The sequence below is a fragment of the Sphingobacterium anhuiense genome (genome assembly GCF_042686355.1).
Lineage (GTDB): Bacteria > Bacteroidota > Bacteroidia > Sphingobacteriales > Sphingobacteriaceae > Sphingobacterium > Sphingobacterium anhuiense.
Map to the genome: position 1 here is coordinate 1 of NZ_JBHUPE010000013.1, position 57,671 is coordinate 57,671.

Annotated in this window: 45 protein-coding genes (1 of these 45 running past the window's edge); 21 read left to right on the plus strand and 24 right to left on the minus strand. The window is 36.4% G+C overall.

Annotation, left to right across the window (positions count from 1 at the left end; genetic code table 11):
* Positions 1-124: 124 nt before the first annotated feature.
* The 6 genes from ACFS6I_RS22085 to ACFS6I_RS22110 form a co-directional block, all read right to left on the minus strand.
* Complete coding sequence (locus tag ACFS6I_RS22085) at positions 125-1,309, minus strand: metallophosphoesterase family protein (RefSeq protein WP_380923822.1); 1,185 nt, start codon at positions 1,307-1,309, stop codon at positions 125-127.
* A 6-nt stretch (positions 1,310-1,315) separates the two neighbouring features.
* Positions 1,316-2,089 (minus strand): endonuclease/exonuclease/phosphatase family protein, encoded by a 774-nt coding sequence (locus ACFS6I_RS22090; RefSeq protein ID WP_380923824.1) that lies wholly within the window; start codon positions 2,087-2,089, stop codon positions 1,316-1,318.
* Between the two features lie 76 nt (positions 2,090-2,165).
* Complete coding sequence (gene recA / locus ACFS6I_RS22095) at positions 2,166-3,185, minus strand: recombinase RecA (protein WP_021191922.1); 1,020 nt, start codon at positions 3,183-3,185, stop codon at positions 2,166-2,168.
* A gap of 82 nt (positions 3,186-3,267) precedes the next feature.
* Complete coding sequence (gene nth, locus ACFS6I_RS22100) at positions 3,268-3,936, minus strand: endonuclease III (protein ID WP_168127872.1); 669 nt, start codon at positions 3,934-3,936, stop codon at positions 3,268-3,270.
* 53 nt (positions 3,937-3,989) lie between these two features.
* Positions 3,990-4,172, minus strand: coding sequence for a hypothetical protein (locus ACFS6I_RS22105; protein ID WP_132771512.1), 183 nt, complete (start codon positions 4,170-4,172; stop codon positions 3,990-3,992).
* Positions 4,173-4,244: 72 nt separating this feature from the next.
* The gene (locus ACFS6I_RS22110) at positions 4,245-5,876 is read right to left on the minus strand and encodes a S8 family serine peptidase (protein ID WP_380923827.1); all 1,632 of its coding nucleotides are present in this window, start codon (positions 5,874-5,876) and stop codon (positions 4,245-4,247) included.
* Positions 5,877-6,040: 164 nt separating this feature from the next.
* Between ACFS6I_RS22110 and ACFS6I_RS22115 the strand changes: the two genes are divergently transcribed.
* Positions 6,041-8,173 carry a S9 family peptidase gene (locus ACFS6I_RS22115; protein ID WP_380923828.1) on the plus strand — a complete coding sequence of 711 codons (2,133 nt, stop codon included), beginning with the start codon at positions 6,041-6,043 and terminating at the stop codon, positions 8,171-8,173.
* Positions 8,174-8,209: 36 nt separating this feature from the next.
* On the opposite strand, the gene ACFS6I_RS22120 is transcribed toward ACFS6I_RS22115, so the two are convergent.
* Positions 8,210-8,401, minus strand: coding sequence for a hypothetical protein (locus ACFS6I_RS22120; RefSeq protein ID WP_243655453.1), 192 nt, complete (start codon positions 8,399-8,401; stop codon positions 8,210-8,212).
* Positions 8,402-9,064: 663 nt separating this feature from the next.
* On the opposite strand from ACFS6I_RS22120, the gene ACFS6I_RS22125 reads away from it, so the two are divergent.
* The 3 genes from ACFS6I_RS22125 (at position 9,065) to argC (ending at position 12,233) form a co-directional block, all read left to right on the plus strand.
* Complete coding sequence (locus ACFS6I_RS22125) at positions 9,065-9,781, plus strand: GNAT family N-acetyltransferase (RefSeq protein ID WP_021191927.1); 717 nt, start codon at positions 9,065-9,067, stop codon at positions 9,779-9,781.
* Positions 9,782-9,841: 60 nt separating this feature from the next.
* Positions 9,842-11,026 carry an argininosuccinate synthase gene (gene argG / locus ACFS6I_RS22130; protein WP_132771508.1) on the plus strand — a complete coding sequence of 395 codons (1,185 nt, stop codon included), beginning with the start codon at positions 9,842-9,844 and terminating at the stop codon, positions 11,024-11,026.
* Positions 11,027-11,216: 190 nt separating this feature from the next.
* Positions 11,217-12,233 carry an N-acetyl-gamma-glutamyl-phosphate reductase gene (argC, locus tag ACFS6I_RS22135; protein ID WP_380923831.1) on the plus strand — a complete coding sequence of 339 codons (1,017 nt, stop codon included), beginning with the start codon at positions 11,217-11,219 and terminating at the stop codon, positions 12,231-12,233.
* A 69-nt stretch (positions 12,234-12,302) separates the two neighbouring features.
* Here argC and ACFS6I_RS22140 read toward each other — a convergent pair whose 3' ends face one another.
* The 5 genes from ACFS6I_RS22140 to hemA form a co-directional block, all read right to left on the minus strand.
* Positions 12,303-13,118, minus strand: coding sequence for a hypothetical protein (locus ACFS6I_RS22140; RefSeq protein WP_380923833.1), 816 nt, complete (start codon positions 13,116-13,118; stop codon positions 12,303-12,305).
* A gap of 60 nt (positions 13,119-13,178) precedes the next feature.
* Positions 13,179-14,510: a glutamate-1-semialdehyde 2,1-aminomutase gene (gene hemL / locus ACFS6I_RS22145; protein WP_380923835.1), complete on the minus strand. Its 1,332-nt coding sequence runs from the start codon at positions 14,508-14,510 to the stop codon at positions 13,179-13,181.
* A gap of 175 nt (positions 14,511-14,685) precedes the next feature.
* On the minus strand, positions 14,686-15,657 hold the full coding sequence (hemB, locus tag ACFS6I_RS22150) for a porphobilinogen synthase (RefSeq protein ID WP_346596910.1): 972 nt from the start codon (positions 15,655-15,657) through the stop codon (positions 14,686-14,688).
* A 50-nt stretch (positions 15,658-15,707) separates the two neighbouring features.
* Positions 15,708-17,300 (minus strand): hydroxymethylbilane synthase, encoded by a 1,593-nt coding sequence (gene hemC, locus ACFS6I_RS22155; protein ID WP_132771503.1) that lies wholly within the window; start codon positions 17,298-17,300, stop codon positions 15,708-15,710.
* Between the two features lie 130 nt (positions 17,301-17,430).
* Complete coding sequence (gene hemA, locus ACFS6I_RS22160) at positions 17,431-18,672, minus strand: glutamyl-tRNA reductase (RefSeq protein ID WP_132771502.1); 1,242 nt, start codon at positions 18,670-18,672, stop codon at positions 17,431-17,433.
* A 1,117-nt stretch (positions 18,673-19,789) separates the two neighbouring features.
* On the opposite strand from hemA, the gene ACFS6I_RS22165 reads away from it, so the two are divergent.
* The 12 genes from ACFS6I_RS22165 to ACFS6I_RS22220 all read left to right on the plus strand — a co-directional run bounded on the left by ACFS6I_RS22165 (position 19,790) and on the right by ACFS6I_RS22220 (position 39,286).
* Positions 19,790-22,756 (plus strand): SusC/RagA family TonB-linked outer membrane protein, encoded by a 2,967-nt coding sequence (locus tag ACFS6I_RS22165; protein WP_380923838.1) that lies wholly within the window; start codon positions 19,790-19,792, stop codon positions 22,754-22,756.
* Positions 22,757-22,774: 18 nt separating this feature from the next.
* Positions 22,775-24,373 carry a RagB/SusD family nutrient uptake outer membrane protein gene (locus tag ACFS6I_RS22170; protein WP_380923840.1) on the plus strand — a complete coding sequence of 533 codons (1,599 nt, stop codon included), beginning with the start codon at positions 22,775-22,777 and terminating at the stop codon, positions 24,371-24,373.
* 20 nt (positions 24,374-24,393) lie between these two features.
* Positions 24,394-25,083: a hypothetical protein gene (locus tag ACFS6I_RS22175; protein WP_380923842.1), complete on the plus strand. Its 690-nt coding sequence runs from the start codon at positions 24,394-24,396 to the stop codon at positions 25,081-25,083.
* Complete coding sequence (locus ACFS6I_RS22180) at positions 25,080-26,105, plus strand: DUF5007 domain-containing protein (protein WP_380923844.1); 1,026 nt, start codon at positions 25,080-25,082, stop codon at positions 26,103-26,105. The genes ACFS6I_RS22175 and ACFS6I_RS22180 overlap by 4 nt, the downstream gene beginning before the upstream one ends.
* Before the next feature lie 35 nt (positions 26,106-26,140).
* On the plus strand, positions 26,141-29,314 hold the full coding sequence (locus ACFS6I_RS22185) for a SusC/RagA family TonB-linked outer membrane protein (protein ID WP_380923846.1): 3,174 nt from the start codon (positions 26,141-26,143) through the stop codon (positions 29,312-29,314).
* 11 nt (positions 29,315-29,325) lie between these two features.
* Positions 29,326-30,834 carry a RagB/SusD family nutrient uptake outer membrane protein gene (locus ACFS6I_RS22190; RefSeq protein ID WP_380923848.1) on the plus strand — a complete coding sequence of 503 codons (1,509 nt, stop codon included), beginning with the start codon at positions 29,326-29,328 and terminating at the stop codon, positions 30,832-30,834.
* A gap of 32 nt (positions 30,835-30,866) precedes the next feature.
* Positions 30,867-31,553, plus strand: a complete 687-nt coding sequence (locus tag ACFS6I_RS22195; protein WP_380923850.1) for a fasciclin domain-containing protein — start codon at positions 30,867-30,869, stop codon at positions 31,551-31,553.
* Between the two features lie 33 nt (positions 31,554-31,586).
* The gene (locus ACFS6I_RS22200; protein ID WP_380923852.1) at positions 31,587-33,257 is read left to right on the plus strand and encodes a DUF5008 domain-containing protein; all 1,671 of its coding nucleotides are present in this window, start codon (positions 31,587-31,589) and stop codon (positions 33,255-33,257) included.
* Positions 33,258-33,275: 18 nt separating this feature from the next.
* Positions 33,276-35,003 (plus strand): hypothetical protein, encoded by a 1,728-nt coding sequence (locus ACFS6I_RS22205; RefSeq protein ID WP_380923854.1) that lies wholly within the window; start codon positions 33,276-33,278, stop codon positions 35,001-35,003.
* A 3-nt stretch (positions 35,004-35,006) separates the two neighbouring features.
* Positions 35,007-36,986: a M60 family metallopeptidase gene (locus ACFS6I_RS22210; RefSeq protein ID WP_380923856.1), complete on the plus strand. Its 1,980-nt coding sequence runs from the start codon at positions 35,007-35,009 to the stop codon at positions 36,984-36,986.
* A complete protein-coding gene (locus ACFS6I_RS22215; RefSeq protein ID WP_380923858.1) occupies positions 36,976-38,667 on the plus strand; it encodes an alkaline phosphatase family protein in 1,692 nt (563 codons plus the stop codon). Before ACFS6I_RS22210 ends, ACFS6I_RS22215 begins: the two co-directional genes overlap by 11 nt.
* 220 nt (positions 38,668-38,887) lie before the next feature.
* Entirely contained in the window at positions 38,888-39,286 is a 399-nt protein-coding gene (locus ACFS6I_RS22220) for a hypothetical protein (protein ID WP_168127855.1), read from the plus strand.
* A 26-nt stretch (positions 39,287-39,312) separates the two neighbouring features.
* On the opposite strand, the gene ACFS6I_RS22225 is transcribed toward ACFS6I_RS22220, so the two are convergent.
* The 4 genes from ACFS6I_RS22225 to rbfA are packed head-to-tail and all read right to left on the minus strand — an operon-like array spanning position 39,313 to position 42,089.
* Entirely contained in the window at positions 39,313-39,960 is a 648-nt protein-coding gene (locus tag ACFS6I_RS22225) for a hypothetical protein (RefSeq protein WP_132771501.1), read from the minus strand.
* Between the two features lies 1 nt (position 39,961).
* Entirely contained in the window at positions 39,962-41,053 is a 1,092-nt protein-coding gene (locus ACFS6I_RS22230; RefSeq protein WP_380923860.1) for an aminotransferase class V-fold PLP-dependent enzyme, read from the minus strand.
* A complete protein-coding gene (aat, locus tag ACFS6I_RS22235; RefSeq protein ID WP_380923862.1) occupies positions 41,037-41,687 on the minus strand; it encodes a leucyl/phenylalanyl-tRNA--protein transferase in 651 nt (216 codons plus the stop codon). The genes ACFS6I_RS22230 and aat overlap by 17 nt, the downstream gene beginning before the upstream one ends.
* A 30-nt stretch (positions 41,688-41,717) precedes the next feature.
* A complete protein-coding gene (rbfA, locus tag ACFS6I_RS22240) occupies positions 41,718-42,089 on the minus strand; it encodes a 30S ribosome-binding factor RbfA (protein WP_132771498.1) in 372 nt (123 codons plus the stop codon).
* Between the two features lie 510 nt (positions 42,090-42,599).
* On the opposite strand from rbfA, the gene argH reads away from it, so the two are divergent.
* Positions 42,600-43,934 carry an argininosuccinate lyase gene (argH, locus tag ACFS6I_RS22245; protein ID WP_380923864.1) on the plus strand — a complete coding sequence of 445 codons (1,335 nt, stop codon included), beginning with the start codon at positions 42,600-42,602 and terminating at the stop codon, positions 43,932-43,934.
* A gap of 75 nt (positions 43,935-44,009) precedes the next feature.
* Here argH and ACFS6I_RS22250 read toward each other — a convergent pair whose 3' ends face one another.
* Complete coding sequence (locus tag ACFS6I_RS22250; protein ID WP_380923866.1) at positions 44,010-45,068, minus strand: aldose epimerase family protein; 1,059 nt, start codon at positions 45,066-45,068, stop codon at positions 44,010-44,012.
* 133 nt (positions 45,069-45,201) lie between these two features.
* Between ACFS6I_RS22250 and ACFS6I_RS22255 the strand changes: the two genes are divergently transcribed.
* Entirely contained in the window at positions 45,202-46,566 is a 1,365-nt protein-coding gene (locus ACFS6I_RS22255) for a deoxyguanosinetriphosphate triphosphohydrolase (protein WP_132771495.1), read from the plus strand.
* A gap of 83 nt (positions 46,567-46,649) precedes the next feature.
* Positions 46,650-48,761, plus strand: a complete 2,112-nt coding sequence (locus tag ACFS6I_RS22260; RefSeq protein WP_380923868.1) for a type IA DNA topoisomerase — start codon at positions 46,650-46,652, stop codon at positions 48,759-48,761.
* A gap of 81 nt (positions 48,762-48,842) precedes the next feature.
* On the opposite strand, the gene ACFS6I_RS22265 is transcribed toward ACFS6I_RS22260, so the two are convergent.
* Positions 48,843-49,364, minus strand: a complete 522-nt coding sequence (locus ACFS6I_RS22265) for a hypothetical protein (RefSeq protein ID WP_380923870.1) — start codon at positions 49,362-49,364, stop codon at positions 48,843-48,845.
* Positions 49,365-49,543: 179 nt separating this feature from the next.
* Here ACFS6I_RS22265 and ACFS6I_RS22270 point away from each other — a divergent pair, with 179 nt between their 5' ends.
* Positions 49,544-50,533 (plus strand): hypothetical protein, encoded by a 990-nt coding sequence (locus ACFS6I_RS22270; protein WP_380923872.1) that lies wholly within the window; start codon positions 49,544-49,546, stop codon positions 50,531-50,533.
* A gap of 20 nt (positions 50,534-50,553) precedes the next feature.
* Here ACFS6I_RS22270 and ACFS6I_RS22275 read toward each other — a convergent pair whose 3' ends face one another.
* From ACFS6I_RS22275 to amaB, 3 genes are all read right to left on the minus strand, one after another.
* A complete protein-coding gene (locus tag ACFS6I_RS22275; RefSeq protein ID WP_380923874.1) occupies positions 50,554-50,814 on the minus strand; it encodes a hypothetical protein in 261 nt (86 codons plus the stop codon).
* A 70-nt stretch (positions 50,815-50,884) separates the two neighbouring features.
* Positions 50,885-52,171: an L-lysine 6-transaminase gene (gene lat, locus ACFS6I_RS22280; RefSeq protein WP_380923876.1), complete on the minus strand. Its 1,287-nt coding sequence runs from the start codon at positions 52,169-52,171 to the stop codon at positions 50,885-50,887.
* A gap of 11 nt (positions 52,172-52,182) precedes the next feature.
* Positions 52,183-53,712: an L-piperidine-6-carboxylate dehydrogenase gene (amaB, locus tag ACFS6I_RS22285; RefSeq protein ID WP_380923878.1), complete on the minus strand. Its 1,530-nt coding sequence runs from the start codon at positions 53,710-53,712 to the stop codon at positions 52,183-52,185.
* Positions 53,713-53,790: 78 nt separating this feature from the next.
* Here amaB and ACFS6I_RS22290 point away from each other — a divergent pair, with 78 nt between their 5' ends.
* Entirely contained in the window at positions 53,791-54,963 is a 1,173-nt protein-coding gene (locus tag ACFS6I_RS22290) for an acyl-CoA dehydrogenase family protein (protein ID WP_380923880.1), read from the plus strand.
* 121 nt (positions 54,964-55,084) lie between these two features.
* Here ACFS6I_RS22290 and ACFS6I_RS22295 read toward each other — a convergent pair whose 3' ends face one another.
* The 3 genes in view from ACFS6I_RS22295 to ACFS6I_RS22305 are tightly spaced (at most 1 nt apart) and all read right to left on the minus strand, a layout consistent with a single transcriptional unit that may run on beyond the window.
* Positions 55,085-56,251, minus strand: a complete 1,167-nt coding sequence (locus ACFS6I_RS22295; RefSeq protein WP_380923882.1) for a glycosyltransferase family 4 protein — start codon at positions 56,249-56,251, stop codon at positions 55,085-55,087.
* A gap of 1 nt (position 56,252) precedes the next feature.
* The gene (locus tag ACFS6I_RS22300) at positions 56,253-57,233 is read right to left on the minus strand and encodes a lysylphosphatidylglycerol synthase domain-containing protein (protein WP_380923884.1); all 981 of its coding nucleotides are present in this window, start codon (positions 57,231-57,233) and stop codon (positions 56,253-56,255) included.
* Positions 57,233-57,671, minus strand: the end of a protein-coding gene (locus ACFS6I_RS22305) for a glycosyltransferase family 4 protein (protein ID WP_380923886.1). The gene runs 743 nt beyond the window's last position; 439 of the gene's 1,182 nt are visible here — the last part of the coding sequence; the start codon falls outside the window, past its right edge; the stop codon is at positions 57,233-57,235. The genes ACFS6I_RS22300 and ACFS6I_RS22305 overlap by 1 nt, the downstream gene beginning before the upstream one ends.

Consider the following 57,671-nt stretch of genomic DNA (forward strand, 5'->3'; position numbering starts at 1 on the left):
GTTCTTTAGTTCTTTTTTCATAATAAGCTGAGTTAGATGTCAACTTATTTCAGGACGGGACAAATTTTATAAAAAAGGCGTTTACTATGTAAGCGCCTTTTTTACGTGCAATAATTAGTAATAATTATGCCTTTTTAAGATGACCTAATACATCTCCATTATCTTTGATCATTTTTATATCTAACGATTTCTTATCACCGTTCACATCTATTATTGTACGTTCTCCAACCTTTGGACCGCCACCGATGAAGATCGTATAATTATGATCTTTATCAGGCGGATAATACCCATATTTGTGTGTATGTCCTGTAATCATCGCATCAATTTTATACTTCTGAAATAATGGATGAAAGCTTGAGCGGTTATGTAATGTTCCGTGCCAGTCATCAGAGTGAAAAATAGGAATGTGGCTGACAACAACGGTATGCTGAGAGGCCTTTCTTTCTTTCGATTGCAAAACTTTCTCTAACCAAATAGCCTGTTCTTTACGGTAATTGTCATAATCTACAGTTCCTCCATACACCTCATGTGTATCTGGTTTATCCTCCCCACTGTCTAATAGAATCCAATAAATAGGGCCCAATTTGAAGGATTGATAGAATTTATTTTCAGGATAGCCAAATAATTTTTTGAAAAGACGAGAAAATGAACCCCTTGTTTCGTGATTACCGCGATTCATGATAAAAGGCCTGCTGGTTTCAAAAAATGAAAAGGGTTGAAGCAGTTTTTCTGTTATATCTTTTTGGTTTGTAACATAATGAAAAGAATCGCCATTTAGAATAGAAAAATCATATGCTTCTATATTATGACTTGGAACTAGATCCTTATACGTATCTTTCGCTTCGTGTACATCATTATATATCAAACATCTAATTTCGTCCTGATCTTTTTCAGCTAATTTGGTAGAAAAAATGTTGGTTTTAATTTCCTCTCCGTAAACAATCTTATAAGCTTCAAATTTAAGAACTTCTTTAGCTACTATTCTATATTTAAAGACTCTAGGCGCTTCCTGTATAGTAAATTTAAATAAGTCAGTATTAGCCTCTAACATACCATCTTCGCTTTGATATATCTTGTCAATTACCTGATTGTTGTCGTCCAAGATCTCCAACCATGCAAATGCAGGTTTGCTTAAAATGGAAAAGATACTTATACTCTTATTGATTTGATTTTGCAAATATGCTGGTACGATAAAATCAAATTTTTCGTTGTCACTAAGTTCTTTTTTTTCCTCAGCCAAACCGATGCTTGGTAATGTTATGCCCGCTAAGGTTAAGGCCTCTATAAATTTTCTTCTATTGATACTCATGAACTATTATTGGGCATTAATTTCAACATATACAGGTCTATGATCACTTGCATAAGTTTCAGATAAAACGTGATGATTTTTAAATTTAAACTGACTTCCTTTATTTATCATGATAAAATCAATTTCACGATCAGGATTTACTTCAGGTATTGTAAATCCATTTTTGATTTGACTGCGTGTAAATATTTGCTCTAAATTACGGATTGGTTGTTCTGCAGGTGTTGCATTTAGATCACCAACTAGAATAACAAGGTTTTTATCATTCTTAAATTTGTCAATGATAAAAGCCGTTTGTGCAAGCCTATTTTCATTTTTCAAATCAAGGTGCGTATTAGCAAACTTGACTACTTTTCCTTTTATATTTATATGGATTATGCCTAAACTTCTCTTTTCACTTTCAATTGGTGATGGAAGTTCGAAACGTTCACTTTTAACAATCGGGTATTTCGAAAGGATCACAGTCCCATACTCACCCGCATCTAGATTAATTCCTTTAGAAAAGAAGTAGTGCATACCTGTGAGTTGAGCTAATTTCTTTGCCTGATCAATATTTTGGGATCGATCTAAGTTAACATCAATTTCTTGTAGACCAACTAGATCTGCATTTGTTTTTTTGATAATGGATGCGATCGTATCTAGATTGATAACGTCGGCATTTTCACTAGGAGGGTTAGCATGATGGATATTGTATGTTAATATCTTTAATTGTTGTGCCGAAAGTAGAAGCGAGCTGCAACATAAAATTGAAAGAATAAAATAAGAAAGAATATACTTTTTCATTAGCATAGGTTTTAGTAAATAAATATAGCCATTCTTTTGGAATGGCTATATTAAAAATCTATATGTAACGAAAAAATTAACCTTCTTCTAAAACGAGATTTGGATCTACGCCAGCAACTTCAGCTCTGATTTTTGCTTCTAGTTCATCCGCCAAATCCGGGTTGTCAAGTAATAATGATTTTACAGCATCACGACCTTGTCCCAATTTTGTCTCTCCATAGCTAAACCATGAACCAGCTTTCTTAATAATATTGTATTCAACACCTAAGTCGATGATTTCACCAACTTTTGAAATACCCTCTCCGAACATGATATCAAATTCGGCGATTCGGAATGGAGGAGCTACTTTATTCTTAACAATTTTTACTTTTATGCGGTTACCAGATACTTCATCAGAATCTTTGATCTGAGAAGTACGACGGATATCAAGACGTACAGATGCATAGAATTTTAATGCATTACCACCTGTCGTTGTTTCAGGGTTACCAAACATAACACCGATTTTTTCACGGAGCTGGTTGATGAAAATACAACAGCAGTTTGTTTTGGAAATTGTACCTGTTAATTTACGTAAAGCTTGAGACATTAAACGTGCTTGAAGTCCCATTTTGGAATCCCCCATCTCACCTTCAATTTCTGCTTTAGGTACTAAAGCAGCGACGGAGTCAATAACAATAATATCAATAGCTCCAGAGCGGATCAGATTATCGGCAATTTCTAAAGCCTGTTCGCCATTATCGGGTTGTGCAATTAATAAGTTCTCAACATCAACACCTAATTTCTGCGCGTAGTATTTGTCAAAAGCATGTTCAGCATCAATAAAAGCAGCTATACCGCCTGATTTTTGAGCCTCAGCAATGATATGCGTTGCAAGGGTTGTTTTACCAGAAGACTCAGGACCGTAAATCTCAATGATACGACCTTTAGGAACGCCTCCGATACCTAATGCGATATCAAGACCTAAAGAACCTGTAGAGATTGATTCAATGGGATCAACAGTAGTATCTCCTAATTTCATAATGGCGCCTTTGCCATATGATTTCTCTAATTTATCTAATGTAAGCTGTAATGCTTTTAATTTATCTGGGTTGCTCATATTCTTAGTATTGTTAAGTCAAAAGTAAGGAATAGTTTTTAATTTGCAAAATATTTTTACTAAAAAAATTAGTTTACTGTTTTTAACTAACTTTTTCTTTGATTTCTTTCACTTGGTGCGTTTTTTCAAAATATTTACACATGTAAGTAATGGCACATTTGTCACATTGAGGTTTTCGGGCTAAGCAAATGTAGCGACCATGTAATATAAGCCAATGATGTGCAATAGCAATAGTTTCAACAGGCAGATATTTGACCAGTTGTTTTTCCACAGCAAGTGGAGTTGTAGCTTTACTCGTGAGACCAAGCCGGTTACTAACGCGAAATACATGTGTATCAACAGCCATTGCAGGTTGATTGTAAACCACTGAAGAGATGACATTTGCCGTTTTCCTGCCGACACCGGGTAGTTTTATCAAATCTTCTATTTTTTCAGGAACTGTAGAATCAAATACATCAACCAGCATTTTGGCCATTCCAACCAAATGTTTCGCTTTATTATTCGGATAGCTCACTGAACGGATATACGTGAATATTTCCTCAGCACTACTATTCGCCAAAGTTTCGACAGTTGGAAATTGTTGGAAAAGTTTAGGGGTCACCAGATTGATTCGTTTATCTGTGCATTGTGCAGACAATATTACAGCGACCAATAATTCATAAGGATTACTATAATTTAATTCTGTTTGTGCATCTGGGCTATTTTTAGAAAAATATTCTACAAAAGCTTTATATCTATCTTTTTTCAACATATCTATCAAAGATAGTTAAGTTTTTAAAATATAGAAAAGGCTTAATCTCCCGACTAAGCCTTTTTGTTGACTACAGATTTTGAGTAATTCAAAATTCTATCAATACAGGAATCACTTGGATTCATCATGATTTTTGGTAGCTGAAGTTTTAATTGTTGTTCCACATCCTCATCAGAGATTTTTACTTCTGTTTCGATGTTTTTAACTTCATTTTCTGTTGTAAAGTTTTCGACCATACGCAATCTTTGTTTTTACTGTTAAATTTATTAGTAAAACGTAAAACAAGATGCAAATATTATATCAATATTTTATTTTTTCTTTTTAATGAGATATTCATTTGCTTTTTGCACAGCCATGTAAGCATTAACTATACCGCCTGAAATAGAAATATCAGCTAATTTGACTGTCTTATAAGAACCATCTTCCAGTTTAATTCGAACCGAATCATCTAACTTTGTAACAGAATTCATGATAATCTCTTTTGTCTCAAGAGCTGATAGCTGCGGGTAGTAAGAGCGTAACATACCAGCAAGACCGGCAACTACAGGTGCAGCCATACTTGTACCCTGTTCTTCTTTGTATTCAGAGTGTGGAGCAGTTGAATTGATATATAATCCTGGAGCAAATACATCCACCGAAGCTTTACCATAGTTTGAAAAACTTGCCAGCAGCTCATCATCTTTCCGAGGCCCTGTCGCACCAACAGTAATCCATGCATCTGCAACGCCTGTTATAGCACCTAAGCTATCTGTATAAAATTTATTCGGATAATTAGGTGAAATATCATTATCCTCACTGTCGTTACCTGCAGCATGAACAAGTAAAACATCTTTTGACATAGCATATTTCACTGCCTCATCTACCGTATTTTTATTATAAGCGTATCCTTTTCCAAAACTCATATTAATAACCTTAGCGCCATTATCAACAGCATAGCGGATGCCATTTGCGACATCTTTGTCACGCTCATCTCCATCTGGCACTAGGCGAACTGAAAGTATTTTTACATCGTTAGCGACCCCTTTAATGCCAATATTATTTTTACGATCAGCTGCAATGATACCGGCTACGTGTGTTCCGTGAAGTGCATCAGGACCTGTAACATCCGAGTTTCCGTAATGATATTCACGTGCATCATCGTAGTTATCACCAACAATAGAACGTGAATCATATTCTTTATTAAGATGATAGGCGACTTGATTTCCGAAGTAATTTGCACCTTCAGTTAAATCATCATAAAACTTTTCAAATCCGCCAGCTTTCTCAATTTCTTCTTTCGCAATTCTAATCGCAATCTTTTGACGGTTGCCCGGAGGATTGAGACTATCTAGATCTGCTGTTGTTATCGCAGACTTATCCTTATTGATGCTTTTGACAAGATTATCTATGTTCTCTTTCAATGCTACATAATTTAGTGCACCATATTTTGCTTCATCCAATTTCTCATTATAGGCATCGACCATTTTTAAATAAGCATTGTAAGCACGTTTTTCTTGGTCGGTCATAACGGTCGAAGCCGTTACTCCATCATATTTTGGAGCATGTTTACGGATCAGTCTTGTTAATTCCAAATTATCAAAATGCACGTTTTCACCAGTTGCGTTACCAATGAAATTCCAGCCATATTTATCATTAATGAACCCATTTTTGTCGTTATCAACTCCATTCGAGATACTGTCTTTCGGATTAATCCAGACTATGTTTTTTAAATCCTCATGATTGACATCAACACCACCATCCAGAACGGCTACAATAATGGGTGTAGATTTTTTACCTTTTAGTAAACTCTCGTAAGTTCTTTCTGTACTTATACCCAGTACACCATCTTTTTCATAATCCAGATTAAACCAGTTTTCAGGTAGACTTTTATTCTCCTGAGCGTAGCCCAAAATGGGAGTTAATCCAATAGCAAATACATACAGTAATCTTTTTAAATTCATCTTTTGATATTTTGATGTGGTTACGATCTGCAAATATAATGCTAGTATAATGCTTAAAATGTTAATTTTTACTAAATAATACTGATACATCCGTATTTTTACCTTTACATAATTCTGAATTCTTTGGTTAATTCAGTCTTTTGATCATTACGAAAATTAGAAATATGATTATTTTAAGCGCTATAATAGGAACAGCACGAGCAGAGCAATATACTTCAGAACAATTAAATACAAAAGGTATCCAAGCTCCCTTAGCTGTGATTAAACCATATAAGAGAGACATTCACAACGATCAAGTGATCGATGATTATTATTGGATGAATGATTTCTTTAAGGAGGGGCCTGACGCTGAATTGGTAATTGATTATTTAAAAAAAGAAAATGATTATACGAATGCTGTGCTAAAGCCAACGGAAAAATTGCAGGAGCAATTGTTTCAGGAAATGAAAGCACGGATTAGAGAAAAAGATGAATCTGTTCCTTATCTTAAAAATGGATATTATTACTATACCCGTACAGAAGATGGAAAGCAGTATTTTAAGTTTTGTAGAAAAAAGGATGAGCTTAATGCGAGCGAAGAGATTCTGCTCGATATTGATGCCATGGCAGCAGGTTATGCGTATTACTCCGCTACAGGGTTTTCGGTAAGCCCCGATAACAACTTAATGTCTTTTGGTGTCGATACCGTATCACGAAGAGAATATACCATTTTCATTAAAAATCTACTTACGGGTGAAATCTATAAAGACGAAATACCAAAAACATCAGGAAACTCTACTTGGGCGAAGGATAATAAAACGCTTTACTATACGGCAAAAAATCCAGTTACATTATTAAGTGAAAAAATTAATAGACATACATTAGGAACCCTTTTAGATGATGATGTAACTGTTTATGAAGAAATTGATAATACCAATTACATCGGTGTCGGAAAATCAAAGAATGGTGAATACATATTTATTGAATCAGAAGGAACGCTTTCATCAGAAGTTTTTTATCTGAAATCTGATGACCCAGCTGGAAATTTTCAGGTGTTTCAACCAAGAATGAAAAATGTGCTGTACCATGTTACAGCTTTGGAAGATCGCTTTCTCATTGTAACAAATGACGAAGCAAAAAATTTCAAGGTTATGCAGTGTCAGCTTGGTATGACTAGTAGAGAACATTGGAGAGCATTTATTCCACATCGAGAAGATGTATTAGTAAGTGAGGTAGATGAATTCAAAGACTTTTTGGTCGTTACCGAAAGGAAAAATGGATTGTCTCAAATAGCTATACACAACTTACAAAATGAAGAACAGTATTATCTTGATTTTGGAGAAGTAGCTTATACAGTTTATCCCAGTACTAATGTTGAATACGATACACAAAAATTACGTTTCGGCTATACCTCGCTTGTAACACCTTTATCGACTTATGAGTACGATATGGTGACTAGGAAAAAAATCTTATTGAAGCAACAAGAGGTTGTTGGGGGCTATGATACGCATGCATATAGCACGGAACGAATTTTTGCAAAAGCAAGTGATGGTACTGCTATTCCCATTTCTCTTGTCTATAAAAATGGTATTAAGAAAGAAGGTTCGGCACCTTTGCTATTATATGCATATGGTTCGTATGGATACGCGATAGATCCTACATTTAATAGTGCTCGATTGAGTTTGTTAGATCGCGGTTTTGTATATGCAATAGCACATATCCGAGGAGGTGAGGAGATGGGGAGACAATGGTATGAAGAAGGTAAAATGATGAATAAGATCAATACATTTACAGATTTTATTTCTTGTGGTCATTATTTAATTGATCAGAAATTTACAAGCTTGGGACACCTTTATGCACAAGGAGGAAGTGCAGGTGGACTTTTGATGGGAGCGATAGCTAATATGGAACCAAATCTATGGAATGGTATAATTGCACAAGTTCCTTTTGTGGATGTCGTTAATACGATGTTGGACGAAGGCATTCCATTAACAACCAATGAATATGACGAATGGGGAAATCCTAATGAAAAGGAAGCTTACTATTATATGAAGAGCTATTCCCCATATGAAAATATAGAAGGAAAGGAATATCCAAATATATTAGTCACAACAGGATTGCACGATAGTCAGGTTCAATATTTTGAGCCGGCGAAGTGGGTGGCGAAATTAAGAAAGATGAAAACTGATAATCATGTGTTACTGCTTAAAACGGATATGGAGTACGGTCATGGTGGGGCATCCGGCCGATTTGACTATCTCAAAGATATTGCTTTAAACTATGCGTTTCTATTTGCTTTAGAGCAAATAGAGAAGTAAATCATAAATAAAAAAAGCGCTCGTAAGGCGCTTCTTTTATTTATGATTTAAACTATCGATTTTTTCATCATGTTCAATTTGTCTAGAATCAATTTGATGTTGTTGATAATTATCCATCGCAACCTTGCTCGCCTTTTGCGAAACATATATTGCGAGAACAGCAATTACTGTGATGAGTGCAATTCCCCAAGCATATTTTTGTTTATCTTGTTTAACTAACCAATACATAAAAATAAAGTAAGGGATACCGAAAATGCAATAAAAAATGATACTAGGAGTGTCCATATGCTGTTGTGTACTAATGGTGAACTTTATAAGATCACCGATGAAGCACAAAATTATCTAATTTTAATGAGAATACTAAAAGTTTCTATTTCTTTATTTTTTTTAGTATTGATAGCAAGTTATTAATGATTCTAGACATTTGTTACCAGATTGGTTTTTTTATTCATCAGTTATTCATTGCAATAAAATGATTTAAGTGTTTGATTTATAGCTTGTAAGTGAAGTGTTTTTAAGTTTTTGTTGTTTTTTGTCATTTTATAAAAAATGCGTACTATTATTGCAGAAAAGAAAAAAATTATTTTATACATTTGCAACGTCCTTTAAGAAGACGATAACTAGAAATGAAGAATAACTGTACATTAAAATTCTCTTTGCTACATGCTTTTAAAAAGTTTGTAGGTAAGAGGTATTGTTCTTTTGTTTTTAGGCAGATTCCAGTTCTTCGCTTTCGACGACCCATACTACCTCGGGCTTGATATGAGGTAGTGATCTTTCTTTTCAGTAATATCATCAGGTCCGATGATGGCGCTCCACGATTTTATTAATTGTTTTTTCATAACAAAACGCAATTTCGGTTGTTAGTTTTATTATTTGGGTCGTAAGTCAATGACTATTTCAGAATTTTTAATTATTCCCGCAAAACCTGAGCATGTTGCATATGCTGAGCAGATTTGCAATGAAATGTTCGAGTCTGCAAAAGCTCGAGGTACTGGTATTGCACGTCGCAAGCCAGAATATGTTGCTAATAAAATGATTGAGGGTAAAGCCGTTATTGCTTTACACAAAGATGGAAGATGGGCTGGGTTTGTCTATATTGAAACCTGGGGGCATGGTGATTATGTTGCCAATTCTGGTTTAATTGTCAATCCTGAATTTCGTAAAGTAGGTTTAGCCAAAGCAATTAAAAAAAGAGTCTTCGATTTATCTCGCGAAAAGTATCCACATGCAAAGATTTTTGGTTTAACGACAGGTTTGGCGGTTATGAAAATTAATTCAGAACTAGGTTATGAACCCGTGACCTATTCCGAGCTCACACAAGATGAAGAATTTTGGAAAGGATGCCAAAGTTGTGTCAATTACGATATCCTATTAAGTAAGGATCGGAAGAACTGTATGTGTACAGCTATGCTTTGGGACCCTGTTGATAAGGAACGCGAATTGAAAGAAAAAATTCAGCGAAAAGCAGAAGCAAAAGAAAGATTAGAGCGTATTACGCAGAAACAATCGTTGTTGAAACGTATAGAAGCAAAATTATGGAAATCAGCAAAGAAGTTTGTTGCAGCTAATTTCCATAAGAGTAAAAAAGTAGTTAAGGAGTTTTAAGTTTTTTATATTTTTGTTTAAGTCTCATTCCGAGGTTTATCAATGAATTAATCCAAAAAGATGAAAAAAGTAGTTTTAGCATTCAGTGGTGGGTTAGATACATCATTTTGTTGTATTTATCTAACACAAGATTTAGGTTTAGAAGTTCACTCAGTAGTAGTTAACACTGGAGGTTTTTCCGATGAGGAATTAAAGCAGATTGAAGAGCGAGCTTATGCTTTAGGCGTAAAGTCGCATACAGCTATTGATGAAACAGAAGACTATTACCGCGAAACTATTAAATATTTGATTTTTGGTAATGTATTGAAAAATGCAACTTATCCATTATCAGTATCCGCTGAGCGAGTTTGTCAAGCGACTGCTATTGCCAATTATGCTAAGAAAATTGGAGCAGAATGTGTAGCGCATGGATCTACAGGTGCGGGCAATGATCAGGTACGTTTTGATATGATTTTTCATACCTTAATTCCAGGAGTGGAAATTATTACGCCAATCCGTGATTTGCAATTATCACGCGAGGATGAAATAGAATATTTAAATAAACACGGTGTTGAATATTCAGCTGAGAAAGCTAAATACTCGATTAATAAAGGTCTTTGGGGGACTTCAGTAGGAGGAGCAGAGACATTAACATCCAATCAGTATTTACCAGAATCAGCTTGGCCAACACCAGTAACTTCTACAGAACCTCAACAGATTACGATTGATTTTGTCAAAGGTGAACCAACAGCATTGAATGGAAAAGCATTAGATGCGGTACGTGTAATTCAAGAATTACAAGCATTGGCACAACCTTATGGTATCGGTCGTGATATCCACGTAGGAGATACAATTATTGGTATTAAAGGCCGTGTAGGATTTGAGGCAGCTGCATCCGTTATTTTGATAAAAGCACACCATGCTTTAGAAAAACATACTTTGACTAAATGGCAATTATCTTGGAAGGATCAGATTGCAGGGTTTTATGGCAATTATATGCACGAAGGACAAATGCACGACCCTGTAATGCGTGATATTGAGGCATTTTTACAATCTACTCAGGAAACTGTAACAGGAAAAGTGATTATCGAGTTACACCCTTACCGCTTTGTCGTTATTGGTATCGAATCGGAATATGATTTAATGTCTAATAAATTTGGAACATACGGTGAAATGAACGCTGGATATACAGGTGACGATGTAAAAGGATTCTCTAAAATATTTGGCAATCAAACCATTATTTGGCATAAAGTTAACGGAAAGTAAGCATTATTGTAATTCGTTTAATTCGAATTCGACACTTATTTCTTTGTTAAAATACAATGGATCCCATGCTCACCATTTGAGATAGGGATCCATTTTTTACATACATTGGACCGATAGATGTGTCACTGGATATCTTAAATTAGTAGTCCATCCATCGCCTAGTAGTACAATTAAATCTAAATACTAAAAAATGATAAAAGTAGGAATAGTAGGATCAGCAGGGTACACTGGAGGAGAATTATTACGCGTGTTGATTTATCATCCGGAAGTTGAAATTGTATTTGCCAATAGTGCCTCCAATGCAGGTAATAAAATCTATGAAGTACACAATGATCTATTTGGTGATACGGAATTAACATTCTCTTCAGATTTTCATTCAGATATAGATGTATTATTCTTATGTGTAGGTCACGGAGATGCTCGTAAGTTTTTGGATGAAAATCATCCAATTGATCCTTCAGTGAAGATAATTGATCTATCACAAGATTACCGTTTGAAAGCGAATACGGCGTACAACGGTAAGAATTTTGTATATGGTTTACCTGAACTGAATAGAGATAAAATTAAAACAGCTCACTATATTGCAAACCCGGGTTGCTTTGCAACAAATATTCAATTGGCTCTTTTGCCATTGGCAGATAAAGGTTTATTGCCTAACCAGATTCACGTGAATGCAACGACAGGATCTACAGGAGCAGGACAGAAACCAGGCGCGACTACACACTTCTCGTGGCGCAATAATAATCTATCAGCTTATAAATCTTTTGAACACCAGCACTTGCAGGAAATATCGGAATCTTTAGCACAATTGCAGGATGGATTCCTTCCTCAGTCAGATCAATCCTTACTAGAAAGAGCTGCCGAGAGAATCAATTTTGTTCCACAACGAGGTGATTTTGCAAGAGGGATATTTTCAGTTATATACGTCGATTCAGATTTATCTGAAGAACAGGCTTATGAACTTTACGAAGCTTATTATGAAGGACATCCCTTTACCCATGTGAGTCTTAAAAATATTGATTTAAAACAAGTTGTCAATACAAATAAAAGTATTATTCATCTAGAAAAACACGGTAACAAATTATTAATCTTGAATGCAACAGATAATTTGTTGAAAGGTGCATCAGGACAAGCCGTACAAAATATGAATTTAATGTTTGGTCTAGATGAAAGAGCAGGGTTAAATTTGAAGAGTGTAGGGTTTTAACCATAACATAGCATTATAAAAAAGGCTTCAAGATTATTCTTGAAGCCTTTTTTATAATGCTATTAGCTTTTATTGCGCTAATAATTTGATATCTCTTTCTACAGAAACATTGTCACCAGTGATGGCATTACCATCTTTATCCACTAATGTCAATTTTACTTTCACATCCCCTAAAGGTAAGCCCTTGATTTCATATGGGCCCCATTTATCCAATGTGAACTGTTTCCCATTCACATCCGCTAATACTTTATTCCCGTCTGCGGCTAAAGTTGTGTTAACCAAGAAAAAGTCTAACAATAATACTTTCGTATCTTCACCCTTATATTCACCTTTTGGACGGCTATAGAATAATGATGGAGCTGTAACTGCAGCGTCTTGAACTACTTTTCCATCCTTGTCAATCTTAAATTTAACCAATTTCGAGGCCTCATTTGTCTTAATAGATTCATGGTAGGAGCGAGATAAGAATGACATCAGATAATGCTCCGAATTCAGCGCTAAAGTTACCGTGTTTTCTGGTTTATATAGAGCTGCATAAGGTTTATTGTCTAGTATAAAGTGAATGTGTTGACCATCATGAGAATTTGCCATATGATGCTCATGAGCAGTTTGTTCAGTAAGTTTAAAATTACTAACAGCATACTTTACAGTTACTTTTGCCGAATCCGCCCCAACCTTTTCAGATGTAATGGAGGCAATTTTCAAGTCAGCACCAGGAAATGCTTTCGAGTCCGAGACTGGTGTTACCGTTATTTCAGTAACTGTATCAGTAGAAACAATAGAATCCTGTCCCGTTGTTGTTTTAGTTGCAGTATTTTGACAAGAAGCTAATGTTCCCGTGATAGCCAAAAGAGCAGCAACAGACTTTAAGATATTTTTTTTCATAATTATTATTGATTGATCATTCAATAAATATAAACAGATTATTTATGAAAAAGTTCACGATTACCCGAAAACTAAATCCAATGCCGCGAAAATATGTTGTTTAGCAGTAATTAAATCTTCATTTGTATGTGCATGCGAGATAAAGCCAACCTCATAACCAGAAGGGCCAAAGTATATACCACGATTCAGCAATTCACGATGCATCAATTTATATAATTCCATCGAATTTGGATCAATTTCGCTCGCTTTCAAAATCGCCTCTTGATCTGTAAAAGCAAACCAGAAGATCGAAGCAATCGTAAAGATTTTTACTTCATAATTCTTTTCTTCAATATAGTTTCGTATTTCAGAAACGAATAACTCCGTTTTTGCATTCAGGTTTTTATAGAAATCGGGCTGTGTTAAGACTTTACATGTGGCGATTCCGGCAGCCATTGCAACTGGATTACCTGATAATGTTCCTGCTTGGTAAACAGAACCATCAGGAGAAATACAACTCATCAATTCTTTAGATGCACCGTAAGCTCCAACAGGCATACCACCTCCGATAATTTTTCCATAGGTAATGATATCAGGTTGCACATCATAATAAGCCGCAGCACCTTCAAAACCTAAGCGGAAACCAGTGATCACCTCATCAAAGATAAGTAAGGCTCCATTTTGTGTTGTTATCTCTCTTAAATAATGAATGTATTCTTTGGTTTGGAGTAAAAGACCATTATTGGCAGGAACCCCTTCAATAATAACAGCAGCAATCTGATCTTTAAATTGATCGAAAACCGCAGTTAACGCCTCTTTATCATTTAATGCAATGACAATGGTTTCATCAGCAAATGCTTTAGGAACACCAGCAGAAGAAGTTTCACCAAAAGTAACCAATCCAGATCCCGCCTTTACCAAAAGAGAATCCGAATGTCCATGATAGCAACCCTCAAACTTAACAATCTTATCACGTTTCGTGTACCCTCTAGCCAAGCGGATAGCCGACATGACAGCTTCAGTTCCTGAGCTTACAAAACGGATTTTTTCAATAAATCGATTGTTAGAAATAATCAATTCAGCCAGCTCATTTTCGAGAGCAGTAGGTGCTCCAAAACTTAAGCCTTTGCTTAATTGTGCCGTTACTGCCTCACGAATCTGATCGTTGTTATGACCTAAAATAAGTGGACCCCAAGAACAACAAAAATCGATAAACTCATTTTCATCCGCATCCCAGATATGAGCTTTATCTCCTCTTTCAATAAATAAAGGGGTGCCATAAACAGATTTAAAGGCACGTACAGGTGAATTTACGCCACCAGGAAAATATTGTTTCGCTTTTTCAAAAAGTTGTGCCGACTTCTCCCTAGAAATATCAGCAGTTTTCGTGCGAGCGCTATTTTGTTGTGTCATATTGATAATAATTTACTGGACAAAAGTATCCAATTATTTACTAAAATCTCTCATTTCAGTGTAAGGAATAGCATAATATAAAACACCATCTAGGTGCTATCACGAAGAGGACTTAGCTATAACAGATGAAGCCCAAGGATAATCCTTAGGCTTCATCTGTTATTTAATAAGTTGTTTATTTAATCCAACCTTTTTCTATAGCTTCTTTAGCATGGTATGTTAAGATTGCAGTAGCACCTGCACGACGGAAACTCATTAGAGTTTCCAATATAGCGGATTCTTGTAACCAACCATTACCAATAGCAGCTTTGATCATAGCATATTCGCCGGAGACATTGTACGCAGCAATAGGCAAATCAAAATTATCATGTAATGATTTAATGATGTCCAAATAAGGTAGACCCGGTTTTACCATTAAAAAATCAGCACCTTCTTCCAGATCTAATTGCGCTTCGATTAATGCTTCTCTGCTGTTAGCATAACTCATTTGATAACTCTTTTTGTCACCTTTTTTAGGTGCAGAACCTAAAGCATCACGAAAAGGACCATAGAATGAAGAAGCATATTTTGCCGTGTAGGACATCAATGACACATTGGTGAAACCATTTTCATCTAGAATATTACGGATAAAACCAATACGGCCATCCATCATATCCGAAGGAGCAATAATATCCGCACCAGCATGCGCATGTGCTAAAGCCATTTTACCCAGAACAACTAAAGTCTCATCATTTAGGATTTCTCCATTCTCTACAATACCATCATGTCCATCCGAACTATAAGGGTCCATAGCAACATCAGTAATGACACAAGCTTCAGGGAAATTTTTCTTGACCTCTTCGATTGCTTGAAGATATAGCGTACCTTTTCTGTAACTTTCAGTTGCGAATTTATCTTTCAAAGATTCTTCGACAGCAGGAAATAAATCAAATGAATTTAATCCAAGTTTTAAACAGCTTTCAATTTCACGCAATAAGTTGTCAATCGAATAACGAAAGATACCTGGCATAGATGAAATTTCAGTTTTTTGATTTTGACCTTCTACAATAAAGAGTGGAAAGATCAAATTAGCGGTACTTAAGCGGTTTTCTTGAATCATGTCGCGAATCACAGCAGATTTACGATTTCTTCTCGGACGTTGTAACATGTTATATGTATTAAAAAAGATTGGAAGAATGTTAAATCCTTCCAATCGTATTATGATTTATAGTCTAATCCAAAAATGGCCTCAGCTAAGCCAATTTCATCTGGTGAATAAGGCAGCGTATAGGAAAGACCCATTTCGTCAAAAATAGCAGCCGTAGAGCGTCCAATACAGATCACCTGTTGCTCAGGTTCAATTAAGTTATTCACAAAATAGGCCTCAGCATTGCTCGGGCTTGTAAATATTAAGACCTCAGCACTTGTTGCATTGACATTATCCTCAAGTACAGTTTCATATACAGGCATATTGATCACCTTGGTTTCTGGACTAAGCGCTTTCTGAATTGTTTCCAAAGAACCTTTTGCTCGAGGAATTAAAACCGTACCACCATTTGCCAGTGCAGCAAAGTTAGCCCCGATTTCTTCCATGTTAATTCCGGACTGCTCGCCTGAAAAATCAGCAACACGGTCAAATTTGCGCAAAGTCTCCTCAGATCCACGTCCAACTACTGCAATTTTAGTCTTTTTACTTAGTCGTGGCTCCAAGCTAAAGAAATGTTCAATTCCATTTTTACTGCCGAAGAAAATCCAGTCCACATGCTTTAAAATAAACGGATCCAATTTATTTATTATTGGAAATATTTTGATTAAAGAGCGTGCATCAGCTTGAATATTATGCTTCGCAAAGAAGCGGGATAAATAAGAATGTTCATCCAGATCCCGGCTTATAAAGACAGATTTTGGTAATACCCGATCTTTCGCATACTTAGAGAAAATTATTTCAGGTAATAGTGCCGGGTCAGTTCCTTTCACATAAAAACGGTCAGGAAAATCATCACTGGTATCTGCGATAGAAGTCCATGCTTCGTAAGTATCACCCACTTTACGGCAATAAGCACCAAGAGGGGCATGACAGCCAGCGTCAAATAGATTCAATACTTTACGTTCAACGGCGATGGTCTTCTGTACCTCCTCATTATTAATTGGCTGAAGAGCTTGAAATAATTCTGTGTCAATTTCTCGGATCTGAATAGCCAGTACACCTTGAGCAGGAGCAGGAACTAATTCAACAGGAGGAATTTCCTCAATATGGAAATCCGAGATGTCCATATCGATTCTCGAAATACCCGCCTTTGCTAACATGATGGCATCATACTGCTCATCACGTAGTTTCTGCATACGGGTCTGTAAATTACCCCGTAAATCTGTAAATTCAAGATCAGGTCTTATAGAAGAAAGTTGTGCTTTACGTCTGTTAGATGATGTACCCACAGTGGCATTATGTTTTAAAGAAAGACGTTTCTTAATGTCGACACAATCTTTATGAATAATTAATAGTTCTGCAGGGTTTTCACGTTCAGATACTGCGGCAATGATTAATCCAGGAGGATTCACAGTAGGTAAATCTTTATGAGAGTGAACAGCTAGATCAATGGTTCCCAAAAGTAATTCTTCTTCCAATTCTTTGGTAAAAAAACCTTTTCCTTCGAGTTTATCTAAACGGAGATGTTGAATGATATCACCTTGAGTTTTGATGATTTTTAATTCAGATTCAATGCCAATTTCAGCCAGCCGATCTTTGATGAAGTTTGCTTGCCATAACGCAAGTGCACTTCCACGAGTACCAATGATAAGTTTTCTATTCACAATCTATATACTTTACCTTATTTTAATAATTAAGATAGGCAAAAATAAATAAATAGTATTGATTTGTTGACACGTTACTGTCAGAATAAATCCAAATGCAGTGTGAAAAAGAGTTTTAGGTCGCTCTTAATTAATTAACACCATTTTCGTTTACTTTGACTAAAATCTCTTTAGCCATTACCATAGGAACTTTGATGTATTTTTTTTCCATGTAATTAATAATCTTTTCCAATACATCACGTGCTTCCGGATCTAAGGCCTGAACCTCCGACGCAAAAACTTCATTTAATGCAAAAGATTTGATTTCCTTAATTTTTTGTGGAACCTGACGCATTGCAACTTCAACACGTCGTTGTTTAATGATAGGTAAAAATTCCTGAATATTGTCTGAAATAATCTTTTCAGCATTAGACAGTTCACTATAACGTTCTTCAATATTTTTATTGGCAATCGCTTGTAGGGAACTAACTTCGATATAATGTACAGCATTATTGGCTAATACTTCAGCATCAATATCATTTGGAATGGCAAGGTCGATAATGATTTTCTTATCCATTTCTCCATTTAATAAAGATTGGTATAGGGTATTATCAATGATGGCTGTTGTAGCACCTGTACAGGTAATGAGAATATCAAATCCACCTTTGTAGTTGATCAATTCCGATAAAGGATAGGCTTCAGCATTGAGTTCAGTAGCTAATTTCTGCGCATTTTCAACAGTACGGTTAAAAATTACAAAATTGCTCGATTGTTTTTTCTGAAAATACTTTGCTAAATTTTGATTGGTTTCCCCAGATCCGATAATCAGAATTCTTGGGTTCTCAACAGATTTGATTTCTTTTAATTTGCGGTATGCTAAAGAAACAACAGAAATTGGGTTTCTGGATATTTTAGTGTGAGTGTAGACCTCTTTTGCCGTTTTTACCAATCGGTCCATTAGCATGCGTAGGAAGTCACCGGTAAATCCAGCCTCTCGACATCTTTCGTATGCCCGACGGACCTGTGCTAAGATCTCCTTCTCACCAACAACCAAACTTTCAAGAGAACATGACATACGAAGAAGATGATTTAATGCATCCATACCCTCATATTTGTTCACCTGACCTAAATAACATTGCAATCTTTCCTGAGGGACACAGAAATTGAGTTTCTCCATAAATTGTGCAATGAATTCATTTGTTAAGTCATGAGCACCATAAAACACAAATTCAACACGGTTACAAGTTCCAATATAGAATACTTCAGGAATATCCATGTTATGTTTTAGATTCATTAGTCTACTTTCTAACTCCTCATTACAAATAACTAGATTACCTAAATCTTTAAGTTCTACGTGTTTATGTGTGAATGCTAATACCTTAAGATTCTTCAAAGCAATACCCTCGATTAATTTTAACTCTGCAAATGTAGTTTAAAAGCTTTTGCTATATGTCAAAAATCTGTCAAACAGATGAATTTAGAATGATTACAAATAGTGTTAAATTAATGTTAAATTGGTGATTTGCATGGTCTTGTGAATCAATTGAATAAAATTATGTGAGCTGTATTATTATTTTTCATTTACGAATGTGAACGATATCAAAATAAATAACTTATAAACTTTAAGAATTGAAAAATCCAAAGATAGATGCTGCAAATATTTTTATTTATACCCTAATAACTGAGTGATGATATTTTGGTGAATTGTTTTTGTTCTAACGAACCATATAAAAGATAATAAGAATTCTGATAGTAAACTTAGCCGTATATTTTCTTGGAAAAGTGAAAAATATGATTTTATTCCTAGATTCTCTCTTGCAATTTTTAAAATAGTTTACAAAACCATCCATACAGCATTAAAATGTTTGACCATTAAATCGTAGCCTCAAAATTGTAATTAACTAAATCTGCTGCTAAAAACGTTTTAGTAATGAATACATGGTGGATTATATCAAAAATGACTAAAACGCTGATTATAAAACATAAAGATATTCATGTTGTTTTTAATTATGTTACACATAAAGGAAATGGTAAAAAATGCAATCGATTGCTCATTTTACGCAAACGGTTTCGTTCGTTAGTGATATGGAATAACAATATTATTATTATATTATTGTTACATACTAACAATTATTAACTGCCAAAACGGAAGCATTTTTTATTATTAACCGATTTTTTAGAAATCATAATTTTACCAATTTTTTAATTTTAAAAAACCAAATGAAATCGAATGAAAAGAATATCTAAATTTATTAATTCATAAAAATTTAGCAAAAGTTAAGAAGTCTCTATTGCAATTGGCTTTCTGACTATAAATATTAACGCACTTACGTTATTTAATTAATAGTGTCAACTTGTTATTTATAGGCGATTTTATTTATAGTTATTTATTTTTAGGTAAAAAGCAACTGCTTTTCATCTTGGCTTTTCTATGCATTTTATCATGATGAGTCCATTTTGAGTGTGATTCACGCTGAATATTTTTATTAAAACTTAAATCTAATTAAATAATGGTTAAAAATTACACAAGCGTTTCTTTTGCTTTGTTTTTAGCTGTTGTTGGAACACAGTCACTTCATGCTAACCAAAAAATCTTAAAATTACCAACAATTAAGGATGGTCTTTTAAGGGATACCGTTAAGGGGGAGTCTTCCAGCAATAATTTTGAAACAGATACGATTGGCCAGATGATGAAGGCCATGCAGAAATTTAAAACGATCCGGGATACCATTAATATCCGATCGGTCATTCCTGTCCCTAACCTTTCATTACAACAGATCGTCAAAGGAAATCTTCTTGGTGTCTATGTTCAAGAACCAAATGGTGAGCCAGGTACGGAGCAGAGTATGATTGTACAGGGTGCTTCTGGTGTCCTGTTTTCTAAAAGGGATGTCTATGCTTTGCAACCTGCCATATATCTCAATGGGGTCCCCATGGTACAAGAAAACCCCTTTGCATTTGACGTACAAAAATACGATTACAACCGCATCGGTCCTGCTACTAATTTATTTTCGCAAATTGATATTAGTAATATTGAATCCATTGCAGTTATTAAGGATCCTTTTGAACTTGCTAAATTGGGTCCAAATGCAGTAAATGGGGCTATTTATGTCACGACTAAAAAAGCAAAGTCAGGCTTAAGAGAAATTAGCTTAAATTCTTATTTTGGATATGTTACTGCACCCAAAGTGTATACTGTAAATGGTGTTTATGAGAATAATTTTCGAAAACCATTTTACGAAAAATATGGCAATCAAGAGCGGTATGATAATTATGCCAGCTATTTAAGAGATTCAACTAATACAGCTTATTTTGGTCCCTCAAACTGGAATGACAAATATTATAAAAATACCCCGACCTACTCTGCTGATTTAGGGATTACAGGAGGAAACGATCGTGCCAGTTTCCGATTTTTTGGTTCGGGAACCAAAAATGCAGGTAATGCCGATGAGACCAACTTGAATCGATACAACATATCTTTTGGTATCAATATGGCTCCCTTCAGTTGGTTAACGATGTCGAGTAATGTCAATACTTCACGTTTAGATCGAACCCGTAATAAAAGCTTAAGAGATCGATTTGCAGAAACGCGTTACATTCCAGATTTATCAAGTCCTTTATCACCAAATGCTGATGTGTTTGGCGCTTTTTTGGAAGAAAATAAGAAAAATGTTGATAATAATAGAGTAACGACTCTAAATGGTAACGTGACATTAACAGCACATGTCAATAAGTTACAGATCCAGTCAAGTTTAATGTTTGACTATAATGAAGGATCCCGTGATTTCTTTACACCATCAACGCTTATGGATGGTGTGAGCTACATCTCCAATTATTTTGGCTATAGCCAACGAATGATCCTCAATAATTCCGCATCATATAAATTTGATTTTGCAGAACATCATGAGTTAAATTTAGAAGTCGGTCAGACCTATCAGGGCGATACCTTTAAGTACAACTATGCGAGAGCCTACAATGGTCCCAATGATTACGTCAAATTGAGTTTTGTAGAAGGAGATAAAAGCAAATCAGAATATTTGAATTCTCCAGACTTCTATGTGTTTCGCTACATAGACAAAGAAGTCCATAACATGATGTCTTTTTACGGGTCTGCACAGTATAAATATAAAAATTTATTATCTGTCAATGCGATTGTACGTAGAGATGGTTCTTCCAATGGGCAACCCGATAGCAGGTGGGTTACTACACCTTCCTTTAATGTAAATTACAGTTTGAAAGAACAGTTCTTAAAAGACAATACATTTTTCAATGCATTGAATTTATCCGGAGGTTGGGGCAGAACAGTTCGTACTTTCTTGGACGATCGATATGCAGCGGGACCGCAATACCGCTCAGAAAGTGGCTGGTTTGAAGAACCGACGATTCCGGGTTATGGGCCTGTAATGGGAATCAATAGACCTTACGAGAGTGGTTTTATCGGTTATGGAATCAAAATGCCTGTAGCCGAAAGAACCAATCTGACACTTGACGGTACATTTTTAAACAACAGATTGAATGCCGCGATTTCAGCATATAACCGTAATGATAAAGATCAATTGATCGGTGTCCCTGTAGCGCAGGAAACAGGATATAGTGTAAATTATAAAACTGGTTTAGAGGTTAATAATAAAGGGTTGGAATTGATGTTGAACGGTGCACTTGTTGAAAATAAAAATGGATTCAATTGGAACTCAGCTATCAATGTCAATTATAATAAAAACAAAGTTACTGCACTTCCGGACGGCCATCAAGAGTTGATTATTGGAGATAACAAATTAGAGGTAGGGAAATCGGTAGGAAGTTACTGGGTATATTCCAATACAGGTATCTATAATACAGATGCCGATGTTCCTGCTGACTTAACTTTTAATGGTATTCCTGTCAAAGGAGGTGATCCCATCTGGAAAGACTACAACAGTGATAATCGTATCGATAACAAAGATAAAGTATTAACGGGAGATCGTATCCCGAGTTTTGTTGGAGGCTGGAACAACACCTTTTCTTATAAAAACTTTGATCTTAATTTCAACTTTATTTTTGCTGCAGGCCATAAAGCACTTAATCAGTACGAAGCAACAAGATATGGCTTTATCAACCGTGAAGCAGGCAATGATATCAACTCTATCAAAGAAGTTTCTTCTTGGCAGAAAATTGAGAATGAAAAAGAGTATCCAATCTATAACCCATGGAGTGATATCAATCCATATCGCGTAGATCAAGATTTGTTTTTAGACAATGCCTCTTATTTAAAATTAAGATCGGTTACTATTGGATATGACCTCAGCAAGGCTAAATTCTTTAATGCCTCAAAAGCAGGTATCCGCAGATTTTATGTCTATGCAACAGGTATGAATCTATTAACTGTAACCAATTTTACTGGAGTAGATCCCGAATTGATCAACTTCAATGGATATTATGATGGTGCAAATCTCTCTATTCCAAAAACTTTTGTATTAGGATTTAAACTGGATTTGTAAAAATAATTAGAGATGAACATGAACAGTATAAAGAACAGAAAAGTAGTAGGGCGTAAACTTGCAGTCGGTATTTTGACGGCAGTGATTGGCTTAAGTACTTTTTCTTGTAATAAAGTAGATAATGTTTCTTCAACTCGATTGTCGACAGAAGAAACCAATTGGAAGTCATTTGAAGATGCAAAAGCCAATTTGATGTCCGTATATGGATTGATGCGTTCGGCAACGGTAGCCGATAATGGCCATTGGGTGATGGGAGATTTGAGACAGGGAGATTTTACGATTAATAATCGAGCAGATCTAAAAGCAGTTGTCAATGGACAATTAAATGCATCGTATCCAGTGATCAATCGTATCACTAATTGGCGAAGATTTTATGCTGCGGTCAATGCCGCCAGTCTTTTTATTGAAAGATCAAATGAAATCGTCGGATTAGATCCACGTTATACCAAATTAAATAATGATGTAGATGTTGCACAGGCAAGGATACTGCGTGCCTTTGCTTATTTTTATATGGCTAGAATCTGGGGAGATATCCCTTTGTTAACATCTTCACACGATGGTGATTTCGTACAATTGCCAAGAACCTCCCAGCAAAAGGTTTTAGGCTTCGCAACGGCAGAATTATTAGCAGCGGCTAAAGTGGTTCCTTTCCGTTATGGCGGAACTGATCCAATTTTCCCGGGACTTTATTATGGTGAAGGATGGTCTTCTTGGAATGGTAACGTATTTACCCGCTTATCAGCGTATATTATTTTAGCACATATTGCAGCTTGGCAGGGAAATTACACGGATGCGGCGAACTATGCCAAATTTGTATTGGACAATCAGTCGTCTCAATATTACGTCGATGGAGCCAATCCGTTGGATTATATTGATATGAACGCGTTAACCGAGAATCAAAATAATATGAGCCCATTTGCTTATAAAAGAGCAACAGTAATGGTCGGTTTTCCTTTTGAGTCTGGTAATGGTTTGGCAACAGCCAATGGTCATATTGAACAATTAACCTTGGCAGCTCCCTTTATTCCCAAAAATCGTCCGGAAATGTTTGTATCTAAAGATACAATTATTAAAGTCTTTAATAATCCTTTCGATTTGCGTTTTAGCAAAGATTTAGTTACTGGATTATATAGGACAAATTACTTCTATAATTTCGAATCCGAAATGCCGATTTTTAATAAAATCAAAGTACTTTCTCCTTCTAATACCTCAGGCAATTTTATGTTATTCAGCTCTTCAATGGTCTTCAGTAGAATGGAAGAGATTACTTTGTTAAGAGCAGAAGCATTAGCAGTTTTGGGCGATACAGAAGGAGCATATACTGCTTTAAATAGATCTTGTGCATTGCGAGGAATTAATTATACCACAATCAATTCTCCGGATATCTTTAAAGCGATTTTTGAAGAACGTAGAAAAGAGTTAATGGGCGAAGGATGGAGATGGTATGATCAAATAAGATACAACCGTATCAAGAAATCAAACGCAATTTATGCAACAAAAGACGGAACTAGCATGACCTTCAAACAATTTGAAGATGCAGGCGGTATTTACTGGCCAATTTCTCAGGATGTCATCAATGCAAATCCATCTATTATTCAGAATCCATATTGGCAATAGTAATTTCAACACGTAAACGTATGAAGATTTTAAATAATAATATTTCTGTATTGGCCCTTATCGGAATTGTTTCCTTGTGGCTATGCTCATGTAATAAAAGTGAATCCCCTTATTACAATTATGAAAATAAAGTGCAAACCTATAATGGAACTGCGCTGGAATATCTAAAAGCACAACCTGACGGTACTTTTGATTCGCTATTATTGGTTTTAAAAAGATTTCCAAATTTGGAAGATTCGCTGACCAATCAAGAGGTGACGTTGTTTGCACCAGTAAATAAGAATTTTGAATCGGCAGTTAAGTATTTGAATATCCAACGTAAGATGTATGGGTTATCTAATGTTTATTTAGCAGATGCCAACCAAGCAGAGCTGGATACCATGATCTGTAAATACATCGTGCGAGGTAAAAAAACTACAGATGCTTATCTGGAAGATTTAGATGGTGTTTTGGTTAAATCTATTGTATTTGATTATCCAATGCATGTCAGATATGCTAAGATGAGTTCTTCAGGATTTGTTGAAGGTGGAGCGAGCATCTTGAATTTTAGTGAAACTTTTGGCTCAACCTTTAAGAAAGACTGGGTAACTACTAAAGCCAATACAGTAAATATCCGAACAAATAATGCGACAATCAATATTCTTGATCCGATTCACAATTTTGGATTTGATGAATTTACGCGCAGATTATTTTTAAATGAAGAAAAATGATGAAAAAAATTCTAAATATATTCAAAATTGGTTTACCGGTAGTGGTAGTTGGGTTGTTTTTTTCAGCTTGTAAAAAGAATTTACCTGACGAAAGGCTATCAATTGCTAATGATTCGAAATATGTAACCACGTTATTTCAACCTGTGCTTGGTCGGAATACCTTATTTACCAATATTTTTCAATACGGAAATTCCAGCCGTCCATTAGATTTTAAAATTGTGAATATGCGTAAGTTCAATGGCGATCCTGCGCCCGAATTAACACAATTATATCCGGTAACGGTATGGAAACAAATTTATGATGGTACGGAGAAATCTTTAGCTGAAATTGAAGCAAAAAGGACTATTGAAAATCATCCATTATTTGAAATCAGACCCCATGCTGGAGATTTTGTTATGTGGTCTGCAGCCAATTCCAATATGGTCAGCGCACAGCCAGATTCAGGGTATGTGTTCGATGTCGAAATGTCCAATTCCGGTGGTCGTAAGTACTTTCAAAATATGCGCCTTATGCCCTTTAGAGAACGCCCGTATGAACCTTCCAATTTAGATCCGATTACTGGGCAGGCAACAAGTGTTTCAGTTAGTCCATCCGGTGTCTTTATAATGGGTGAACGTGGACAGTACATGAACAGCTTTTTCGATGTTCAGGTTTTGTTCAGAAAGACTGGAAATGGAAATAGCTTGACGTTCAAATTTGCAGACTCTTTATCCAATCCGATCGATCCGAATAAATTTGATGAAACCAACTGGGCAGGTTTAGTCCATGGTTTCAATATGACAAAGGATGCGACTAAGGTACGTTATGATGTTGCTTATCCGATTCCGTTAAGCGCTTACCCAACTCCATATACGACATTAAGTGGAGAACAAGCTCGTGTTTCATTTAAGTTTAGTCGAATTGGTTTTGGTAATATACTTGAAAAGAACTACCTCAACTTTAATTTTAACATTTTTGAAAAGGGTGACTGGGAGCTGACCTTTTGGTTTCGACGAGATAAACCAAAATTTGATAATGATTAATGAATCAATATAAACTTAAATTAAACACATTTCAAATGAAGCATATATATACGCTAGTTATATTGTTGTTTTTTGGAACGCAGCAAGTTGCTTTTGCACAACAGCAGATAAAAGTAACTGGGGTCGTAATCGACGGCGCCTCGAGTTCTCAAGAAGCAATTTCCGGTGTGAGTATCAGTACCGGAGGTAAGGCAATAGGAAGTACGGACAGATCGGGTAAATTTACGATTACAGTTCCCAATAATGCTTCCATCATTTTTAGATCAATTGGCCATAAGTCAGTAACTGTAAAAGTTGACAATAAAACATATTTATCCGTAACAATGTCACCTACAAGTGAGATGTTAGGGGAGGTTAAAGTTACGAGCGGTTATCAGCAGAAAACAAGAGCTACGAATACCGGCTCTATTGTTACCATTTCCGGTAAAGATATACAGGGGCAGCCTGCAGGTGATGTGATGTCATTGTTGCAAGGTCGTGTCGCGGGTTTAAATATTCAAAATAATACAGGTGCACCAGGATTTAGAGGGAGCGTGACGATTCGTGGTATTTCCAATATCAATGTCTCTGGAAGTGGAGACGCGGCATTCTTGACACCAACTTCTCCTTTATATGTCATCGATGGGGTACCGGTAGACGATAATGCAAATTTTTCTTACGGTTTCCAACAAGCAGGACCTGGTGTATCACCAGCATCACAAATTCCACCGGAAGATATTGAAGATATACAGGTACTTAAAGATGCCGCCGCAACATCCTTATACGGATCACGTGGTGCATATGGTGTTATTTTAATTACAACGAAGAGAGGTAATTCAAAAGTTCCGGTAGTGCGCTATAATGGAGCAGCATTTATGTCGGCAGTCCCACAATTAAAAGCTGTTATCGGTGGTAAAGATGAGCGTTTGTTAAGAATTGCCCAAATTATGCGATTTGATACCTCTTGGAATCATGCCTTAGATCTGGTTAATCAGACACCATTTCTATCAGACAGTTTAAATCCTTATTATAATAATTCGACCGATTGGCAATCTTATTTTTATAAACCAACTTACAATCAGACGCACAACTTAAATGTTTCGGGAGGTGATGTAAAGTTTAACTATAAGGTTGCGATGGGTATTTACGATGAAAAAGGTATTCAGGAAAATACAGGCTACTCGCGTTATAACTTGAATATGAATATGATTTATAATCCGACTTATAAATTCAAATTGTTAGCACAATTGAACAACTCTATACAGAATCAGCGTATGGGAAGCGGAAATGGATTGATGAATTCAGGTATTGCAGACGGAGGTAATTCCTCTTCATTATTGCCGGCACCTTCCTTATATTCATCAGTTAATTCGGTTTTAGGAGCATTGAACACGGATGATGATAATAAAGTTTTGACCACATCAGCCATTGTCAATGTTGCCTACGATTTCTTTAAGAATTTTAAAGTAGAGACCACGTTAAATTATACCGGAACATCCAGTACAAAAGATAACTTCTCACCAGCCGCATTAAATGCAAATCAGGCACAGTATTACACTTATAATGATAGAGCAACTACATTGTATAATCGTAACCAGATGTCCTATGTGTTTTCATTGAAAGAAGATGGAGAAGACGCGCATAACTTTAACCTTTTCGCCTTTAACGAGATAAGATCATCATTCTTTAAAGCAGATGCGATGCTGAACGATCGGGTGGTCAATGATCAGTTGAGAGGACCGATTGTAAAACAGACAAGTTATTTAAGCTCCAAAGGTGGTACAATCGGCTATACAGATACACGGGCAGTAGCATTTTCTGGAAACTTTGCATACGATTATAAGCAGAAATATGTGATCAATTTCTCTTACCGTGCCGACGGTCTGTCGACCAATGGTCCAGATGCAGGTTATGTTAAAAATCCTGCGATTTCTGCAAAATGGAATTTTGAAAAAGAAAATTTCATGAAAGATAAAGAATGGTTAGATTATGGATCCTTCCGTCTGAGTTATGGATCAAATATTACGCCTAATGGAAGTATTTATCAATCTTATGGAAAATACTACGGCGGTGACAATTATAATAATCAGAAAACTGTTGTCACAGATTTAAAATTTTTACCAAATCGATCGTTGGAACCTACCCGCGCGACTACTTTAAATGCTGGTTTTGACATTTCTGTATTCAACAATAGGTTAACCTTAAATATTGATAGCTACTACAAGCAAAATGATAATGTTTTTAGAGAGAAAGCGATTTCTTCTTCTAACTCATTCGAGAATATTGCATCAACAGAAATCAGCAATGTGAATTATGGTTGGGAGTTTCAAGCAACAGCTCGTCCATTAAGTGCAACAAGCCCGTTCAAATGGACGATGTCAGGTTCATTTGCAATCAATCGTGAAGTATTGGCCGCATTGCCAGATGGTTTACGCGAAATGATTTATTATGATCCAGGAAACCAACAGGACATCTATTACAGATTAGGTATCAATTCTTTGTCTAACTATCTATTCAATACAAAAGGTGTTTATAGTACCAATGCTCAAGTCCCTGTAGATCCAGCAACTGGTCTTCCTTATCGGGTAGGTAGCAATGATATCTTGAACTATTTCAAAGCCGGAGATCCTATTTTTACCGATTTGGATGGTAACTATGTATTAGACAATTATGATCGCGTAATTGCTGGTAATTCGCAACCACAGATTACAGGAGGTTTTACTTCGCTATTACAGTACAAAAGCTGGAGTTTTGAAGTCAATACATCATTCACGCTGAAACGTGATATTATGAATAACACCTTGGCGAGTCAGTTCGGTGCATTTACAGATCCTGCTATACAATATGATCCTTGGAAATTAGTTGCGTTGCCGCCCATTTCACAATTGGATTATTGGAAAGCAATTGGCGATCAGGCAACATACGGTAACCCATTGGATTTTGTACGGGCACGTCGCCTGAATCCTTTTAGAGGTAATCAGACTTTGTTTCAAGAAGATGGATCTTATTTCAAATTGAATGCAGTGAAAGTGTATTATAACTTTGATCAGAATTGGTCAAGAAGATATGGAATGAACCGTGTAAGTATTAATGGCACAGTTTCCAATTTGTTTTATATCACCCGCTATTCAGGAGCTAATCCGGAAAATGTAAGTGCATTAGGTAAAGATTCTGGAGGTAATTATCCATTGCCTAAGCAATTTGCTTTAGGATTGAATATTGAGTTTTAATTGTTGATATCATGAAAATAAAAAAATTAGCATATATACTTGGCGTTACGGCACTTGTGTTATCCACATCAAGCTGTGAGAAATTTTTGAACGTTACCCCCATTGATGCTTTGTCCGGAAATAATTTTTGGGAAACCAAAAAAGATGTAGAAGGGTATACCAATGGGATTTACCTAAGATTAAAAAACAAAATAGGCAATACAGCATTACTGCCAAGTTTGGAAATTAGAGGTAATTGGATTGGCTCGTTGAGTGGTCCTGCAACTTATCTGAATTTAATTTATAATAACTTGAAAGGGATTATAAGTGGAGGAGATAGTTTTGATGGCGTTATTAGGGAGAATATGAGCTGGAAAGGCTGGTATGATGTAATTGCTGCCAGCAATATTCTTCATGACGAAGTTGGAAAAATGCCTGATGCAATCATAACGGCATCAGAGAAAAAGAGATATCAAGCAGAAGCAGTTTTTACGCGCAATCTGAGTTACATGTATATCTGTAAAATGTTTGGCGATGCCATTTATTATACAGAAGCCTATAATAGTAAACCGTTGCCACGTTTACCACAACTTGAAGTCCTGAAAAAGTGTATTGCAGATATGAGCGCTGCAAAGGATGATCTTCCTGTTAAATATCCTGAAGCATCATTATTAGGTCTTAGACCGACGCGAGCCTCTGCAGTGGCGTTATTGATGCATCTGAATATGTGGGCTGCTGCTTGGGATACAGCAGATAAATCGGTATACTATAAAGCTGTCACCGCTTTAGGAGAAGAGTTAAAAACGTATACAGACTACCGTCTCTTACCTATTACTGTTGAGAATACGAAACGTATTTTTAAAGGTCGTTCACCTGAAAACTTGTTCAGTATCTTGCAGGATTATAATTATGGTGAGACCTTTTCAGATTATGCCAATTATTCATATTTCTTTTCTCATTATCCTTATCGTGGTACTGTGACAACGACAACCAGCCGAATGGCCTACCAAGGAAATTATCTTGAAAAGCTATATCCAGCCGGAATTTCTGATCAAAGACGCACACTTTGGTTTGATAATGTAAGTGAGAACTCTCTAACTTTTCAGTTTAAAAAATTTATCAATACTTACGCTAGAGGCTCTGGTTCAGGAGTAACGATGGTCAGTGATGACAGCGCTATTATTTTTAGATTGTCCGATGCAATTTTATTAGTTGCAGAAGCACATGCTGAACTTGGTCAGGAAACAGAAGCTAAAGCATTTTTGAACCAGATCAGATTAAATGCTGGTGCTACCGAGATCACCACAGGAGGTGAGACTCTAAAAGACGATATTTTTAAAGAAAGATGCCGTGAGCTCATCGGCGAAGGACAGTATTATTTTGATTTAGTGAGAACAAAGCGTGTTGTCAATTCAGAATTTGCCAATGCACCCATGAGTGTAGGTAATTTTAATAATGGTGCATGGACCTGGCCGTTGATTATCACTGCAGAAGAGCGTAGTGCTAACCCAGGTTTAATCGGAAATAATTTTTGGAATTAATCATTATGAACTTAAACAATAGAATCTTTTATATGATCATAGCACTAGTTGTGCTATTTTCTACCAGCTGTAAGAAATATTATTATGATTCGGGTGTTCACGATCCAAAATTTGAAGGATCTACATTAGCTTATATGAAAGCAAAACAGCCTTTTTTTGATTCAACACTTACGATCATCAGTTTAGCGGGATTGGATGAGGTTTTGGATAAAGAAAATGTAACTTTTTTTGCTCCTCCTAGTGGCTCTGTAAACAAAGCAATTATACAGCTCAATAGATCTCTGAGATTTGAAGGACGCGATACCGTATCAAAACTTAATCAGATTAAGCCCGCAGTATGGAAAAATACACTTTTACAGTATATATTCAAAAGCTCTTCCTTGATGAAAGATTATCCCCAGCGTGATACCCTTTCATATATTGCTTTTCCTGGTCAAAATTATACAAGTTATTCTGGACGTATTATGAACATAGGTGTTATCTATAATAATGCTGGCGGAGTGCAATATGCGGGATATCGTCAGTTATTTTTAGCATACATTCCCGATTTGTCAAATCCACAGGTTGCTTTGCAGAATAATCCTGTTGCCACTTCAGATATTCAGACCAATAATGGGGTATTGCATGTGTTAACACGTGTCAAACATACATTCGGTTTCAATACTGCAAAGTTTATAGATGAGGCTATTGCGGCGGGTATTGCACCGGCAACACCATAATTAATTATTTCAATTTAATAAATGATTTGAAAGATGTTACGTAACATAAAATATAGAACAAGATTGCTTGTTGTGGTAATGGGACTTGCCTTTGTGGTAGGGGCCTGTTCAAAGAGCAAGGGATTAGCAGACGATCCATATGCAGGGGGAAAAGAGGTGTTGGATATCGGTTTTGTTTCCAAGACTACAGATCCTGACATTGTGGAAGCAGGAAGTACTTTAGATTTGAAGGTTAGGGGTTTAATGAAGTATAAGGATGCCTTTAAGCTATTTGTCAATGAGATAGAGGCTGAAGTGTTGAATTATACAGATACAACAATTCAGTTTGTGGTGCCATTGACAGCAAGTACTGGAAGTGTTTGGATTACAGCAAACGATCAGTCCTTTTTTGGACCGATTGTCAAGATTGGAGGAAAAGTTTCACTTGATCCGACCTTCAAAGTGATCAATGGTGCATCTACTATTGGAGAAGGTTTTGGGTCAGGCATATTTAGTACCACACAGTTACCGAATGGTAATATTTGGTTAACTGGATATTTTAATAATTTCGAACAACAGGGAACCGAAAAAGCTCCTAATGGAGGAATTGTGCAAATTGGCCCTGAAGGGAATTATACCACATCTGGTGTTAGTTTCGGTATAGGTGTGGAAGGTGGTTTAAAAGCTATTACATCAATAAACCGGATCAGTTCTGGTGCGCAAAATGGGAAATTTATTATTGCAGGTAGTTTTAATGCTTATAATAGCCGGAAAGAAAATCGTAGGACCATTGGAAACATCACAAGATTAAATGCTAATGGCTCTTTAGATACGGTCACAACAACTGAGATTGTTAATCCAAAACCTGAAATAACCTGGAAAGATGTTGATACAATTCCGGCCTTCAATGGTGGTGTATTGGGTTTTATTAGAAAGACATTCGTTTTTGGTGAAAAAGTATACGCTATAGGAAGTTTCACATCTTATGTTCGTATGTTTCTTCCTAATTCAAGTTATGATGAGAAGGTTTATGATATGACTCGGATGTCACAATTAGTACGCATGAATATGGATGGGTCTATGGACTCAACATTTCATTTCAATCGAGAGGCACGACAAAGTCCTGTAGGAGCTAATGGAGGTATTGCTGATGCGATTATGCAAGCTGATGGTAAGTTGATTCTGGTCGGCAATTTTACAACATTTAATAATGAGCCGGCAAACCGTATCGTGAGATTAAATTTGGATGGTTCTGTTGACAAGTCGTTCCAATCTGGTGCTGCGGCTAATGGGGATATTTATTCCATTCGTTATAATGCAAATACGACTAAAATAATCGTTACCGGTAATTTTACGACCTACAATGGAAAGCCCTCATCAACGCTTGCGGTATTAAATGCTGATGGGTCAGTCGATGATACATTTAAAGGTGAATTGATCAGTGGGGGCGGGGCTACTTTTGCGGCGCAATTGAATAGCGGTAAGATCCTCGTGACTGGTAGCTTTAATAAATATGGAAGCTATCTCCGTCAAGGATTTATGATTTTGGAACCAGATGGAAAACTGGCGGTAAGTTATAATAATACAGGTGGTTTTCAGGGAAGAGTGTATGATATGATCGAAACAGAAAATGCAAAAGAATCAAAAGTAATTCTGGTCGGTGAGATCAGCAGGTTCAATGCAGCGATTTTTCGCAATATCCTAAGAATTAATATTTCTAAATAAGTCCCAATTTATTTAAATATGAAAAGAGAAATAAAATCAAAGATAGGCATGAAAATGTTGGGTGTTGCAGCTTTTATCGCTACAATCTTAGTCAGTTCTTCTTGTAATAAGGATTTTGTAAATAAACTTCCAGATTCTTTTAAAAATGATACCCTTGGAGTAAGCGATGGTTCAAGAAGAGTCTTATATCTTATTTTAGATGGAGTAAAAGGATCTGTGGTAGAAAGCTTGGGACCTAAAAATATCAGTTTGATTACTAAAAGATCAATGTATAGTTACGATGGTTTAGCCGATTTTCAGCGTAACAATTTGACAGATGCAGGGGCCTGGACAACTATGTTAACAGGAGTAGATTACACGAAGCATCAAGTACAGGCTGATGATTTTAGTGGATTTGATAATCAGAAGACACCTACTATTTTCAGTCGTTTGAAGGTTGAGAAAAACAATTTGCGTACCGTATCCTTTGCTTCAGCTACCGGCTTAAACAATGCCTTGGCTAAAGATGCAACGGAAAAGAAAGATCTAACAAACGATGCTGCAGTCAAAGATGCAGTTATTTCGGAACTATCGACGCAAGATCCTTCGTTATTGGTAGCTCAGTTTAAAGGAGCTAAAGAAGCTGCAGGCAGTGATTATTCAGAAAACAATGCAGCTTATACAGCAGCCATTGGCAAGCTGGATGATTATATTGGAGAAATTATGACAGCATTACAGGCTAGAAAAACATATAATGGTGAGAATTGGCTGGTGATCATCGCTTCGAATAAGGGTGGAGGAGTATCAGGAGGCGAACCAGGGTCAAATATTTATGATGATGAATCACGTAATACATTTGTTTCTTTTTATAATCCAAAATTTACTGCTGCCAATTATGCCAAGCCTAATGTAGAGGCATTGCCTTATGCCGGAGTCGGCCCTCGGTTCGCCTCGAATAACGGTAGTACAAACGGACTTGCAAATTTAAACAGTAATACCTCGATTGGAAATTTTGGAGTTTCTGGAGCATATACATTAATGTTTAAAATTCGTAATGATGATGATGGAGATTATTATCCGATGTTTGTAGGTAAAAGAAATCCTGGAAGTACAGACGTAGGACCAGCAGGCTGGAGCTTTTTAATGGGAGGAGGCGAATTTCAAGTAGATTGGACAGGTAGTCCTCGCCCTGGGGGAGGTATTAACCATGCAGATGGCGTATGGCATACAATGGGATTTACGATTTACCATAGTGGTAATAGTCGTAGACTCAATCTTTTTTCGGACGGTGTATTGAGAAGTACTTCTGATATTACAAATAGAAATGCAGATAATAATTTTCCATTAAGAATAGGTACAGATGCCAGATTTAATACAAATATATTAGTTAAAGATCTAGTTATTTTAAATACCGCACTATCAGATGATGAAATGATCAAGTATATGCGGAAAGAATTTGGATCCGACAATCCATATTTTGAAAATGCAATTGGTTTTTGGCCAGGTAATGAATCGTCTGGAAATAAGATGTATGATCATTCAGGAAAAGGAAATCATTTTGATTTCAGTTCGACTATCCAATTTGCAAACTTTATGGATATTTCTCCAAATATATCACCCAACATATCACAGTCCGCGTTTGTCGCAGTACCTAATAATGTAGATATTCCGGTCATGATTTATAATTGGATGAATATTTCAGTTCCAAAAACCTGGGGATTAATGGGTAAATTTTATAATCCTACTATAAACTTACCAAAAGACTAAATTATGAAACTTAAACAATTCGCAGCATTATTTAGTATAACGATGTTGTTAGCCGTAACATCGTGTTCTAAGTATGGTTATAATATTCCGGATGGTTATCCGGATGATTCAAAAAATGAAGCAGAAGGTGTCATTGATACCAATATGAAGCTTATAGACAAATCGATGTATGCTAAAGCTAAGGTATTTCCTGGTTTAGTAGACATTGAAGAACCTCGTGTAGTAGATGCAAAGTTTACCTTGGATCTGAATTTTACAAAGCAGACATCGCTTAATCTAAAGATTTCAGTGGCACCTGAACCGCAGTTCAGTACCGGATACTACGCGGCTCCGGGAGAATTGATCAAGATTGTGGTTCCACAAGGAATTGAAGGACTTTCCGTGCAGATTGGCGGACATACTGATAATTTAACAGGAAAATCACCACTTTTACGAGCTCCGATTATTTATATGCGTCAGCAATTGTATCCAGGTAATAATTTTGTCCGTAATCTATTTGGAGGTACGATCTATATCCGTCCAGATCGAGCATATCCGAACCCAGTGGAGTTTAGTATTACTAATGCCTGTGTTTCTCCGGATTTTGTTTTAGGGGAGATTAATAATAACCAATGGATAGAAAAAGTAAAAGCTTCAAAGGTCCCATGGTTAGAGTTAAGAACTAAACGTGTTGTGTTTTTAGTTCCTAGAGATCGCGTTATTAAATCTTTTACATCTGCAGAACCTTTTATTGATCCGACAGCTGTAATGACCAGATGGAATGATGTGTTTGAACTGGATTATAACGGTTGGATGGGATTATCGGATAATGCCGAAGATGAAAGGGATCGTAGTCCGCAAGGACCCTGGAGAGGAGTGTTGGATATTCAATTAACAGTCGGTTATGGACATAGTGGTTTCCCTTTTGTTGGTTACAACGATTCCGAATGGTTTGGTGGTATGACGAGTCTTAAGTCTATCAGTACAAGTGAAGGCATGTGGGGATCTTATCACGAGTTTGGTCATAACTGTCAGCAAGGAAGTATATGGAGCTGGAGTACACTTGGTGAAACAACAAACAACTTATTTAATTTTAAAGTAGCAAACCGTATTGGTGCTAGTTATAGTGTGTTGCATCCAGCCGTTAACAGTGGTTTTCCAGAAGCAGTTGCCTACGCAAACCTGCAAGGGCTTAAAAATTTTGATACTGATGCTGCGATGGATGATCCGTTTAAACGAATGACACCTTTTGTGCAGATATTTGAAATATACGGTTATGGAGCGATGACTCATCTATATAAAGAAGCCCGTAAAGCTACACGTTATAATCCAAACGATATCACTAAACATAATTGGGTACTTGAAAAGCTTTCCGAATATACACAGACAAATTTGTCGCCATTTTTTGATGCATGGGGCATTACTTATAGTCCACAGTTAGCAGATCGTCTTAAAGAAAAATATCAACGACTAGCGAAAAAAATATGGACTTATAACCCGTTAACAAAAACAGGAGGTGAAGAACTTATTCCTACTAAAGTGGACTATAACAGATCTGAATGGAGTATTGCTGGATTTTCTACTGAAGAACCAGCAGAAGGTGGCAATCCTGATGGTTTAGCTAGAGCTGTTTTAGATGGAAATATTAATACATTTTGGCATACCAAATGGAATGGAGAATCACCTCCTCCTCCACATCATATAATATTAGATATGAATAAAAATCTCAAGGTATCGGGTTTTTATTTTTATGCCAGACAGAACTCTCCAAATGGTAGATCTAAAAAAGTGGAGATACTTGTTTCCTTAGATAATAAAACTTGGACGAATGTAGGAACGTATGATTTACAAAATATAATTGCCAGACAAGAGGTTTTATTACCTAAAATTTATGATGCTAGATATCTGAGATTTAATTTTAATGAACCAACAAACTATGCAGGAGGAGTTCATGCGACAATGGCAGAGATAGGAACTTTTTATGATGAAAAATATGAAAAATAAGATATTAATCCTACTAGGAATTGTGCTGAACATTGGGGTAATGTCCAGCTGTAAAAAATACGATAACCCTCCCCCTGTATTTGAAGATATTAAAGACTTTAATGGCTTGCAACGGAAGATCATTGTGATCAGTATTGACGGTTTAGCTGGCGAAGAGTTACAAAAGGCAATTCCAACAAATTTGGCCACTTTACAGAAACATTCCAAGTATTCGTATAATACATTAGCAACATCATCTAATGCCGCGGGCTGGGTTTCCATGTTAACGGGAACAGGTTTCTCAAAACATAAAGTGAGTGCTGATAATTTTGAAAGAACGGATGAAGGACATGATGAAGATCATACCGATCCGGTTAATTTTAGAAATGTTTTGGATTATGTTACCCAATACAAATCAGTGACCACAGCGATGGTCACCACATGGGAAGAATTGAGAGATTACACCCGCAATGCAGACTATGCGCCGAAAGTAAATTCAGACCTTGCGGTCAAAGATAGTACTGTTAGTCTATTGAGTAGGGTCAATAGTCTAGGAACCATTATAGTTAACTTACGTGATGTGCAGAAAGCAGGTGAAGACGGTGGTTATACGGTTAATAATGCTAAGTTTAAAGCGGCAATCGCAAAATCGGATGAATACATCGGAAATATTGTCGAAGCCATTAAAGCCAGAAAGAATTATGAGAAAGAAGATTGGTTGATTGTTGTGACGACCAATCATGGAGGCAGTAATACCGATGCAAAAAATGGATTTACAATCGTCAGTCAGCCAAATTTACAGGAGTATGAATTGAAAAAATCAGGATTCAACCCTTCGCTCTTTCAAGGAACCACTGCGAGAGCGACTGTTGATCAAGATAACGGGCTGTATGATGGGGGTACAACTAAAGATTTTACCGTACAGATGGATGTTAAGTTTAATTTAACAACTCAGTGGCCAGGTTTTTTATCGAAGGGCAGTGATTTAAGAGGACAAAGTATGACGGGATGGCTATGGTTACAAAGCGGAAACAGTTGGGGTGTTGTATTTGGAGGAACTCAAAATGGAGGAAGTGGTAAAACCCAAATTTCTAGTACTAGTAATGTTGCTGATGGTAAATGGCACACCTTGACAATGGTCGTAAAAACTACGGGATCTCCTAATCCAACTGCACGTACAGTAACTATTTACACAGATGGTGTAGAGAATAGCTCAGGTAGCATATTGGCAAATAGGAGTTTAACGGTAGCAGATGCTTTAAGAGTTGGCCATAAATATGTTGATAATACCGGTAATAATCTAAGTCTGTATACGGCTAATTTGTCTTATTATAATGTAGCACTTGAGGCCAATACAATAAAAGATGCGGTTGGCCTAAAAGATATTACAAAACATCCAAACTACGCAAGCCTAATTGGATTTTGGCCAATGGATGAAGGTTCTGAAGGAACTTATTTCAACAAAGCTCCAGGAGGTTATAATATGTCCTTATCAGGAGATTATAAATGGACGTATTTAGAAGATGATTATGCTCCAGGTACGGAACCAGTGCCTATTACCGCTAAAATCTCTATCCCGACAGCAACAAGTGACATTGCCGCCCTTTGTTTATACTGGATGAATATCGAAATTCTAGCGGATTTCAATTACGATGGAAAACCATATCTGAATAATTTTGAATTGGAATTCCTGAAAAATTAGATGTTTGATCCAATTATTAAGAATAGGCTATAGCTATAGAATAGCTGAGGTTCATGTCTGGAAACCCCAAAACGAGATTAAAAACCTTGTTTTGGAGTTTCTTTTGCTCTATTTTCAAATGTTGTAGCATATGGTTTTAGGGAATGATATTTTTAATAAAAATAAATATCAAAACTCATCAGGCAGATGATTATTTTTGCGCCATATTAATTTGGATATTATGATTATCATCAGAAAAAGCTTAGCCTTATCAGGTTTGATTCTCTGCCTCTTAGCAGGGATGTTGCCGATGTTGAAGGTACCGATTAAAGGAAATTGGAACCTCTATCAAACAGATACTGCATTGTTTTTTATTACCTATATGATTATAGGAATAACAGCCCTACTTTTCTTTGTAAGGCAATTAACAGGATATCGCTTGATGACCCGGGTAGCAGCAGTTTGGTACCTGATCAGTATTTCTGCTGTATTTTTTAAGATCAATAACTATTTCGGATGGGGATTTGCAGATCGACTATTATCCAAATCAATACATATGCGTTGGGGGTGGATTGTCTATTTAGTCGGTATTGCACTTTTATTACTGAGTGTGAAAAAAGTAAAGCAGATTGAAGAATAAAAAATAAGCTTGGAAATTTTCCAAGCTTATTTTTTATTCGGACGATGTGAAATAAAATGAGACTTCAGTTTATCTAAGCCTAAATCCTCTTCTTCTTTATCCAGTTCATATATCCATACTTTTTCGCCAAGGATATCGTTGATCTCCTTTGGATTCGTTAAATCGACAGGACGTACACGCTGTTCTTTTACAATTGGATTTTGGATCGCTTGCAAACTGTTGGCATGTCTGATAATCTGAAAACGGAATGTTGGCCATTTACCCACAGTAGCAAAATTCCCAGAGTAGAATTGAACAGAATCATGTTTACTGATTTTTTCAGCAAATATGCCTTTAGCCTTGTTGACATTGGTATCAGCAATGCTAACCAGTAATTCATAAGAAGTCTGATTCACGAGATGTAATTTCGCTAATCCATCTTTATGATCACCAGAAATTGCCAGTAAGATACCCTTCTCAATAAATTTTGAAGGTATTTCTTCAGCTTGTTCATTAAGCTCGTCATCATCACGGCGCATATTTCCATGCACTAAAGTCAATTTACTTGCCTGTACCGGTATTTCAAATCCAGTATCATCTGTTACACCGATGAGGTCATTGGATTGAAAGGAGGTGATATGTCCCTCGATTGGTTCATCTACAAACCGTACTAAATCGCCTATTTTGAAACCCATGTTATTTTAAAATTTTAGTATCAATAATTCTTAATAATTTTTCTAAATCTGTTTCATCATTATAAAGATGAAATCCGATTCTTATACCATTACCACGTGGAAAGCATTTGATATTGTTTTCCATTAATATATTAAAGTGCCCTTGATCAATCTGCAAATTAAAGATTGTACTTGTTTCAGCTCTGTTAATAGCCACTGCGGTTAATATTTTCCGTTTACTCAATTCCTGTTTGGCAAGCTTTACTAATTGTTGCGTATAAGCAGCTGTGTGTTCCAATCCGAGTTCGGACAAAAACTCCAGACCCTTTTGTAATGTTCCGTGAGATAAAGTATCTAGATGTCCAGGCTCGAAATAAAGTTGATCGATACCTTTTCCTGCCCACATTTTGTCAATTTCGACGTTTTGTGTGGCCAAGTTTGGAAACAAGATCTGTTTTCCATAATCACTAACAAGAAGGAAGCCGTTGCCATAACCACCTAAAAGCCATTTATAACCACTGGCACCAACAACATCAAATCCCGACTGGGAGAAGTCAAAAACTTCAGTTCCCAAAAATTGAGTACCATCACCAATTATAAGCAATTCCGGAAATTTCTCTTTCAATTGTTTAATAAATTCGAGATTGATTTTGATACCAGAAATGTATTGCACGATACTAAATATAAAAACAGTCGGTTCGTGTTTTTTAATAGCATGGGTAATATGCTCTTCCAACTTTTCATCAACAGGGGTTGTCACATGTTCAAAACCCCTAGAAATAACAGGAAAATTAACAGAAGGATAGTCTCCTTCAAACAATAAAATTTTTGAATCCTTTGGCAAGCGGTCCAACAAAGCATTGAATCCTGTTGAAAAATTAGCGGTGTTATAAACATTGTGAATAGCAGTTGTGAAGAACTTTCCGATACTCTTTTTTACCGCGAGATTAAATTCACCCTGTTTTTCACGCAGATCTGTTGCTGTTGAAAAAAAATCAGCATCTCTTTTCAGACGCCATTCTTTAGATGAGATGGGAATTAAGCCGGAACCTGGTGTAGTTAAATAAGAAACGTCATCAGGGATATCAAAGTAAGATTTATAAGGTGTTTGCATTTTGTTCTTTTAATATAGACAGATATTCTTGTTGCGAAATACTTGTACCGCCCATAGAAGCCAAATGTGGCGTATGGAATTGACAATCTACAAATTTCAAGTTGAAATGAGTAATTAAATAGATGAGAGCCGCTTTTGAAGCATTAGATACGGTGGAAAACATACTTTCACCACAAAACACCTGATTGATATAAATACCATATAGACCACCGACTAATTTTTCATTCTCCCACACTTCTATGGAATGCGCATAATTGATCCGATGTAGTTCCTGATAAGCATCGATCATATCAGAAGTAATCCAGGTTCCGTCTTGATCTTTACGTTCAATCTTAGCACAGCTGTGGATGACTTCGGTGAAAGCCTTGTCGACAGTAATCGAAAATTTATCAGTTTTTAAGATTTGAAGCATACTTTTGCTGATTTTTAAATGCTCTGGAAAGATGACAAACCGTTCATGTGGAGCATACCAAAGTATAGAAGAATCTTCGCTAAACCAAGGAAATATCCCATTCTCGTAGGCTAATATCAGTCTATCCGCACTCAAATCACCACCAACTGCCAGTAAACCATCTTCATCAGCAAGTTCAGGATGTGGAAAGCTAATACTATCAGGATCTAAGTTGAAAACCATTTTTAAAAATAGACAAAAAAACCAGATTGTTTAATCTGGTTGTCTCGTTTCTTTACTAATTTCTTCAAATATTTTATCCATATGCTCTACATATTCATTGGTGTCATCCAAGAAGAAATCCAGTTGTGGAACAATCCGAACTTGATTTTTAATTTTAGAGCCTAATTTGTAGCGAATTTCTGTTGTTTTAGTGCGGATTGCTTTTAAATCCTCAGGAGCTGTTTTGGTATTTAAAAAACTTAAATAAACTCTTGCTATAGCTAAGTCCGGTGTTACACGTACACGCGTAACCGTAATAAATGCCCCAGGAGCCCAACTATTACCTTCGCGTTGCAGTAATTCAGCTAAGTCTTGCTGTAATACACCTGCAAAACGTTGTTGTCTTTTGCTTTCTGTTCCCATCGTTTTAGTTTTTGTTTCGTGAAAATTCACCCTATTATAGGTACAAAGATAAATATAAAAAAGAATAAAGGCATATCTTGGAGGGATATGCCTGTATAATTTTGGTTTATAATTAGTTAGGGTTCAATTTCTTAAAGTTTAGAGACGTTATGGTCTATCATAGTTTGGTTTTTTTACGGTTTTAAAAGTAAGTGTTTGCTAACTTTAAAACGTATATTTTTATATTTCACTCTCCCTTATGATACAAACATATAAAAATTAAATTGTTGTCACAATGGGTGAATTAAAAACAAAGTAATCGCTCACTCACTATCGCTGTTTACTGAGTTTTAACAAACATTTAACATAAAAATATTTTTATTTAATATAAAATCATACCCACATTACTGTAAAACAATCGATCGAATTCGATCAATTGTCACATCGATCCATAGTATGAGCTGAACTTCAATTGTTTTATTTGTTTTCAAATGGTATTTTTGTCAAGTATATAAATAGCGTACTAAAAAAATGAAAATCTGGCAAAAAAATATAGATGTTGATTCATTTGTCGAATCTTTTACTGTAGGTAATGATCGAGTGATGGATTTGCAGTTAGCAGCCGCTGATGTTTTGGGATCTTTGGCCCATACTCGTATGCTGAATAGTATCAACTTGATGACCGATGAAGACCTTACTATTGTACAGCAGGAACTGAAAAATATTTATCAAGAAATTAGTGCCGGAGAATTTGAAATAGAGGACTCTGTTGAAGACGTACACTCACAAGTAGAGATGTTATTAACCCAGCGGATTGGAGAAGCAGGAAAGAAAATTCATTCCGGACGCTCAAGAAATGATCAGGTACTCGTAGATTTGAAGCTGTATTTCAGAACCGAAATCCAAAACATGGTCGGTAATACACAGATTTTCTTTCAGCAACTGATTAAATTAAGTGAACAATATAAAGACATCCTGATTCCAGGTTATACACATTTGCAGATCGCTATGCCATCCTCATTTGGATTGTGGTTTGGAGCATATGCAGAAAGTTTAGTCGATGATTTGGAATTGATGAAAGCAGCATGGAAAGTATGTAATAAAAATCCTTTAGGATCTGCTGCTGGCTACGGATCTTCTTTTCCTTTAAACCGGACAATGACAACAAATCTATTGGGATTTGATGATTTAAATTATAATGTAGTCTATGCACAAATGGGTAGAGGTAAGACAGAACGTATCTTAGCACAGGCGATGAGTTCCATCGCGGCTACTTTAGCAAAATTTGCCATGGATGTCACCCTATACATCAATCAAAATTTTGGTTTCATTTCATTCCCTGCACATTTAACAACAGGATCTAGTATTATGCCACATAAGAAGAACCCTGATGTTTTTGAATTGATCCGTTCACGTTGCAACAAAATTCAAGCATTACCCAATGAGATCGCATTGATGACAACCAATCTTCCTTCTGGATATCACCGTGATTTACAATTGCTAAAAGAAAACCTTTTCCCAGCATTTAAGTCATTGAATGATTGCTTAGAAATTGCAACGTTTATGCTAGAACATATTTCAGTGAAAAAAGATGTTTTAGATGATCCAAAATACGATTATCTATTCTCAGTTGAAGTTGTCAATAATGAAGTTCTAAAAGGTGTTCCTTTCCGTGAAGCCTATAAAAATATTGGTATAGCGATTGATGCAGGAGAATTCCAGCCATCAAAAGAAGTGAATCATACCCATGAAGGAAGTATCGGTAATTTAGGTAATGATCAGATACAACGTATGTTTAAAGAAGTAATTGCCGCATTTGGATTTGACAAAGTGGAAAATGCTTTGAGTCAGTTGGTGAAATCGTAACCAATTAGTCGGTTAGAAAGTTAGTGTAAAAAGTAATCTGACTTTCTAACCATTTAACTTTCTAACCAATTCATGCTATTTTTCAAGAGAGAATTTAAAATGAGTTTCCGATATAAATTCTTCTCCCGCTTTTAAAACTGTGGAAGGAAAGTCCGGTTGATTGGGACTATCCGGAAAATGTTGTGTTTCTAAACAGAAACCTGCATAGGGCAGATAAACATTTCCAGATTTACCGGTGTCATTTCCCGTCATCCAGTTGCCTGTATACAATTGTACCCCTGGTTCAGTAGTAAAAACATCTAAGCGTATACCCGATTTCGGAGCGTATGCCGTAGCACAAGCTGTTGAAATAGGGCTGTTGTTGACAAAACAATGATCATATCCTTTGGCAGCAATCAGCTGTTCGTCGTTAGCAGTAATATCCTGCGCAATGGATTTAAATTCTTTAAAGTTGAAAGGTGTTCCTTCTACCAGAACTTTTGCAATCGGAATTTGGTTCTCATCGACAGCAAGGTAAGCATCTGAGTTTATTTTTAACTGATGACTTAGAATATCTCCAGATCCCTCTCCATTTAGATTGAAATAAGTATGATTGGTCAAATTGATCACGGTATCCTTATCGCTGTCTGCTCTGTATTTGATAATGATTTCATTGTCATTTGTTAACGTATATGTAACCGAAACATTCAAATTTCCAGGAAATCCTTCTTCGCCATCTTTAGAAACGAGGTAAAATTCAGCCTGTGATTCATAACTGACACGACGATCCCATATTTTTTTATGAAAACCCTCAGGTCCACCGTGTAAACAATTGATGCCATTATTTATAGGAAGCTGATACTCATTACCATTTAACTCAAACCTTCCATTTGCGATACGATTTGCAAATCTTCCTGCTGTGACACCGTGATATTGTTCATCAGCGCGATAGTAAAGACCAATATTGCTAAAACCCAAAGCAACATCAGTAAGTTTTCCTTTGTTGTCAGGGACAAGGATACTGACTATTCGAGCACCATAATCACTAAGAGCAACCTGCATCCCGCGCGTATTTTTTAAAATAATAAGGTGCGTGTTCTTCTCGTTAACAGTGCTGGTAAAATTATGGATAGACGGCAAATGATAGTTACTCATGATGATGGTTGTTTTGATTCCTTGTTAAAGATAAAGATTATAAACTTTTTAAAAAACGATTCTTGCTATTTATAAAAAATCAATTTCGAAAATGCCACAGCACTTAGAAAATCAAAAAATGTATATTTGCAATATGTCTGTAAATACAAGTATGAATTGGAAACAATTACTATCCGCTAAACGCTGGGGTTATGAACATCGTGTCAGTGATAGTCATTTAATAGCACGTTCAGAATTTCAACGTGATTATGATAGATTGATTTTTTCTTCACCATTTAGAAGATTGCAGAATAAAACACAGGTATTCCCTTTGCCAGGAGCGGTATTTGTTCACAATAGACTTACCCATAGTCTAGAAGTAGCTAGCGTCGGAAGATCATTGGGACGTTTGTTTTACACAAAGATGAAAGACGCAGATTCAGAGATTGATGAATTATATCCCTATCTACAAGAAGTCGGCAATATGGTATCTGCCGCATGTCTCTCTCATGATCTGGGTAATCCGGCATTTGGACATTCCGGAGAAGCTGCCATTTCGACTTACTTTACAGAGGGTGATGGTCGTAAATATCAAGAACAGGTAACGAAAGAAGAATGGGCAGATCTGACACATTTCGAAGGTAATGCCAATGCATTGCGAATACTAACACATCCTTTCAACGGAAAAGATGATAAAGGATTTGCTTTAACATATACCTCTTTAGCATCAATTGTTAAATATCCATGTGCCGCGATTGATGGTCATATCAAGAAAAATCACCACCGTAAAAAATATGGATACTTTGCATCGGAAAGAGAAACCTTTGAAACGATAGCTGCAGAGTTAGGACTGTTGGAAGACCCAACAAATCCTAAGGGGTATTTACGGCATCCATTAGTCTATCTCGTAGAGGCCGCAGATGATATTTGCTATAATATTATCGATTTAGAAGATGCACATCATTTAAAAATTTTATCTTATCCCGAAGTTGAAGATTTACTATTACCGCTATGTGGCGGAGAAGATCTAAGAGCCCGTTTGGATTCTCTTTACGATACCGCCAGCCGAGTAGCACTGTTACGAGCAAAAGCAATCAATACGTTGACAAAAGCATGTGTTGACGTTTTTTATAATGAGCAGGAGCAATTTTTGAAAGGTACTTTTCCATCTGCACTGATGGATGCTTTAGACGCTGATATCGTAGCACATCTCAAAAGAATTAATAAAATATCAGTAGCGAAGATTTATAACGCCCCTACGGTTGTGCAGATTGAGGTAGCTGGCTATAAAGTGATGAACGCGCTCTTGGCCGAGTTTGTTCCAGCTTATCTAAAAAAGAATAAAAATAGTTATGATGAAAAATTAGTAGCATTAATTCCACATCAATTTTATACAGATCAAGAAGATTCTTATTCTAAAATAAGATCCGTTTTGGATTTTGTTTCAGGAATGACAGATGTCTATGCCATCGATCTATATCGCAAGATAACAGGTATGATTATTCCTTCAATAGATTAAGCTTAAGAATATACAATATTAAAAATTTCGGGATTGTGAAAAGGCACCTTTTCGCGATCGTGTATTTTATCTAAATAAAAAATATGAAAGTCGTTATTGCCGAAAAACCATCCGTTGCACGAGATTTGGCCCGAGTTATGGGTGCAAAAGAAACCAATGATGGTTACATTTCAGGAAATGGATATGCTTTCACCTATGCTTTTGGGCATTTGGTTCAACTGTGTACACCACAAGCTTACGGATTTCATAATTGGTCAATCGCAAATTTGCCCATTATTCCCACAGAATTTAAACTGGAATCAAAAAAGCTAAAACGTGATGGCAAGCAAATTGATGATGCCGGTGCACTAAAGCAATTGAATACGATTAAGTATTTGTTAGATAAAGCAGAAGAAGTAATCGTCGCAACCGATGCTGGACGAGAAGGAGAGTTGATTTTTCGAAATATTTACTACTACCTGGGAGCAAAAGTTCCTTTTAAACGCTTGTGGATATCCTCGCAAACGGACAAAGCAATTAAAGAAGGATTTGCAAATCTCAAAGAAGGAACAGAATACGACAGTTTATATATGTCAGCACGTTCCCGTTCAGAATCCGATTGGTTAATCGGAATCAATGCCACACAGGCTATCACCTTGGCCGCTGGTAATAGAGGTTTGTTATCACTTGGTCGAGTGCAAACCCCGACATTGGCGATGATTTGTTCTCGATATTTAGAAAACAAAGATTTCAAACCCCAGACTTTCTATAAAATTCAGGCCGGTTTTGAAAAAGAGAATATCAAATTCAAAGCTACCTCCGAAAAAATAGATAAAAAGGATGTTGCAGAAGAAGCTATTGCAAAGATTACCGTTGGGTCAGAAGCCACAGTAACTAAAGTTGAAGCAAAAGAAACAAAAGAACAGCCGCCTTTATTATTTGATTTGACTTCCCTACAACAGGATGCTAATAAGAAATACGGATATTCTGCCGATCAGACCTTAAATATAGCACAGACACTTTATGAGAAAAAAGTCATTACCTATCCCCGTACTGGGTCCCGGTATATTGGAGAAGATGTATTCGAACAGATTGAAGAATTATTTCAACATTTAGCCGATACAGCAGAAGAAGGTATAGCGACGATTTCACGCAATCTCATTGGAGCAAAACTCAATAAAAGATCTGTAGATGAGAAGAAGGTAACCGATCACCACGCACTGTTAGTGACAGATGAAAAGCCGGGAGCTTTACTGCAGGAACAGCGCAATATCTACAATATGATTGCTAAACGTATGGTAGAAAGTTTTTCCGATGTCTGTTTAAAAGATATTACCACGGTCGTGATAAATGCAGGAGGTGTCGAGTTAATTGCAAAAGGAACAGTTATTAAGCAATATGGGTGGCGTCTATCAGCAGATCAGGTTGAACTGCCTGATGAAGATAAAAATACCGAAGATCAAGATAATGAAAATGCTCAATTACCTAAATTGACAGCAGAAGAGTTATTGGAAATCTTATCGTTAGAACTATCAGAAAGATTTACCAAGGCAAAGCCGATACACACAGAAGCATCATTGTTAAAAGCAATGGAAACGTCGGGAAAAGAAATCGATGATGATGAAATGCGTCAGGCTATGAAAGACTGTGGATTGGGAACTCCTGCTACGCGGGCAGCAACAATTGAAACATTGTTTCAAAGAGATTATATTAAACGCGATAAAAAGAAACTCATTCCCACAGATAAAGGGCTGACCGTATATAATCTAGTAAAAGACCGTTCAATAGCAAAAGTAACGCTAACGGGTAAATGGGAACAGAAACTGGAAGAAATGCGGGCCAATAAAGTTTCGTATGAAGTCTTTATGAAGCATATTAAAGACTACACAGAACGCATTACAAAAGAACTTTTGCAATTAAGAATTTCTATTGCCCATGAAGAAATTAAACCGTTGCAGAAAGGAAAGATAAAATGTCCGAAATGTGCAGCTGGACAAATTCAGTTATTTGATAAAGTCGCACAATGTGACCATTATGCAAGAGGGTGTGATTTCAAAATATGGCGCACCCTGAATGGCGTTATGCTGGAAGAAAAAGAGATGAAGAACCTGCTTGAAAAAGGAAAGACATCAACTTTAAAAGGTGTGAAGACAAAAGAAGGAAATACAGTAGATGCCGTCTTGACATTTGAAAATTTTAAAGTAGGAGTAGCGTAAATCGCTTATCTCAATAAAAAAGGGTATTTCCACAAGAGATACCCTTTTTTATGTACACGAGATTAGAACAAACAATATTAGTTAGTCAAATTTAACCGTTTTAAAAAACGCATCAAATTTTGGTTCATTCTGGGTATAAGTTCCTGGGGTGGCGGTGAAATTTACAATATATCCAGTCCCATTTTTATAGAAGAAATATTGCTTAGAAACGTAAGATCTGAATTTTATAATAGAACTTGTTATGAAACATAAGTATTCCGTTGAATTGATTTTTGTTCTATTAACTTTCATGGCAAAACCGCTTACTCTTTTATAATCTTTTTCGGCGAGATCTGCGGCATCTTTAATGCTATTGGATTTGATCGCAGTTATGGAAATTGAATTTTCAATTTCTTCTTTCTCCATTTCAGAATATAATTTTGGCATTCCCCAAGCTATAATCATGTAATTCGAAGTAGAAGAAGGAGTTTCTTTGTAAACTGACCAATCTTCAGGAATTTCTGCTTCAAAACCAAATTCTTTATTTTTGTAAATTTCTTGACCGAGAGCCACATTGCAAATAAAATATAAAAGTAGTGCTGATACTAACTGGGCTAGTTTCATTTTTTAATTTAGATTTAGGTAATGAGTTGTCGATTAATTTTAATTGGCACATATGTATCCTGAATTTCGATACGATGGTTTATGTAAGAAAGATAATTATTTTAATTTATATTAAAGGATCTGAATTTTTATTTTGTGATGACTTTACTTTTTATAAAACGTGTACCTTTGTGCCCTATATGTCAACATCACTATACAATCCATTTAAAACATTTAAGTTTGATAACCAAACCTGTTTCTTGACAGGGAAGGAGCTTTCATCTGTGGACGAACAAATTCAGGTTTTTCCAGTATGGATGATGCGTGCCTTTGATTTAGAAGAAAAACCTTTTAAGATGTTAGACGAGTCTCTCGTCACCTATAAAAGTCTAAAACTTCCTTGTTCTGTAGAAGCCGCATTGGTAATTGAAAAAATGGAATCTGAAGTAGAACGTGCATTTGCAATAGGTTTTGATGCTGTAAGCGAATTACCGCAGATCACACTATTTCAGTGGATGTCTAAAATACTGTATGGTGTTGTATTTAATGAAATTCAGACCGGTATTCGCCAACAGACCCTAACAGGCGAAGAAATGAATTTCTCTCAGGTGCTCGTTCAGAAGTTCAAAAACTTGCATGCGATGTTGCAGTCCTTACTGCAGCCCATGGAATTTGAAGGAACCAATCCATTTTCAATTTTTATCAGTAAAGTAGATAACCCTGCGGAAACCTTTAATTATCGCGATGAAATCAATACTCTCATTTTTTCTTTGAGAATGAATGACTTTGGAATTGTTGCTTGTTTACAAGATAATGCAACGAATAATATCTACCATGAAGATGTTTTAAAAATGGTAGAAGGAAAAACACTGCACCCTGTTCAATTTGAAGAAATAGCAGCACGTTATTTTTATTCTGTATACCTCTTCAACCGTCTTCCAGAATATACCTATCTAAATACCCCAAAAATGATATATGTCGAACCGATGCCTTTGGCAGATATGTCCATGAAGCCCATTTTTGATCACTGGCAGATAAAGGTTTACGGTCAGGTATTGGAGAATTTCTGGAAACCTTGGGGTTTCATTTTATTTGAGATTATTAAGGATCCGGATAGTCCGATGAGTTTCATAACGGATCATAGCGGAAATTTCGTTCCACGTGAAGCAATTGAGCTACCACTTGGATAAATAAAAAAAGCCCTTAAATATTATTTAAGGGCTTTTTTCTTTTTCTGTACAGGAGAGCTTCTTTTCTTTGCATCTGCAAGATCGATCTCTTTTTTCTTTTTGTTTACGATCAAGATAAGACCAAAGGGACCTAGTATAGGAACGCACATACCCAATATGGATAGTATAACAAAGCCCCCGGTTACATCTTTGAGCCTAAATAATCTGAATAATGCGATGGCCATTAATACAAAATGGATAATAGTCACCAATTGAACCAACGCTAATTTACTTGCATCCATATTTTATCTTAATAATAAAGGCAAATGTAACGAGATTCATTTGAAATAGGGAATCTATACAAATAAGATCCTATAAGATCCCTTCCATGATCGTAAATGCCTCGTCAATTTCGTTCATCTGAATATTCAGATGCGGTCTAAAACGAATCGTCCTTTCTCCACAGCCCAGTAAAATCAGTCTATGTGCAAAAGCGTCCTTAATAAACTTGTCTCTTTCCTGCTCATTGGGAAAATCAAAAGCGATAAACAATCCTTTTCCTCTTATATTGCTTATCTGTGTATGCTTACTTGCTAAAGCTTCCAGTTTTTGAATAAAATGTTCACTCTTCTTAGGGATCTGTTCAATTAATTTTTCCTGCTCTATCACTTCTAAAATAAGTTTAAAGCGCATCATATCGGTAAAATCACCTCCAAAAGTCGAATTGATACGGGACGATTCTTTAAAAACATGTTTTTCTACTCGGTCAAACTTTTCTTTGTTGGCAAGCAAACCACAGACCTGAGTCTTCTTTCCAAATGCGATTAAATCGGGAACAACTCCAATCGTTTGATAGGCCCACATCGATCCTGTTAAACCAATTCCAGTTTGTACCTCATCAAAAATCAATAAAATATCATGCTCATCACAGATATCGCGCAGAGCCTGTAGAAATTCTTTTCTGAAGTGATTGTCTCCCCCTTCTGCCTGAATTGGTTCTATAATAATACAGGCGATATCATTCGGATGATTGTCAAGTGCATTTCTGATTTCTCGAATGGCTGTTTTTTCTTTTTCAATAACTGCGTTTAAAACAACTTCCGTGATCGGGAATGTTAGTTTTGGATTGCTGATGCGCGGCCAGTTAAATTTAGGGAAATACATATGTTTTCTAGGATCCTTCGTATTGGTCAACGAAAGTGTATAACCAGATCTCCCATGAAATGCCTCTTTGAAATGAATGACCTGAGAAGCTTCCTTTTCAATTCCTGAAGCAAAATTTAATCGTGTCTTCCAGTCAAAAGCAGCTTTTAAAGTGTTTTCCACGGCTAAAGTTCCTCCTGCAATAAAAAAACAATACTGCAGTTCATTTGGTAGCGCTACGCGTTCGAAGACTTGCATAAAATCAGCAAATTCTTTGGGATAAATATCCGATAAAGCAGGTTTGTTAATCGCCATTTTACCTAAAAAATCTTGATGCTTTAGGAGATAGGGATGGTTATAACCAATAGCAACAGATGCAAACATGCTGAATAAATCCAGATAAGCATCTCCATTTTGATCGACTAGATAAGAGCCATGTGATTTTTCTATATCCATCACAATTGGAAAACCATCTGCGAGCAAATGTTTAGATAATATTTCGTGAACTGTACTCATGTCGTTATCATTTAAAGGTTAAAAGTTATTCCTTGTGCCAAAGGAAGTTCGGTGCTATAATTAATGGTATTGGTTTGTCTCCGCATGTAGGCTTTCCAGGCATCCGAACCAGATTCGCGTCCACCACCAGTTTCTTTTTCACCTCCAAAAGCTCCGCCGATCTCTGCCCCCGATGTTCCGATGTTGATATTCGCAATTCCACAATCTGACCCTTGTGCACTGAGGAATAATTCCGCCTCGCGCAGATTATTAGTCATAATAGCCGAAGACAGCCCTTGTTTCACATCATTTTGGATAGCGATTGCTTCCATGACATCACCTTGATATTTTATTAAATAAAGAATTGGAGCAAAAGTCTCCTGTTGAACTATATCATAATGGTTTTCCACTTCAGCAATCGCAGGTTTCACGTAACAACCACTTTCAAATCCCTTTCCAGTGAGTAAACCACCGGTGACAATCAGCTTACCCCCTTGTTTCTCAATTTCAGATAGGGCATCTAAATAATGTGCGACTGCCTTTTGATCGATCAGTGGACCTACATGATTTTCTGGAAGTAGAGGATCTCCGATCTGTAATTGAGCATAAGCTTTTATCAATGATGCTTTCACTTGTTCATACACACTTTCATGAATGATTAATCGACGCGTTGAAGTACAGCGCTGACCAGCCGTACCTACAGCGCCAAATACAGCACCAATCGTTGTCATCTTCAGGTCCGCATCCGGTGTAATAATGATCGCATTATTTCCGCCAAGTTCTAAAATAGACCTGCCAAGGCGAGCAGCAACATGTTGCGCGACTGTTTTTCCCATTGCAGTTGAGCCTGTAGCAGATATTAAAGGAATATTAGTATCATTTACTAACCATTCACCCACAGTCTTTTCTCCAATTATCAAATTAGAGATACCTTCTGGTAATTCTTTCTGTTTTAATATATCCGCCAAAATCTGTTGACAAGCTATGGCACATAAAGGAGTTTTTTCACTCGGTTTCCAGATCACAACATCTCCACATACCAATGCTAGTGCTGTATTCCATGCCCAAACAGCCACAGGAAAGTTGAATGCAGAAATAACACCAACAACTCCTAAAGGATGATATTGATCGTACATACGATGGGAGGGACGTTCCGAATGAATTGTTGAACCATAAAGCTGACGGGATAAACCGACTGCAAAATCACAGATATCAATCATTTCTTGCACCTCGCCCATGCCTTCCTGTAGTGATTTTCCCATTTCATAAGAAACAAGCTTTCCGAGAGTAGGTTTTAATGACCTTAATTTATCCCCAAATAACCGAATCACTTCACCTCTTTGCGGAGCAGGAACAAGTCGCCAGATCGCATATGCTTTTTTCGCCTGAACGCAGATATCTTTATAATCATTATGGGAAGAGCAAGTCACTGTAGCAATTACCTGACCATCAACGGGAGAACTGGAAGTAATATCCGCACCAGTTGCAAACCAATTTTGTCCCGTAGAAGAACCCAGATTGGTCGCTAGAATGCCCAATTCTTTTAATTCTTGTTTTATCATAATGGTTTATATTATTCGTTTATATTTTAAATATAATGAATTATATTCTAAATATTGGCTATATTTAGATATTAAATTATGACAGATATGAATTCAACATGTGATTATTTTAATATAGATGCGCTATTGTCTGATGAAAATAAGCTCATCCGACAATCCATTCGTGATTTTGTCACTACGGAAATAAAGCCAGTTATAGACCATGCCGCTCAACATCATGAGGATATTCCCAATCTGATGTTAAAATTAGGAGCTCTTGGAGCTTTGGGGCCTTATATACCAGTAGAATATGGTGGTGCAGGATTAGATCATATCGCTTATGGTATTATTATGCAAGAGCTGGAAGCAGGAGACTCCGCCATCCGATCAGCAGCCTCTGTACAGTCATCATTAGTGATGTATCCCATTTTTACATTTGGAAGTGAAGAACAAAAAAAACAATACCTTCCCAAGCTGGCCTCAGGAGAATATATCGGTAGTTTCGGTTTAACAGAACCGAACCATGGTTCAGACCCAGCAGCCATGGAAACCCGTTTGTTAAAAAAAGACGGCCAATATATCCTTAATGGAGCAAAGATGTGGATTACAAATGCCCCGATATGTGATATAGCAATAGTGTGGGCACGAGATGAACAAGATAAAATAAGAGGATGCATAGTAGAGCGAGGTATGGATGGCTTCTCCACTCCCGAAACACTAAATAAATGGTCACTACGTGCTTCTAAAACCGGAGAGCTGATTTTTCAAAACGTAGCAATTCCCGCGGAAAATATTCTTCCAGAAGTAAATTCGCTCCGTGGACCTTTTTCATGCTTGAACTCCGCGCGGTATGGCATATCTTGGGGAGCAATCGGAGCTGCAATAGACTGTTACCAAACGGCAGTCAAATATGCATTAGAACGAGAACAGTTTGGGAAACCGATCGCATCCTATCAATTACAACAAAAGAAATTAGCAGAATTCCTCACAGAGATCACAAAAGCTCAATTATTGTCGTGGCGATTAGGCGTGCTGAAAAATGAAGGAAAAGCAACCCCAGCACAGATTTCAATGGCAAAACGTAATAATGTGCACATGGCATTAGAAATCGCGAGGGAATCAAGACAGATATTAGGGGCCATGGGAATTGTGGGAGATTTTCCGATGATGCGTCACATGATGAACTTAGAGTCTGTGATAACCTACGAAGGAACCCATGATATTCACCTGCTGATAACAGGTAACGATATTACAGGAATTAGCTCCTTTTAATTTGCTAGACGACTTGAGGTATTGACCCACAATTTCCTTTGAAATATAAACATGAAGGGAAATCTGAAGCCATCTATATCTCAGCTTTCATCTGCAATAAGAAGGACAGCTAAAAGAAACATTAAGAATGTTTAATTAGGCTTTGAAACAAATTAAAATAAGCCCTTACCATTTTATCCCAGCTGTAATGTCCTAAAGAATATGCTTGAAATTCTTCGTTTCTGTTCTTGAGAAGCGAAGGATGTTCAAGCGTATTTTTAATTTCAGAAATCCAATAATTGTCCTGCTCAGGAGGTAGAAGAACTCCATTCTTCTGATGAATGATCGCATCACTGATCCCTTCAATATCCGAAGCAAATACAGTCGCCCCACAGATACTAGCTTCCAGGCAAACCAAACCAAAACCCTCCATATCGCCAGCGACTTTGATGTTAGGCATAATGAATAATCCCGCGTGGCGTAACAAGCATTGCAAATCAGTCGTAGGAATTTTTCCGATATGCTGTAACCGATCTTTGAAATTAGGATCCCGTAAATAATGACGTATAGCTTTTTGATCGGATGGAAATCCTAAGAACAACATCGTTAGATGCCGTAGAGAAGATGGGAGAGCATAAAGCAATTTCTCTTTCCTTGTTGCGGTTGGAGAAAAAGGACCTATTAAGATCAGCTTATAATCTGATGGAAGTTGAGGTAGCACATGTTTAATAAACCAGGAAATGCCTTTTCGTTTCACAGGTCTGCCTAGGGCGATGATGAGATGCTCGGCCTTTGTAGCAATTCCATATTTCTCTAAGACAGTTTCAATAGCCATAGTGTTATCCAAGACAAGACTATGGTCTACACCATTTTGAATTACTTCAATCTTATCGGGATGAATACCACGATTGATGGAAGCCTCCCTTGTAGCAGTACTTACAGCTATTATTTTGTCAAATTTGTTGAATTGAGGGATAATTTTACGTTGAAAATAGGCTAAAGGAAAAACCACATCAAGGCCGTGAACAGTAACCACCCGTTTTAACTGTTCATAACCCTTATGTCTTAAAGACAAAGCCGCAATCAGACCATCATTAAAATGAATAACCTTTATATTAGGATGTAATAAGAGCAACGCTAGAATCCGCTTATTTAAAAGGTAAAAAAATTTGATAATAGATTCATCCCCCTGATAAACTATTTTATGTACAGTTGTATAGGGAGCCAATCCGTTAATAAGCTCAAAGCTTTGTTTTTCCATCCCTCCAATAGCGGGCGGAAATTTATGACTTACACAAAGAATTTCCATATTAGGATCGTATCCCCCCTTTTTTAATTCCGAAATAAGCTAAAAAACCAAATGCAATCCAAAAAACTTGTCTAGAACGTCTTATTAAAGCGATGATCAGCCAGATTTGAACCGTATAGATACCAGCACTGGTCAGTAAAATTTTATTCCCTAATTCCTCCACCCCAATTTGAGCAGGAATAAAAGCGCCAAAGCTTTTGATAATAATAATACCCATGTCCATAAATTGACTCAGGATAATCGGAATCGTAATACCTGAAAAGTATAGGATGAGGAAAAGTTCCAAAGCACCAACAGTCCAGTGTAAGAAAAAATAAAAATATGCACGATAACATTTGCACGGCTGATTTTGATGAAAAGTTAGTACCGCATTTAGGATCATCTGAATACGTATACTTAGTTTTCGGAGTGCTTTCCAGGATAGCGTAGAAGCCACTTGTAGTTCTTTGGATTTCTTGAGAATAATAAAAATAATTAGTGGAATACAAAAAAATGTAATCACTAATATCCACAGTACCGCTAGCAGTTGTTTAGGAATATTTTGATTAAAAGAGCTCATTAAAAACCAAAGACCAGAAATTCCAAATAATGAAAATTGCGTGATAATGGTCAAAAACCGCGATATTAAAACTGAATTTAAAATCTCTTGTTCAGATGTACCCGTCGGTTTCAGCAGGACTGTTTTTATATAATCGCCCCCAATAATGCTAGTGGGATTAAATAGCCCTATTGTTTCCCCGATATGTCGGATGCAGAATAGCTGCCATAAGGAAGTCCGTTTCGGTTTTTCGATGAAGCAATTTTGCCATCCCGCTGTAGCCAATACATAGGCTAAACCCGTAATGACTATAATCCAGAGGAGATTCCACCCTATATTAGTAACTTCTTTTAGTACTGCCTTAAGATCAATGTGACTGATAAAGACAAGCAATGAAGAGAGTACGACAAGACTAAGTGTAATTTTGAAAATGTTTTTACGCATTAACCAACCTGAAATTTAATGATTGAATCTTTAGCGGTTCTGTTCATTTGTTCTAAGTCTTCAAAATAGGTGTTAGCTAAAGAGCTCCAGTCTATTGATTTGCTGAATTGCAATCCCGCATGTCCAATCTCCTTTCTTAATCTATTATCCTGTAGTAAGTGTATAATGCGATTAACAAAAGCTGCCGCATCCTGCGGTTTACATTTAAAGCCTGTTACACTTTCTGTTATTAAATCTGCAGAACCTCCGCCATCTGCAATAATGCAAGGTAACGCTGATGCCATGGCTTCGATAACGACATTACCATAAGTCTCGGAATGTGAAGGAAAGACAAATAAGGTTGAAGAAGCATACAACTTAGCAAGGTCATGATGATTCAATTTGCCCAAAAAGATCGCTTCAGGCATCTGCTGTCGACAAGAGTCCATCGCAGAACCG

Bases quoted from the DNA above. Each gene is read 5' to 3' on its own strand.
- ACFS6I_RS22085 (WP_380923822.1), bottom strand. From the start codon at position 1,309: ATGAGTATCAATAGAAGAAAATTTATAGAGGCCTTAACCTTAGCGGGC.
- ACFS6I_RS22090 (WP_380923824.1), bottom strand. From the start codon at position 2,089: ATGAAAAAGTATATTCTTTCTTATTTTATTCTTTCAATTTTATGTTGC.
- recA (WP_021191922.1), bottom strand. From the start codon at position 3,185: ATGAGCAACCCAGATAAATTAAAAGCATTACAGCTTACATTAGATAAA.
- nth (WP_168127872.1), bottom strand. From the start codon at position 3,936: ATGTTGAAAAAAGATAGATATAAAGCTTTTGTAGAATATTTTTCTAAA.
- ACFS6I_RS22105 (WP_132771512.1), bottom strand. From the start codon at position 4,172: ATGGTCGAAAACTTTACAACAGAAAATGAAGTTAAAAACATCGAAACA.
- ACFS6I_RS22110 (WP_380923827.1), bottom strand. From the start codon at position 5,876: ATGAATTTAAAAAGATTACTGTATGTATTTGCTATTGGATTAACTCCC.
- ACFS6I_RS22115 (WP_380923828.1), top strand. From the start codon at position 6,041: ATGATTATTTTAAGCGCTATAATAGGAACAGCACGAGCAGAGCAATAT.
- ACFS6I_RS22120 (WP_243655453.1), bottom strand. From the start codon at position 8,401: ATGTATTGGTTAGTTAAACAAGATAAACAAAAATATGCTTGGGGAATT.
- ACFS6I_RS22125 (WP_021191927.1), top strand. From the start codon at position 9,065: ATGACTATTTCAGAATTTTTAATTATTCCCGCAAAACCTGAGCATGTT.
- argG (WP_132771508.1), top strand. From the start codon at position 9,842: ATGAAAAAAGTAGTTTTAGCATTCAGTGGTGGGTTAGATACATCATTT.
- argC (WP_380923831.1), top strand. From the start codon at position 11,217: ATGATAAAAGTAGGAATAGTAGGATCAGCAGGGTACACTGGAGGAGAA.
- ACFS6I_RS22140 (WP_380923833.1), bottom strand. From the start codon at position 13,118: ATGAAAAAAAATATCTTAAAGTCTGTTGCTGCTCTTTTGGCTATCACG.
- hemL (WP_380923835.1), bottom strand. From the start codon at position 14,510: ATGACACAACAAAATAGCGCTCGCACGAAAACTGCTGATATTTCTAGG.
- hemB (WP_346596910.1), bottom strand. From the start codon at position 15,657: ATGTTACAACGTCCGAGAAGAAATCGTAAATCTGCTGTGATTCGCGAC.
- ACFS6I_RS22165 (WP_380923838.1), top strand. From the start codon at position 19,790: ATGGTTAAAAATTACACAAGCGTTTCTTTTGCTTTGTTTTTAGCTGTT.
- ACFS6I_RS22170 (WP_380923840.1), top strand. From the start codon at position 22,775: ATGAACAGTATAAAGAACAGAAAAGTAGTAGGGCGTAAACTTGCAGTC.
- ACFS6I_RS22175 (WP_380923842.1), top strand. From the start codon at position 24,394: ATGAAGATTTTAAATAATAATATTTCTGTATTGGCCCTTATCGGAATT.
- ACFS6I_RS22180 (WP_380923844.1), top strand. From the start codon at position 25,080: ATGATGAAAAAAATTCTAAATATATTCAAAATTGGTTTACCGGTAGTG.
- ACFS6I_RS22185 (WP_380923846.1), top strand. From the start codon at position 26,141: ATGAAGCATATATATACGCTAGTTATATTGTTGTTTTTTGGAACGCAG.
- ACFS6I_RS22190 (WP_380923848.1), top strand. From the start codon at position 29,326: ATGAAAATAAAAAAATTAGCATATATACTTGGCGTTACGGCACTTGTG.
- ACFS6I_RS22195 (WP_380923850.1), top strand. From the start codon at position 30,867: ATGATCATAGCACTAGTTGTGCTATTTTCTACCAGCTGTAAGAAATAT.
- ACFS6I_RS22200 (WP_380923852.1), top strand. From the start codon at position 31,587: ATGTTACGTAACATAAAATATAGAACAAGATTGCTTGTTGTGGTAATG.
- ACFS6I_RS22205 (WP_380923854.1), top strand. From the start codon at position 33,276: ATGAAAAGAGAAATAAAATCAAAGATAGGCATGAAAATGTTGGGTGTT.
- ACFS6I_RS22210 (WP_380923856.1), top strand. From the start codon at position 35,007: ATGAAACTTAAACAATTCGCAGCATTATTTAGTATAACGATGTTGTTA.
- ACFS6I_RS22215 (WP_380923858.1), top strand. From the start codon at position 36,976: ATGAAAAATAAGATATTAATCCTACTAGGAATTGTGCTGAACATTGGG.
- ACFS6I_RS22220 (WP_168127855.1), top strand. From the start codon at position 38,888: ATGATTATCATCAGAAAAAGCTTAGCCTTATCAGGTTTGATTCTCTGC.
- ACFS6I_RS22225 (WP_132771501.1), bottom strand. From the start codon at position 39,960: ATGGGTTTCAAAATAGGCGATTTAGTACGGTTTGTAGATGAACCAATC.
- ACFS6I_RS22230 (WP_380923860.1), bottom strand. From the start codon at position 41,053: ATGCAAACACCTTATAAATCTTACTTTGATATCCCTGATGACGTTTCT.
- aat (WP_380923862.1), bottom strand. From the start codon at position 41,687: ATGGTTTTCAACTTAGATCCTGATAGTATTAGCTTTCCACATCCTGAA.
- rbfA (WP_132771498.1), bottom strand. From the start codon at position 42,089: ATGGGAACAGAAAGCAAAAGACAACAACGTTTTGCAGGTGTATTACAG.
- argH (WP_380923864.1), top strand. From the start codon at position 42,600: ATGAAAATCTGGCAAAAAAATATAGATGTTGATTCATTTGTCGAATCT.
- ACFS6I_RS22250 (WP_380923866.1), bottom strand. From the start codon at position 45,068: ATGAGTAACTATCATTTGCCGTCTATCCATAATTTTACCAGCACTGTT.
- ACFS6I_RS22255 (WP_132771495.1), top strand. From the start codon at position 45,202: ATGTCTGTAAATACAAGTATGAATTGGAAACAATTACTATCCGCTAAA.
- ACFS6I_RS22260 (WP_380923868.1), top strand. From the start codon at position 46,650: ATGAAAGTCGTTATTGCCGAAAAACCATCCGTTGCACGAGATTTGGCC.
- ACFS6I_RS22265 (WP_380923870.1), bottom strand. From the start codon at position 49,364: ATGAAACTAGCCCAGTTAGTATCAGCACTACTTTTATATTTTATTTGC.
- ACFS6I_RS22270 (WP_380923872.1), top strand. From the start codon at position 49,544: ATGTCAACATCACTATACAATCCATTTAAAACATTTAAGTTTGATAAC.
- ACFS6I_RS22275 (WP_380923874.1), bottom strand. From the start codon at position 50,814: ATGGATGCAAGTAAATTAGCGTTGGTTCAATTGGTGACTATTATCCAT.
- lat (WP_380923876.1), bottom strand. From the start codon at position 52,171: ATGAGTACAGTTCACGAAATATTATCTAAACATTTGCTCGCAGATGGT.
- amaB (WP_380923878.1), bottom strand. From the start codon at position 53,712: ATGATAAAACAAGAATTAAAAGAATTGGGCATTCTAGCGACCAATCTG.
- ACFS6I_RS22290 (WP_380923880.1), top strand. From the start codon at position 53,791: ATGACAGATATGAATTCAACATGTGATTATTTTAATATAGATGCGCTA.
- ACFS6I_RS22295 (WP_380923882.1), bottom strand. From the start codon at position 56,251: ATGGAAATTCTTTGTGTAAGTCATAAATTTCCGCCCGCTATTGGAGGG.
- ACFS6I_RS22300 (WP_380923884.1), bottom strand. From the start codon at position 57,233: ATGCGTAAAAACATTTTCAAAATTACACTTAGTCTTGTCGTACTCTCT.